The sequence below is a fragment of the Paractinoplanes deccanensis genome (assembly GCF_016862115.1).
GTDB lineage: Bacteria > Actinomycetota > Actinomycetes > Mycobacteriales > Micromonosporaceae > Actinoplanes > Actinoplanes deccanensis.
In genome coordinates this window covers 1-54,779 of sequence record NZ_BOMI01000175.1, presented here as the reverse complement: position 1 = coordinate 54,779, position 54,779 = coordinate 1, and the positions used below count along the sequence as shown (strand labels likewise).

Sequence of the window (54,779 nt, the reverse complement as noted above, 5' to 3'; positions counted from 1 at the left end):
GTCACCGCAGGCCGTCCAGGGCGGCGATGAGGGCGTCGGCCTGCTCGGTGCTGATGATCAGCGGAGGGGCGAGCCGGATGACGTCCGGCGCGGGGGCGTTCACGAGGAAACCAGCTTCCTTGAGGTCGGCGGCAAGCTTGGCCGAGACCGGCTCGTTCAGCACGATGCCGAGCAGCAGGCCGGCGCCGCGGACGTGGTTGACGAGGGGATGGCCTTCGATGCCGCGGCGCAGCTGTTCGCCGACCCGCTTCACGTGGTCGAGCAGGCCCTCGCCGGCGATCGTGCGGATCACCGCGAGGCCCGCGGCGCACGCGATCGGGTTGCCGCCGAACGTGGTGCCGTGCGACCCCGGGGTGAACAGGTCGGCCGCCGGCCCGAAGGCGACGCAGGCACCGAGCGGCAGCCCGCCGCCGAGGCCCTTGGCCAGCGTGATGATGTCGGGCTCGACGCCCTCGCTCTGGTGGTGGAACCAGTGCCCGGTGCGGCCGATGCCGGTCTGCACCTCGTCCAGCACGAGCAGCGCGCCCGCCTTGTCGCAGATCTCCCGAGCGCCGGCGAGATAACCCGGCGGCGGTACGACCACACCGTTCTCGCCCTGGATCGGCTCGATGATGACCATGGCCGTCTCGGCGGTCACGGACTGGTCCAGCTCGGCCAGGTCGCCGAACGCCACGTGCGTGACGTCGCCCGGGAGCGGCCGGAACGGGTCGGCCTTGGCGGGCTGGCCGGTCAGCGCGAGCGCGCCCATCGTCCGGCCGTGGAAGGCACCCTTTGTCGCCACCACGTGGGTGCGGCCGGTGAGGCGGGACAGCTTGAAGGCCGCCTCGTTGGCCTCGGCACCGGAGTTGGTGAACAGCACCCGCCCGGACCGCCCGGCGAGGGCGAGCAGCAGCTCGGCCAGGGCGACCGTCGGCTCGGCCACGTAGAAGTTGGAGATGTGCCCGAGCTGCCGCACCTGCTGGGTGACGGCCTCGACCACGGCCGGGTGGGCGTGCCCGAGCGCGTTGACCGCGATGCCGCCGAGGAAGTCGACGTACTGCTTGCCGTCCTCGTCGGTCAGGACCGCGCCCTCGCCTCGGACGAACGCCGCCTGCGGTGCCCCGTAGTTCTTCATGCCGGCCTGCGACCACCGGTCTATCAGGGAGCTCATGCCTTCAGTCCTTTAAAGGGTGGTGGTGGGGCGGTCGGATGGGGGGGACCACCATCGTTCCTATTCCTTCGGAGGTGAACACTTCCAGCAGCGTCGAGTGCTCGACGCGGCCGTCGACGACGTGGGCCGCGGGCACACCGCCGCGCACCGCTCGCAGGCAGGCCTCCATCTTGGGGACCATGCCGGCCTCCAGGCGGGGCAGCAGCTTCTCGAGGGCGTCGGCGTCGATCCGCGAGGTGAGCGACGAGGTGTCCGGCCAGTCGGTGTAGAGCCCCGGCACGTCGGTGAGCACGACGAGCTTGCGGGCGCCCAGCGCCTCGGCCAGCGCGGCGGCCGCCGTGTCGGCGTTGACGTTGTGCACCACACCGTCGGCGTCGGGCGCGACCGACGCGATGACCGGGATCCGGCCGGCCGCGATCAGGTCGTCCACCGCCGAGGTGTCGACCTTGTCGACGTCGCCGACCTGGCCGAGGTCGACCTCCTCGCCGTCGACCAGCGTGCCGCGGCGGACCGCGGTGAACAGCCGCGCGTCCTCGCCGGAGAGCCCGACGGCGAACGGCCCGTGCTGGTTGATCATCCCGACCAGCTCACGCCCGACCTGCCCGACGAGCACCATGCGCACGACGTCCATGGCTTCCGGAGTCGTGACCCGCAGGCCGCCGCGGAACTCGCTCCGGATGCCCATCTTGTCGAGCATGCGGCTGATCTGCGGGCCGCCCCCGTGGACCACGACCGGCTTGATCCCGGCATAGCGCAGGAACACCATGTCGGCGGCGAAGGCGGCCTGCAGCTGTGGGTTGATCATCGCGTTGCCGCCGTACTTGATGACGACGGTGGCGCCGTGGAACCGCTCCAGCCACGGCAGCGCCTCGATCAGGACGCCGGCCTTCTCCAGCGGCGTGATCATGAGGAGTACGCCGAGTTCTCGTGCACGTACGCATGCGAGAGGTCGGTGGTCCAGATGGTCGCTTCCATCTCGGCCTCGCGCAGGTTCACCGTGATCTTCACGTCCCGTCCGCTCAGGTCGACCTTGGAACGGTCCTCCGCGGCGGCGCCGCCCTTGCAGATCCACACGTCGTTGATCGCGACGTCGACCCGGTCGGGCTCGAAGCGCGCCGACGTGGTGCCGACCGCCGCGAGGATGCGCCCCCAGTTGGGGTCGTTGCCGAACAGGGCCGTCTTGACCAGGTTGTTGCGGGCCACCGTGCGGCCGACCTCGACCGCGTCGGCCTCGCTCGCCGCGCCCTTCACCTCGATCGCGATGTGCTTGGTGGCGCCCTCGGCGTCGGCGATGAGCTGCTGGGCCAGGTCGTGGCAGACCTCGGTGACCGCGGCGGTCAGCTCCTCCTGGGAGGGCTGCCGGTCGGAGGCGCCGCTGGCCAGCAGCAGCACGGTGTCGTTGGTGGACATGCAGCCGTCGGCGTCGATGCGGTCGAAGGTGAGCCGGGTCGCCTCGCGCAGCGCGGCGTCGAGCACCTCGTTGTTCGCCGACGCGTCCGTGGTGATCACCACGAGCATGGTGGCGAGCGCCGGGGCCAGCATGCCGGCGCCCTTGGCGATGCCGCCGACCGACCACCCGTCGCGCTGGACGACAGCGTTCTTGGCGACGGTGTCCGTGGTCATGATGGCCTCGGCCGCGGCCGGGCCGCCGTCGGCCGCGAGGGCCTTGGCCGCCGCGTTGACGCCGGGCAGCAGCTTGTCCATCGGCAGCAGCTCGCCGATCAGCCCGGTGGAGCAGACCGCCACGTCGCCGGCGCCGATCAGCTGGGGCTTCGGGCCGCCGCGGAGCACGGTCGCGGTGTGCTCGGCGGTGGCGTGGGTGTCCTGGAAGCCCTGCGGGCCGGTGCAGGCGTTCGCGCCGCCGGAGTTGAGCACGACGGCCCGCACGATGCCGCCCTTGAGCACCTGCTGGCTCCAGAGCACCGGGGCCGCCTTCACCCGGTTGCCGGTGAAGACGCCGGCGGCGGTGAAGTCGGGCCCGTCGTTGACGACCAGGGCCACGTCGAGGTCGCCGGTGGCTTTCAGCCCGGCGGCGACCCCGCTGGCCCGGAAGCCCTTCGGGTGGGTGACGGTCACGGTGCGACTCCGTACACGGAAAGGCCCGCAGTCTCGGGCAGACCGAACATGAGGTTGGCGCACTGCACGGCCTGGCCCGCGGCACCCTTGCCGAGGTTGTCCAGGGCGCTGACGACGACGATCCGGCCCGAGTCGACGTCGACGGTGGCCTGGAGGTGGCACGAGTTGGAACCCGCGGTGGCCGCCGTGTGGGGCCACTGGCCCTCGGGCAGCACGTGCACGAACGGCTCGTCCGCGTACGCCATCTGGAGCACCTTGCGCGGGTCCTGGTTCTTGAGCGGGCGCGCGGTGACGGTCGCGAGGATGCCGCGCGGCATCGGGGCGAGCACCGGGGTCATCGAGAGCGACGTCGCGCCGGTGGCCTGCTTGATCTCGGGCACGTGCTGGTGTGCGCCGACCTTGTAGGGCGAAAGGTCACCCATCACCTCGCTGCCCAGCAGGTTGACCTTGGCCGACCGCCCGGCGCCCGACGTGCCCGAGGCGGCGACGACGACCACGTCGGCCGGGTCGGCGAGCCCCGCGGCGATCAGCGGCGCGAGCGCCAGCGTGATGGTGGCCGCATAACAACCCGTGTTCGCCACCCGGCCGGCGGCCTTGATCTGCTCGCGCTGACCGGGCAGCTCGGGCAGCCCGTAGGTCCACGTGCCCGCGTGCGTGCCGCCGTAGTAGCGCTCCCAGAGCGAGGCGTCCTGGAGCCGGAAGTCGGCGCCCAGATCCACGATCTTGACACTCTCGGGCAGCTGCGCCGCGAGGGCCGCCGACTGCCCGTGCGGCAGCGCGAGAAAGACCAGGTCGGCATCGCTCAGCCCGGCCGCGTCGGTCGCGCCGAGCGTAAGGTCGAGCCCGGCGAGCTGAGGATGCACGGCGGCGACGTGCGTGCCCGCCTGGGAGTGGGCGGTGGCCGCCACGAGGTCGAACTCGGGGTGCCCGGCGAGCAGCCGCAGCAGCTCCCCACCCGCATAGCCACTGGCCCCCGCGACCGCGACCTGGATTCCCATACCAACCTCCGCATGAATATGCAGAGGACCGTATCAACTCCCAGGATCGTTCGGCAACCACGTTCGCCCGTGAGTCGGCGAGAAGCGGGTCACTCCTGGGGGTCGAGTCCGTACTGCCGCCGGAACGCCTTGATCGCCTCGTCCCACGCGGTGGTGTACTCGGACGGGCCCAGCCCGACGTCGTTGTGCCGGTCCACCGCGGCGCGAAGCAGGTTCAGCAGGTCCTTGACCGCCTCTCGCCGGTTGCCCACGTAGGTGCTGAAGACGCTCGCGAAGACCTCCTCGCTCAGCCGGGCCGCGTCGGCCGCCCGCGGGTCGCTCTCCAGGTGTTCGAAGATGTCCGACCAGCGCCGGGTCAGCTCGTCGGCCTGGTGGGCCCGCTGGAGGCCGAGCCGGTGGTCGCATTCTGCCTTGATCCGGGCGGCCCAGTAGGGCCGGAGCTGTTCGAGGACGAGATCGTCGTGCTCCACGCGGACGGTCACCCGAAACCAGAGCTCCCGGTCGCCGTCGGTCAGCCGGCGCCAGTCCTCCTCGAGCGCCTTGTTGACCTCCTCCTCCAGCCGGTCCGCCCGCTGCGGCGGGTGAGCACGGGCGATCGGCCGCAGCCGGCGGACGACGATCGCGCGCGCCCGCGGCATCAGCCGCTGGGCGAAGCCGTAGAGCTCCTCCCTGCTCTCGGCGCGCCCCTTCCATTCGTACGAAGGAAAGATCTTGAACGAGAGAACGTCGCCCTCGGCGAACAGCTCGATGGGCTCGGAAGGGTCGATCCGGCAGGAGTGCTCGTTGCGCAGTGCCCAGTCCTCGAGGGGCAGGGACTCAGATGTCGCGCCGAACAGCGCGGTGAACCAGTTCGAGCGCGTGCGCGGACGGCCGGCGTCGAAGGATGCCGTGGACATGGTCAGGTCCTCTCGATCATCGCAGCGAGGGAAGGGAGCAGGGGGTTACGCGGGTGCTGGGGCCGCCAGACGTGCCGGCACTGGTGGGCGGCACGGCTGCGCAGGGCCGGTACGCCGGCGAGCTCCCGCATGAGGGCGAGGAACCGCCGGTCCATCCCGGGGACGTCCGCGCTCAGGACCAGCCAGCGGGTCAGCTCGGCCCACGCGGAGGCCGCGGTGGACGGCAGGCACAGGGCCGCCGCCCACAGCCCGGCCGTCCGGCGCTCGTCGATCGCCGAGAGGCCCGCCAGGCGCACCAGCTCGGGGCCGTCCCCGGCCCGGCGGCGCGCGAGCCGCACGAACGCGCGGGCCGCGTGCACCTGCAGGCGCTTGGCGTCGTCCGGCGCGTCGATCCACGACCGCAGGTCGTCGAGCACCATCGCGGCCCGGTCCGCCCGGAACGTCTCGTCCACGCCGAGGGAGATCAGAAGGCTGCCGCGCTGCCAGCCGTCCGCGCCGATCCGGCGCAGCCGGCGCAGCCCGTCGTACGGCAGCTGACCGCCCAGGCCATAGGCGTACGCCCACGCGACGCTGTCACGGGTATAGGCGTTGCCCTCGTACGTCCACGCTCGCAGCCTGTCCTCGATCAGGCCGCGCAGCGCGGGCTCGCGAGCGCAGGTCATCAGGCTGAGGCCGGCTGCCTGGCGCAGGCGCTGCTGCCGGCTCCGCACCCACGGCTCGACGAGTTCGCGCGTCACGCCGTCGAAGTCCTGGAAGCAGAGAAGGCCGGCGACGATCGCCGCGCGCAGGCGCACGATCTGACGGTCGTTACCGGCCAGGCCGTCCAGCCAGCGCAGGAGCCGGGATCCCAGGCCTCGCTCGTTCCACGCCACCTCGAGCAGCGCCGGCACCAGCTCGGGATTGGCCAGCCGCGCGACCCGGGCCCGTCCCGAGGGAAGCGCGGCCGGGTCCTGTCCCCGCATGCCGGCCGGAAGCAGGCAGTCCAGCTCGCACTCGGTCGTCTCGGCCGGCACGCTCGCGCCCTCTCCGCGCTGGATCTCCAGCAGGCGGTCGGCGGCGTGGAACACCGCGGACACCGGAGCGCCCTCCAGGACCGCGTAGGCGATGCGGAAGGCACGCCGATAGTCGGCGGTCCCGCTCCACGGCCTGCCGTCGTCGCGGTCCTCGTCGTCGTCCGCCCGCAGCAGGGCGCGCGCCTGGTCCCACAGCCGCCGGCGCAAGATCTCGTCGAGCACGTCGTCCAGGCCCATGCCCGGCTCGGCCGCTGCCACCAGCGCCGTGGCGATGCTCGACGCCTCGTCGAGGGTCATGGAGTCATCGAAGTGCCGGCTCACTGCCACCGTGGAGGTGAACGCCTCGACGAAGCCCGGCACGCAGTCGAGGCGGCACTCGTCACCGCAGGGCCCGACGCACCACTTGCGGCCCCGCAACCACGCGATCAGCTGCCCGCGGAAGACGTCCATCGCGGACGAGCGCCGGTGCTCGAACAGATAGGGACCGAGGTCGTGCCCTCGCCGCGCGAACGGGCCGATGACGACGACTGTGGCGTTGCTTCCCTTGATCTTCTTGTCGATGGCCAGGAGGTCGACGAAGCCGATCGAGTGCGCCTCGGCCGCGTCGATGATGTGCCCGTGATCGTCGGCGAAGTAGTCCTGCTCGTCGACGACCTCGGCGAGCCGTGTGCCCGGGGCCACCTGGATCCGCGCCACGCGGTCCACTGAGTGACGAGCGGCCAGGGCCACCTGGGCTGCCGCGTATCGTCCGCTGCCGGGCCGCGCGTTGAGGTACACCACCCGCCGGGTCTCGAGCGAGATCTTCAGGTCGTCGTCGGACCGGCTGCGCACGTACCTCTCGATCAGGGCCTCGACGTGCGCGCGTTGCAGGTCGCCGCGCCAGCTCTTGCTCTTCTTGCCCATGTTGATCGTGGTGGAGATGATCGCCTCGGCCGCCATGGCGCCCGCGCCGACCGCCGTCTGGCCCCGGTTCTGGATGTTGCCGGCCGCCGTGCCGGGCCTGCGGCCGAGCATGCTGTCCAGATCTTGCTGGGCGTCCTTCTGGCCGATGGCCTCGGTCGAGACCGCGAAGTCCTCGGGCATCTCGTCGGCCGGAGCCGGCGGCTCCGGCGGTGGCTCCGCACTCTCGGCGGGGACGGTCGTGGCGTCGTCGCCGGCGTCGTCACTCATAGCCCCGGCCCCTCCCGCCGCCCCAGTAACCGACGCCCGTAGCGCCCTCACCGATCACCACCTGGCCGTCGCCCGCGTTGCTGACATCGCCGACGCTGGTGCCGCCGTGGTGTGCGGCCAGCCGCGGCCGGCTTGCCGCCGCTGCGGCCTCGGCCCGCGTCGACGTGACGTCCTCGCCGACGATCTGGATCCAGGCGACCGCGCTGAAGCTCTTCTCCGGCAGGTCGACCGTGACGCGCCGGAAGCGCTCGGGCCTGATGCCGTCGTAGCCACCGGTCACGACGTCGCGGTGGATGGTGTCGGAGACGATGCACGCGACGTTGGCCTCCGGGAAAGCCTTGAACGCGGACTTGAGCACCGGGGCATCGACGAGCCGCGCGGCGTCGTTGACCGCGCCGCCGGCGAAGCCGTTGCGGCTGTCGAGGAAGATCAGCCCTTGGTGGATCGCGACACGGAGACGAACGCGCGCGTGAGCCGCCCGGTCGGCGTTGTAGCGGCGGAGATACGTGTCCAACGCCGGCAGGAACGCACTGAGCAGCAGAGGCTCGTCGATGTCCGGCGGCAGCACCGCGAGTTCCCCGTCACCGCTGGGCTGCCGGTGCCACTGTTGCCGGTCGACGCCCGCCGCCGAGCCCGCGGACGCGAGCGCCTCGTCGAACGCGGCCTGCGCGTAGTGCTGGAGAACCGAGTTCCGCGCGCTGTAGAGCTCGGTATCGGCGACGATCACCAATCGGCGATAGGAGCGGGAACGTTCTTCCATCTGGGCCTCCCTCGAACGCGTCCGGCTGTTCCCTTCCTAGGCCCGTGCGGGGCCGAGCACCCCGTACGAATATGGGATTTCCGCCGCATCACAGGACGGCTGTCGGGCATTGGCGACCGCCTATCTGTGGGCCGCCTCACTCGGTAGCGTTCCGGGCACCGAAAGCCGCAGGAGCCTGCGATGCCCGACACCAAGATCCGCGCCTGGCCGCCGCGCACCTTCATGGCCCGGCTGAGCCCGCCCACCGCGGCGGCGCTGCTCCGGCTCGGCACCGAGCAACGGCTGCCGACCGGGCGCATCCTCATGAGGGAGGGCGAGCACGGCTCGTACGTCGCGCTCATCCGCCGCGGCGTCGTGAAGGTGACCGCGGAGATGCCGGACGGACGGCCCGCGCTTCTGTCGATCAGGGTCGCCGGTGACCTCGTCGGCGAGATGGGCGCGCTCAACCAGCTCCCCCGCTCCGCGACCGTGACGATGTGCGGGCCGGGCACCGTCCGGCTGATCCAGGTCAGGGACTTCGCGCCGTTTCTCACCAGCCATCCACCGGCCGCCGTCGCTCTTGCCGCGACGGTCGGGGAACGGCTGCGATGGTCGAACCGGCGAAGGATCGACTTCACGTCGTACCCGGTCAAGACCAGGCTGGCGCGCATCCTCACCGAATTGGCCGACTTCCACGGGCTGCGATCGAGAGAGGGCGCCCTGGAGATCGGCATCCGGCTCACCCAGCCCGAACTGGCCACCCTGTGCGGCGCCGCGGAGATCTCCGTGCACAAGGCCCTGCGCGACATGCGCCGTTCCCACCTGGTGAGCAGCCGGTACGGCCGCATCATCGTGTGGGATCTGTCCGGCCTGCGCGACCGCGCGGACGCGGCGCCATGAGAGCCCGATCATGGTCTGGCCGCACGGCGCGACCGGCCGGTTCTTCTCTGGTATGACTTGGCGCATGGCAGACCAGACGATCATCGCGATCCGCGAGGCCGCGGCGGCGTACGCCGAGGCCGTCCGCACCACGCAGCGCTTCTTCGACAAGCTGGAGGACACCGAGGACCCGAGCGCCCTCGCCGAGTACGCCACTCTCGCGCAGCGCGAGAAGGAGGCCGCCGAGGCCCGCCTGGACGCCATCGAGGCGGCCGGCCTGGAGGTGCCCAGCATCGACGAGAGCGACCCCGACCACTGACATCTGACGCGGTGGGAAACTGATAAGAAAAGTTTCGGAACCGTTCCGGGCTGCCGGAACCGGTTCCGAACTGTCAGACTCCGAGTCGTTCGTGTTTCGATGACCGTGCCACCGCGGTCGTGAGCGACCGGAGGCGCGCGTGCCCGACGTCCCCCCGTACAGGGATCCGTCCCTTCCCGTCGACCGGCGGGTCGACGACCTGATCAGCCGGATGACGCTGCCCGAGAAGGTCGGGCAGATGCTCCAGCTCGACGCCCGCGGCGACGTGAAGGAGATCGTCAGCGAGAAGCTCGCCGGCTCGATCCTGCACACGTCGCCGCAGAAGATGCTCGAGGCGATCGACCTGGTCGCCAAGACCCGGCTGCAGATCCCGCTGCTCACCGCCGAGGACTGCATCCACGGCCACTCGTTCTGGCCGGGCGCGACGATCTTCCCGACGCAGCTCGCCATGGCCGGCAGCTGGGACGCCGGCCTGCTCGAGCGGGTCGCCCGGACGACCGCCGTCGAGGTCTCGGCGACCGGCATCCACTGGACCTTCTCCCCCGTGCTGTGCATCACCCGCGATCTTCGCTGGGGCCGGGTGGACGAAACTTTCGGCGAGGACCCGTTCCTCATCGGCGAGCTGGCCTCCGCGATGATCCGCGGCTACCAGGGCGGCGGCCTGACCGACCCGACCGCGATCCTCGCCACCGCCAAGCACTTCGCCGGCTACTCCGAGACGCAGGGCGGCCGCGACGCCAGCGAGGCCGACCTGAGCCCGCGCAAGCTGCGCTCGTGGTTCCTGCCGCCGTTCGAGCGGGTCGCCCGCGAGGGCTGCCGGGTCTTCATGCTCGGCTACCAGTCGATGGACGGCGTGCCGATCACCGCCAACAAGTGGCTGCTCAACGACGTCCTGAAGCAGGAGTGGGGCTTCACCGGCACGCTCGTCACCGACTGGGACAACGTCGGCCGCATGGTCTGGGAGCAGCGCGTCTGCGCCGACTACGCCGAGGCCGCCGCGGTCGCCGTCAAGGCCGGCAACGACCTGATCATGGTGACGCCGGGCTTCTTCGAGGGCGCGCAGGAGGCGGTCGAGCGCGGCCTGCTCGCCGAGGAGGAGATCGACGAGGCCGTACGCAGGATCCTGCGCCTGAAGTTCGAGCTCGGCCTCTTCGAGGACCCGCGCGCCCCCGACCCCGAGCGGCAGAAGCTGGTGATCGGCTCGGCCGAGCACGGCGAGCTCAACCTCGAGGTGGCCCGCCGTTCGCTGATCCTGCTGCGCAACGACGGCACGCTGCCGCTCGACCCGGCCGCGAAGTTCCGCCGCGTCGCCGTGATCGGCCCCAACGCCGACTCGCCGTCCGCGCAGCTCGGCGACTGGGCCGGCGACTCCGGCCAGATCGACTGGCTGCCCGACGGCCAGCCCCGCGAGATGATCGAGACGGTGCTTGACGGCTTCCGCGCGGTCGCCCCGGCCGGCTGGGACATCGACCACGCGCGCGGCGCCGACATCGAGCGGCTGGTGCCCGACCCGGAGGGCGAGACCTACCCGGACGGGCAGCCGCGCCCGCCGATCTCGCAGGCCGCGCCGGTCGACCGCCACCTCATCGACATCGCCCGCGACAAGGCGATCCGGGCGGACTACGCGGTCGTGGTGGTCGGCGACACGGTCAACCTGACCGGCGAGCACAAGTCGACGGCCACCCTGGAGCTGCAGGGCGGCCAGATCGCGCTGCTCGACGCGATCGCGGCCACCAAGACCCCGATGATCGTCGTGCTGGTGCAGTCGAAGCCGTCGGTGCTGCCCGAGTCGGCGCTGAACGCGGCGGCGATCATCCAGGCGTTCAACCCGGGCATGCGCGGCGGCCGGGCGATCGCCGAGCTGGTGCTGGGCCTGATCGAGCCGTCCGGCCGGCTGCCGCTGTCGGTGGCGCGTCACGTCGGCCAGCAGCCGGTCTACTACAACACCGTCCGCGGCCAGCACGGCAACCGCTACGCCGACCTCACCCAGGACCCGCTGTTCGCGTTCGGCGAGGGCCTCAGCTACACGACGATCGACTACTCGGACCTCACGGTCACCACCCCCGAGGTGGGCGCCGACGGCGTGGTGCGCGCGACGGTCACGCTCACCAACACCGGCGGGCGCCCGGCGGTCGAGACGGTTCAGGCGTACGTGAGCGACCTGGTCACGAGCGTCACGTGGGCGGGGCGCGAGCTCAAGACGTACCGCCAGGTCTCGGTGCCGCCGGGCGAGAGCCGCCGGGTCGAGATCGAGCTGCCGGCGAGCGCCTGTTCGCTGGTCACCGCGGACGGCCGGCGCGTCGTCGAGCCGGGCGACTTCGAGCTGCTGGTGGGGCCGAGCTCGCGCGAGCGCGACCTGCTGCGAGCGGGGTTCACGATCCGCTGACGTGGGCCGCCGCGATCGGCCGCAGGGCAAAACCGAGTTTCTCGTACGTGGCCAGGGCGGCGCTGTTCCAGTAGTCCACGAACAGCGCCACCCGGTCGCGGCCGGCCAGCAGCTCGCGGGTGACGAAGGAGCACAGGCTCGCCGCGAGCCCACGGCCGCGCGTCCCGGTCGCCGTCGCCACGCCGGCCAGGAAACCGACGCGGGCGCTCGACCACGCGTCCGCCGCCACGGCGAGCAGGGCGCCGTCCGCACCCCGCACACCCGCCCAACGACGGACCCCGGAACCGCCCGGACGGGCGTACGACTCGGGAAAGGCGTCCGCGAGCAGCGCCGTGACCTCGGCCAACTCGCCCGGCCCCAGCCAATGCGGCTGCTCCTCGCCGCCGCCGTAGGCGGGCGGCCTCGCCGTGTCCATCCAGCCGAACCGGCCCGCGACTTCGACCGTGGGCAGGCGCTCGGCCACGGCGGTGAGCAGCGCCTCGTCGCCGAGCGGCCGATACGACGGCCCGACCAGCGGCAACACGTCACGCAGCAGGTCGGCGACGGCGTCCGGATCGCCGTGCACGGGCATCCGGTCGCGCCGGGAGAGATCCGGGCAGGCGACCGCGACGGCGCCGGCACGGGCGAAGACGCGGGCCTCGGGCCGGTCGGCGGCCCAGATCATCAGCGGGTCGTGGCGGGTCGCGGTGGCGAGGTCGTCGAGCGTGAGCACTCCGCCATGCTGCCTTGACCCGCTCTGGCATCGTCATCCGCGTGCCGATCTTGCGTTTCGTCTCGCGCCACGCCCGCCGCCTGACCATCGCGGGCCTCGTCGTGGCCGTGCTGGGTGCCGCCGTCATTCTCACCGGCGAGTTGTGGGTGCGCGGCCAGGCGCGCGGCCACGTCTACAGCGAGGCCTCGGTGCCCGCCGCACCGGTCGCCATCGTGCTCGGCGCCGAGGTGTACGCCGACGGCTCCCCCTCGCCGTTCCTGGCCGCCCGCCTCGACATCGCCCGCCGCCTCTACGAGACCGGCAAGGTCAAGGCCATCCTGGTCTCCGGCGACCACGGCCGCTGGGAGTACGACGAGCCCGGCTCCATGCAGGTCTACCTGATCGCCCACGGCGTGCCCGCCACGAGCATCGCCCTCGACTACGCGGGCTTCGACACGTACGACTCGTGCGCCCGGGCCAAGCGCATCTTCGGTGTCACCGAGGCCACCATCGTCACCCAGACCTACCACCTGGACCGGGCCATAGCCCTGTGCCGCACCCAGGGCATCGAGACAAACGGCGTCGGCGACGACTCGGTCAAGGTCTACAAGGCCCCGTGGCGCAACTCGGTGATCCGCGAACGAGGCGCCATCGTGAAGGCCGTAGCCGACGTCCTCTCCCACCGAGACCCGGTCTTCCTGGGCCGCCACGAGACAACAGTCGAAGCCGCCGTCGCCGCCTCCTAGTGCCGCTGAGCGACCCGGATCTCGCGTTTCCCGCCATGCCGGAGGTTCCCCGCAGCGAGTTCAGGCGCTGGATGATGCTCAATCTGTGGGTGGCGCACTGGGCGATGCTCTGGGACACCGGGACGATGGATCGCCTACGGCTGGGGCACCTGTTCGAAGAACTGTTCCGGGACCCGACCGCAGCGCAATGGTGGTTGTCCGTCGGCGCACGCGACTGGGCCGACGTCAGCACGAAGCGTCGCCTCGCCTTTCACGAGCTTGCCCAAAGCGCCTACCGCCAGGCCGTCGAAGCGCGCCAGGCGGAAACCGGTCGGCGGGGTGGCGAAGCCGCCCCGCGACAGGATTAATTGAGGTTCTTGCTCGTCACCGTCCAGCGGGGATCGGTGCACAGACCGCACCCCGAGCCCACGAACAGGGTGCGTGCCGCCTGGTCGCCCTTGAGGTGCCAGCGGAGCCAGGCGCTGCCGACGCGGCCGTATTCGCCTCCGTCGGGGTCGGCGAACGTGCCGTAGTGGCCCACGGGCAGGTGGCCCAGGAAGGCCGGCAGCCCGGCGGGCAGGCGGCCGTAGTCGTCGACCGCGTTCGGGTAGGCGATGTCCTGCGGGCCGCCCGTGAGGTAGGCGACCGGGGCGTGCAGGCGGGCCAGCCGGTAGTTCTCCAGGTCGCTCAGCAGGCCGCTGTTCCAGAAGACCGACGTGTCCACGCGGGCGTCGGCGCTCGCCTCGATGGCCTCGATGCCGCCGCACGACTGGCCCATCACGGCGATCCGGGTGGTGTCGATCTTGCCGCGGTACGTGCTGCCGATCCGGGTGTTCTCGGCGATCGCCCAGTCGATGGCGTCGGTCAGCATGTCCGCGTCGGTGCTTCCGGTGCCGCCCGGGCGGCCGTTCGCGATGACCAGGAAGCCGTGGGACGCGAACTCCTTCAGGATGTTCTCGAACCATGTGCCGTCGGCGCGGCAGGCGCCGTTGCCCCAGGCGACGATCGGCAGGGTCAGCCCCGCCGGGATCGTGGCGGGGCGATAGATGGTGTGGTTGTAGAGACGCAGCGTCGTCTCGTAGTCGGCCGGATAGGGACCGGACCCGCCCGGCGCGGCGTGGGCGGCGGGTGCTCCCAGGCCGACGGCGGCCAACACGGCCGCCACGACGACGGCGATTCTCCTGCGCATGGCGCGTTTCCTCTCCGTGGGGTACGGACAGGATGGGCGCCGGCCCAGGTCAGCGAATCGGCACAATCACCGGTGTCTATGTGAGGATGTCTACCGGGGTGCCCGACCGCGGCCGCCCGAAGATCTCGGCCGCGCTGCCGCCGCGGTGCAGCAGCTCGTAGAACGGCGTGCCCCAGCCCGAGCTGCCCGGCGCGAAGGACATCATGCCCGCCGGCACGGCGAAGACCCCGTCGCTCACCACGGCAGGGGCGGTCCGGTCGCCGATGCGCACCCGGACGGTGGCGCCGACCGGGGCGGGCGCTTCGACGTACGACGTCTTCAGGTTGCCGTAGCCGTCGGTGTAGATCACCGCGTTCGCGGGCGCGGGCGGCAGGCGCAGCTCGTCGCCGAGCAGGTCCTCGCCACGGGCCAGCGCGGCCACGGCGGCCGGGAAGACGTCGCGGGAGCGGAACTGTGAGCCGGCGTCCGCGACGTTCACCGAGCGCACGGGCACGCCCGCTCCGGCCAGGAAGGACAGGGACGCCCCGGAGGCCACGCCCGCGACCAGCACGCCGGAGTCGAGCCGGGCCGCGCCCAGCGGCTCACCGGCGTTGTCCTCGCGGGCATCGTCCTCGTCCTCGCGCGGCGCGACGTTGGCGTAGATCACGCGGTCGGCGGGACCGTCGCCGAAGGCCAGCTGAGCCACGCAGAAGCCCGCGCTCACCGTGTCGAACGGCGGCACCGGCACCGCGTCCACCTCGGCGTGCGGCAGGAGTTTGGCGAAGCGCTGCCGCACCTCGGCGAAGGCCAGGTCCCCGAGGCCGTAGTCGGCCACCACGGTGATCAGCATGCTCGCAGACTAACCACGCGACGGGCCGCGGCGCGCCTAATCGATCGTGTGGCCTCCGTTGACCGTGATTCGTTCGCCGGTGACGAAGCGGGCCGCGTCCGAGGCCACGAACGCCACCACGTCGGCGATGTCGGACGGGGTGCCGATGCGGCCGAGCGGGACCTCCGCGACGTACGACGAGGTGTCCGCGTCGCGGTGCCGCTCGACCGGGATCCAGCCGGGCGCGACCACGTTGACCGTCACCCCGTCCTTGCCCAGCTCACGGGCCCACGTGCGGGCGAGGCCGATCTGCGCGCCCTTCGCGGCGTTGTAGGCCGAGGCCAGTGGCAGGGCCCGCTCGAACGAGTCCGATCCGATCAGGATGATGCGCCCGCCGCCGAGCTGCCGCATGCCGGGCAGCGCCGCCCGCAGCAGCAGCGCCGGGCTCTTCACGAAGAACTCCAGCTGCCGCAGGTGGTCGTCCCAGGTCGTCTCCTCGGCCGGGATGAGCGGCTGCGGCCCGGTCGCGTTCGCCACGACCACCCGCACCGGCCCGACCTCCGCCACCATCCGCTCGACGTCGTCCGCGGAGGTCACATCGGCTTTGTACGGGTGAGCGCGCCCACCGGACGCAACGATCGCGTCCACGACTCCCGCGGCACCCACCCCGTCCGACGAGTAGTTGACCACCACGGAGAACCCGTCCGCCGCCAGCCGCCGTGCGATCGCCGCGCCCAGCCCTCGCGAGGCGCCGGTCACCAGGGCCGTGGAGCCGTGTGCAGGGAAGGTCACGTCCTCGATCGCCGTCATTCGTGACAGGGTAGATCCATGCCGGATGGATCACTGCGCAAGCTCGGCTTCCTCACGATCGGCCTCTTCGACGGCGCCGATCCGCGGCCGGGCCACGAGACCACCCTCGAGATCATCAAGCTCGGCGAGGACCTCGGCTTCGACAGCGCGTGGGTGCGGCACCGCCATCTCCAGTACGGCATCTCGTCGCCGGTCGCCGTGCTGGCCGCCGCCTCGCAGCGCACGAGCCGCATCGAGCTCGGCACCGCCGTGATCCCGCTCGGCTGGGAAAATCCGCTGCGCCTGGCCGAGGACCTGGCCACCGTCGACCTGCTCTCCGGCGGCCGGCTCAACCCGGGCGTCAGCGTCGGCCCGCCGATGAACTACGACAAGGTCAAGCCGGCGCTCTACCCGGACCACGACGAGGACTTCAGCTACGCGCGGGTCGAGCGGTTGCTCGGCTTCGTCGCGGGTGAGCGGGCCGCCGACCTCGAGGGAACCCAGGGCTTCGAGGTCTTCTCGTCCCGCGTCGAGCCGCACTCCCCCGGCCTGCGCGACCGCATGTGGTACGGCGGCGGCAGCCTCCGCTCCGCGCGGTGGGCCGGCGAGCACGGCATGAACTTCCTGACCAGCAGCGTCGTCAAGGCCGAGGAGGACGGGCTCGACTTCGCCGCCATCCAGCTGTCGCACGTCCGCGCCTTCCGCGCCGCCCACCCCCGCGGCCGCGTCTCGCAGGGACTCGTCGTCATCCCCACCGACACGGCGTCGCCGGAGCAGAGGACCAAATATCAGTCGTACGCCGACAAGCGCACGCCCCGCACCCGCGAGCCCCAGGGACCGGCGCGGATGCTGTTCTCCCGCGACTACGTCGGCTCCTCCGCCGAGATCGCCGAGCAGCTGCACGCCCACGCCGCCTACCGCGAGATCGACGAGGTGGCGTTCGCGCTGCCGTTCAGCTTCGACCACGACGACTACGTGCAGATCCTCACCGACATCGCCACCAAGCTCGGCCCGGCCCTGGGCTGGCAACCGGGGAGTTGACACCCCGGGCACTCGCCGTCTCCTCTCCGTGGCTTCGCTCCCAGGGGTGCTAGCACCACCCCCAAGACGGGGGTCGGCGGGAGCGCTTTCCCCGGTTGCGAAAAATAGCGTCGTTCCCATGACGACGATGACGATGACGGGGGCCGCCGTCACGCTCCAGGACATCACCCGGGTCTACGGCCGGGGCCAGGCGGCGGTGCGGGCCGTCGACGGCGTGACCCTCGACTTCCCGCGCGGCAGCTGGACGGCGGTGATGGGGCCGTCCGGCTCCGGCAAGTCGACGCTGCTGCACTGCGCCGCCGGCCTGGAACGCGTCGACAGCGGACGGGTGCTGATCGGCGACACGGACATCACCGCGGCGGGCGACTCGCAGCTGACCGCGCTGCGGCGTACCAGGATCGGCTTTGTCTTCCAGAGCTTCAACCTGATCGGCTCGCTGACGGCGGAGCAGAACGTGGCCCTGCCCCTGCGGCTGGCCGGGCAGCGGCCGTCGCGCGCGGACGTGCGCGCCACCCTCGCCGCGGTCGGGCTCGCCGATCGGGTGCGGCACAGGCCCCGCGAGCTCTCCGGCGGCCAGCAGCAGCGCGTCGCGATCGCCCGCGCGATGGTCACCCGCCCCGAGGTCCTGTTCGCCGACGAGCCGACCGGCGCCCTCGACTCCTCCGCCGCGCGCACGGTGCTCGACCTGATGCGCGCGATGGCCGACGCGGGCCAGAGCATCGTGATGGTCACCCACGACCCGGGCGCCGCGGCGCGCGCCGACTCCGTGGTCTTCCTGCGCGACGGCCGCGCCGTCGACCGGCTCACCGGCGCGAGCACCCACGCGGTCGCCGACCGGCTCGCGGCATGGGAGCGCTGACATGCGCGGCTTGAGCCGGGCCGGACTGGCCGAGCGCTTCGGCTCAGCCTTCAGGCCGTCTTTGGGTGGCGGGTGGGGCGGTCGGATGGTCGCGGGCGCGCTGCTCTCCGCCACCCTCGGGGTGGCGCTTGTGCAATCGTCCCTGCTGCTGCTCATCACGGCGGCGCTGCTCGACCCGCCCGCCGGCGCGAGCGCGGCCGAGCGCCTGGAGTTCACCGACGGCACCACGGCCGCGGTGTCGATGCTCGGCGTGGTGCTCGGCGGCGCGGTCTTCCTGGCCGGCTTCATCATCAGCTCGACGTTCGCGTTCACCGTCGACCAGCGCCGCCGCGACCTCGCGCTGCTCCGCCTGGTCGGCGGCAGCCGGGGCCAGCTCCGCCGGCTGCTGCTCGGCGAGGCCCTGCTGCTGGGCACGCTCGGCGCGGCGCTGGGCGTGCCCTCCGGCCTGGCGGTCATGAGCTTCCAGGCGTGGCTGATGCGCGAGTTCGCGTTCGTCCCGCCCGGCTTCGAGGGCCGGTGGCGCATGTGGATCCTCGGCGTCTCGTTCGGCACCGGCATCCTGCTGGCGGTCGCCGGGGTGCTGGTGGCGGCCCGGCGCGCCGCGCGGGTCCGCCCGCTGGAGGCCCTGCGCGAGACCGGCGCTGCCGCGAAGGTGATGACCTGGAGCCGTGCCCTGATCGGCCTGGTCTTCCTCGGCGGCGCCCTGGCCCTGGTGATCGTCGCCCCCGCCGGCGGCCCCGCGGGCGGCATGGCGATGGCGATGAACGTCCCGATCCCCGCCGCCGTGGCCGTGGTGGCGTTCGCCCCGCTGCTGGTCCCGCTGATCGCTCGCCTGGTGCCCTTCACCGGCCCGGCCGGCCTGGCCCGCGCCAACCTGCGCGACGCCCGCCGCCGCTCCGCCTCGGTCGCGGCCCCCCTGATCGTCCTGGTCGCCCTCGTCGTGGGCAACACCGGCGCCGGCGCCTCCTTCACCGCCTCGGGGGTGCGGGAGCTGGCCGCCCAAACCCACGCCGACCTGGTCGTCGAGTCCACCGCCGCAGCGCCGGGCGGCACAGCGCCGTCAGGCACGGACGCGGCCTCGCCGTCCGGCACTGCGGGCGCGGCGTCGATCGCGCAAGTGCCGGGCGTGGCGTCGGTCTCCACCGAGACGAGACTGCCCGCCGAGGTCACCACCGGCTCCGGCGAGGACCGGGAGACCGAGGTGGTCAGCCTCCTGGTGATCGACCCCGCCGCGTACGGCAAGGCACACGGCACCGGCGACGCCCTGGCCTCCCTCAGCGGCCGGGCGGTCGCGGCCGGACCCGGCGGAGACGTGCCCACCAAGGGCACCGTCGAGCTGCGGCTCCCCACCCGCGACCTCGGCAGGATCCCGGTGACGGCGAGCGTCCCGGCCACCATGAGCGGCGGCGCCAACCTGCTCGTCCCGCCCGGCCTGGTCACACCGCAGGAACTGGCCGGCGCACCGGCCCGCTCCTTCGTGACGCTGTCCCCCGGCGCCGACGCTGCCGCCGTACGAGCAACCCTCGCCAAGATCGGAACTGTCTCGACCGTCGCCGACTGGCTGCGCGCCGACGCCGAGGCCGCCAACTCCACCAACCAGAAGATCATGCTGATCGTCCTGGGCCTGGGCGGCCTCTACGCCCTGATCGGCGTCATCAACTCGGTCGTCATCGGCGCCGCCACCCGCCGCCGCGAGTTCGCCGAGGCCCGCGTCACCGGCATGACCCGAGCCCAGGTGGTGCGTTCGGCATTGCTGGAGTCGTACGCCGTCACCACCGCAGCCCTGCTCCTCGGCGCCGTGGCCGCCGGCGCCACCTTCATCGCCGTCCTCGCCACGACGAAGTCCGTGACCGGCACCGCCACCCTCGACCTCCCCTGGCCGCAGATCGCCGGCGTCGCCCTGATCGCCCTCGCCGTGACCGGCGCGACGACCCTGATCACCTCGCTGTCGGCCACCCGCCCCCAGCCGGTCACCCAGCTCAGGTCCAGCTGACCCACCGCCACCGCCGGCACACTGCCGACGTGTGCCGGCGCCCCCCGGTAACGCGTTCCCTGTGCGATCATCCCTGCTCATGACCATCGTTGAGGACGTCCGCGACGCGGCCGTGCAGGCCGCGAGAGCGCTGGCCGGCTCGAAGTACAACGCCGATTTCTCGCCGTCCTCGCTGTGGGAGGTCGAGCGCTTCTTCGACGTCGAGGCTCCCGGCGGCCGGCCCCGGCCCGGCGGCCCGCTGGCCGCTCACCTCGGCGCGCGCATCTTCGCCGTGGGCTCGTACGTCGGTGAGGTGGTGCGCCGCCACACGGACGGCGCCTGGATCGGTGATGACACCGATCCCGAGGCCGAGATCAACGTCATGGTGAAGATGGCGAACGGCACCGTCATCTGGCCCGTTCAGCGGGTGATGAAGCGCTACCGCAACGGCCCCGAGGACAGCCTGGTCGCCTACGGGCTGGCCCTGGGCCTCGACGTCGGCTCGGCCCCTCCGCCGCCGCGGCGACGCCGGTGGCTCGGCCGGTGAGCGATCGGAACGGGCGCCGGGTCAGGGAAGTTTGAGCACGTCCGCGATGACCGCGCCGTCGGTGGTGAGGCGTACGGGGGCCGGGCTGTCGTAGACGACCAGCACCCGGTCGTCGCCGACCAGGGTCAGGCCCTCGGCGTGGTCGTCGCCCTCGCCGTAGGTGAGCTCCAGGACGCGGCTGATCAGGCCGGCCCGGACGATGATCGGCTCCTCGGCCACGGCGGCGCCGTGCCAGCGGTAGACGCGTACCGGGCCGTCGAGGTCCATCGTCGGGCCGGCGAGGATCAGCAGGTCGTCGCCGTGCGGGCACATGTCGCGGACGCCGAGGCCGTCCAGGTCGAGCACGTGCTTGCGGTAGAGCCTGCCGTCCTCGAACGGCGTGAGGCGCAGGCGGTCCGGTTCGTCCGGGTCGACGTACGGCCTCAGCTCCAGCACGAACGCCCAGCCGCGCAGGACCGGGCCGCGCAGGCCCAGGTAGACACGGTCGCCGCGGACCGCGATGCCCTCGATGTCGAGGCCGTTGTCCTTGCCGGGGATGTCGAGGAACGGGGCCAGGTGCTCGTCGCGGCGCAGCAGGGTGCGCAGGGCGTCCCGCTTGCCGAGGGCGGCGGCGCGATGCCGTACGCCGTCGACCGTCACCTCGCGCACCGGCGTGGGCAGGCCGTCCACGTCGACGACGGGCAGCCGTACCAGGATCTGGCGGTTGTCCTGCCCCTCGACGCGGGACAGGCGCCGCAGCGCGCGGGAGCCCTCGTGCCTCTCCTTGATCTGCTTGCGGCGCAGGCTGTGCGAGCCGACCGCCCACAGGAACTGCCCGGTGCGCGCCAGCCCCTCGACGTCGGCCTCCTCGTCGGCGTCGACGCCCGGCAGGCCGACGAAGTCGGCGAGGCGGAAGCTGCGCTCGTCGCCGAACTCCGTGGGCTGCGAGGGGTCGTCGGCGACCAGCCGCTCCAGGGTCGCCGTCTCGTCACCGGCGATCCACAGAACGGACCCGTCCAGCCGTACGGCGGACAGATTGGTGTGCGTCGCGGCCGAGCGGGACGTGTCCCCGAACCGCAGGCGCACGGTGTGTTCCAACGTCATGACCACCATCGTCGCACCGCCGTGCACCCGCGTCCGGCGTGCCGCGCTACTTCCGGCGGGCGATCCACGTCATAAGGTCGGCGGCGTCCTCATTTGCCCCGTGACCAGCGTCCCAGTACATCAGCGCGCTGACGTCGTCGCCGAGGCGGCGCAGGCCGGCGGCGAGGTTGGCGACGATCGTGGGGGACGTGTCGCTGTCGTTCGTGCCGACGCGGATCCACCAGTGCCGCGCCCGGCTCGTGGTGCCCTCGCGGAGGAAGTGCATGGGGTTCATCAGGTCGAGCTTGGCGGGGATGTCCGCGGCGATCGTGCGCCCGCCGTACGTGGTGAAGTGCCGCGCCTTCGTGGTCCCCGTGCCGAAGAGGTTGTTCTCGCCGGTGGAGAGGTCGAACGCGTCGAACGCCGGCAGCGTCTTCTTGCGCGCGCCCACGTGGGTCAGCCAGTTGGCCCAGGTGAACGTGGCCTGGCCGTTCTTCCAGGTGATGAACGTGTTCTTGGCCAGGTACGCGCCGCGCGCCGACGCGGACAGCGACGCGAGATATCTCGTGGCCGCCGGCTGGAGGTACGTCTTGAGCAGGTGGCTCTCGGTGTCCGTGATCCCCCAGCTCTTCTGGTACGCCGGGAAGCCCGCGGCCACCTTCCGCGACACCGTCTGGTCGACGAGCGCGCCGGTGCTGAGCTTGTTCTTGCCCCAGACCCATTCGTACGCCATGTCGGCGTGCTCGAGATCGGCGATCGGGCAGTACGCGGCCACGGCGAAGACGGCGTCGCTCGCGTCGGCGGCGCCCAGCGTCCGCAGGTACTTGTCGTAGAGCGGGCTGTCGCCGGACGCACCGAGCAGCGCCGAGAGGGCACCGCCCGCGCTCGTGCCGGACGAGACGATCCGGTCCACGTCGCCGGGGATCCGGCCCCGGTTGGCGCGCACGTAGCGGACGGCGGCCTTGAGGTCGACGATGGCGGCGGGCGCGGTGCCGTAGTAGACGCCGCCCGACGTGACGAGCGTCCGGCCGCGCGCGCCCGGCTCCACCACCACGTAGCCGGCGGCCAGGGCCAGCTTGGCGTTGCTGACCATCTCGCCGCCGGCGCCGAGCATCGCGTTGCCGCCGCTGGCCACGCCGCCCGCGCCGGTCGCCCCGGTCATCGCGGCCCCGCCCACGCCGGTCGCCGTCGCCACCGACGAGGGCATGTAGCCGCCGACCGAGTTGCTGAACAGGATCGGGGCGTCCGTGGCGTCCACGGCCTTGCCGTCGATCGTCACGGGGACGCTGACGTTGAGGCTCTGATAGGCGGCGTCCACCGGGTTGGCGACGTAGACGATGTTCTTCCAGAACCGGTACGTCACCGCCTTGCCGTCGATGGTGGTGGTCAGGGTGGTGTAGGCCGTCTTGTCGAAGACGAGGCCGCGCGGCGCGGCGAGGGCCGCGCCCGTGCCGGCGAGGGTCGCGGCCGAGCCCGCCGCGAGCCCCATGATGACTGTTCTGCGCTTCATGCGCTCAGCTCAGCCGGGGCGGCTGTGCCTCGGATTCGAATTGTCAATAATTTCGCTGAGAATCAGGTCGACGGCTTGGGGGCGGCGACCGGGCTGCGGTTGCCGTCGGAGTCGTACGCCCGGACGCCGAAGAGGACGTTGTCCTTGGAGAGGTCGATCGTGACCGTGGCGACCTTGCCGACGTCCCGGCTGTGCTGCCAGTCCGGCGCGGTGGTCTCGCGCCAGACCACCTCGTAGCCGGCCAGGCCCGGTTCGGTGCCGGGCTCCCAGCGCAGCGTCGTCTCGTTGGTCAGCTGCGTCGTGTCGATGACCACGCCGCGCGGGGTGCCGGGCGCCTGCGCCAGCGACCAGAGCACCGCGGCGTTGGTGCGCGCCACCCGGGCGATGTACTGGAAGTCGCAGAACTCGATCAGGTCGCCGTACTGCACGCCGTTCTCGACGCGGACGTCCTGGTGCTCGTGCGCGAAGTTCTCCCGCGGCTCGGTGAAGCGCGCCGCCGGATAGCCGCGCAGCAGGAACGAGATGTGGTCGCTGCCGCGCAGATAGCGGTCGCGCCGCCAGATCACTCGTACGTCCATGTCGGTCCTGATGCTGCGCACGAACCGCCCGAGCTGGCGCGACGGCCCGTCGTTCTCGCCGCCGACGCTGAGCCGGGTGCGCGCCTCGGCCGGCGTCTCCGAGGTGGGCACGCCCTCCACGAAGAGCCGCACCTGGCGCGGGTGGGCGGTCGTGCCGTCGTGCGCGGTGCCCGTACCGACGATGTCGTTGCTGAACATCGCCTGGATGTCCGCGCCCCGGTCCTTTAGACCTGGGCCATGTGGTCGGAGCCGTAGAGCCCCTGCTCCTCGCCGGCCACGGCCGCGAAGACGACCGTCGCCTCGGGCCTGATCCGGCTCTTGGCGAACACCCGGGCGAGCTCCATGACCACCGCCACCCCGGACGCGTCGTCGTCCGCGCCGGGCGCGTCGGCCGTGGCGTTCATGACGTCGGTGACCCGCGAGTCGTAGTGCCCGGTCACCACGTAGATCCGCTCCGGCGAGACGCTGCCCGGCAGGGTCGCGATGACGTTGGTGATCCGCGTGGGCTCGGGCACCCGCGGCGACACGGGCTGGATGAACGACTGAAGCTCCACGGTCATCGGCGTCCCTGCCGCGTACCGCTGCATCTCGGCGAAGATCCAGTCCCGCGCCGCGCCGATGCCCCGCACCGGATCGTCCTGGCTGGACAGCGTGTGCCGCGTCCCGAACGCCACGAGCCGCCGGATGATCGCCTCGATCCGGCGCGGATCGATCTCCCGCAGGATCTCCCGGACCCCGGCCGCGGGCTTGGCCTGCGCGGCCTCCCCCACCACGAGCGGCGCCGCCGCGGCGGCCGCCGAAACCGTCAGAAAGGTACGCCTCGTCGACTTGGCCATGCCCTCCACTCAACACCCAGACAGCGATGCATGTCTATGGCGCGCGCTCGGCGGCGACCCAGCGATAGACCTGGCCGTCCCGCAGCTCGAACGACGCGGGCGCCACCGGCATCGGGCCGCCGTCGAGCCGGGCGAAGACCTTGTTGCGCCCCCGGATCGTCGAGCCGCCCTCGGTCCAGTGCAGGTAGGGATGGAGCAGTACCACGAGCGCGGCCCGGTCGCCCCGCCGCACGGCGTCGAGCACATCGGCGATCACCTGGTCCATCTCCCGAGCATCGCAGGCGTCGCGAAGTTGTGCGCAGCCGCGTTCTTGTTTCGGCTGGTGGGCGGACGCAGGATCGACGTCGACCCCGGAAGATCCTCGTTGCCGCGAGGACCGAGGCCGTTGGAGGCAATGGTCGATGAGCGTTGCAACCATGTCGAACGTTCCGCCCGATCCCACCGGTGCCGCTACGCCGCAAGAGCTCGGCAGGCGGCTCAGAGCTCTGATGCACCAGCGGAGGTGTTCCGTTGACAGTGTGGTCCGCCGTAGCAGCCTGGCGGGCACCCCGATCTCCCGCGCCACGGCGCACAACCTGATAGCCGCGCGCGGGCACTCGCCGCGTCGCGACACGTTGCTGGCGTTCCTGCGCGGCTGCCAGGTCCCCCCACGCGAGCAGATCCGCTGGCTGATCGCGTACGACAAGATCTTCCCTGATACACGGCGCCCCGCCGCGAGCTGAGCGCGTCCTGGCGGCCGAAGTTGGCGGCGACGACGCCGCCAGGACGCGCTCCTTCAAGCCTCACGCCGCGTCGCCGCTGCCCCACTCCGGGCCGCTGCCCCACGCCGGGCCGCCGCCCCACGCCGGGCCGCTGCCCCACGCCGGGCCGCTGCCCCACCCCGGGCCGCCCCACCCCGGGCCGCCGCACCCCGGGCCGCCTCACGCCGCGCCGTCGGTGGAAGCATCGCCGTCGGTGGCAGCCGCGCCGCCGGTGAAAGCCTCGCCGTCCGCGGGCGGCACCCGGCCCGCGAAGAGCAGGAACTCGCCGTCGGGGCTGCGGCGCGCGGTCAGCGGCGCGTAGCCGGCGTCCGTCATCATCGCGCCCAGTTCCTCGACGGTGCGGTGCAGGTAGCGCCACAGCTGCACCCGCCGGCCCGGCGGCAAGGTGAGGCGGCCGGCGATCGTCACCGGCGCGGTGAGCCGGATGCGCAGGTAGCGCTGCCGCGCCGTGTCGTCGAAGCCGCTCTCGGGCTCGTAGTGCGAACGCGGCACGCCGAGACGTTCGAGCATCGACCGGTAATCATCCGGCATGCCGTCGCCCGTGTGGTCGCGAGCCCAGCGGAAGGAGGCGCGGCTGTGCACGGTGTCGGCGCGGGCCGCGTAGACGATGACGTCGGCCACCTGCCGCACATGCCGCAGCACCGCCACCGGGTCGGCGAAGTTCAACAGCGTGCCGCCGCCCAGGAACACCAGCGTGGCGCGGCCGCGCAGGTCCGCGAGCGGATCGGCGGTGAAGTCCCGGCGGTGGAACTCCAGCGGCGGCGCCGGGTCCAGCCATTCGCGCAGGTTCGCCTCGGCGATGGCGAGCATCTCGGCGCTGGCGTCGACGCCCACATACCGTTCGAGCCGGCCCGCGTCGCGCAGTCTCTGGAGCAGGCCCCGCACCGGAATGCCGTTGCCCGGCCCGAGATCGACCACCCGCACCGGCCCGTGCAGCGGGGCGATCAGCTCGTGGTGCATGTCGCGCAGCATGCTCAGCGTCGCGTGCAGGACGTTCGGCTCGGCGCCGGTCTCCTGCCAGGTCGCGAGCCGGTCCCACGATCCGGCGCCGTCACCCGTGTACGAGTAGCGCGTGTCGATCTCGCCGGTCGCCGCGAGGTGGGCCGCGATGCGATCGAGGTCGTCCGGCGCGAACGTCATACCGGCCATCTTGGACGGACGCGAAGCCCGGCACATCCCGTGAACACGTGAGACAGAACGTTCGTTCTACCCGCAGCAGCCGCCCCGCCAAGAGACAGAACGTTCGTTCTACCCCCAGGCCCATCGCCCCGCCAAGAGACAGAACGTTCGTTCTACCCCCAGGCACACCGTCCCACCACGAGACAGAACGTTCGTTCTACCCCCGGGCCCACCGCTCCACCACGAGACAGAACGTTCGTTCTACCCCCAGGCACACCGCTCCACCACGAGACAGAACGTTCGTTCTGCCGGGCCCCCGCCGCCGGCGAGCGGCGAGGGCCGGGAACCGGAGATCAGGCCCCGCGCAGCGTGGCCCCGAAACGACCGGCCACCGCGGCAACGGCGGCGTCGCGGGCGGTCAGCGTCTCCTCGGAGGTGAGGGTGCGGTCGGCCGCCCGGAAGGTCAGCTTGTAGGCCAGCGACTTCTTGCCCTCGCCGAGCTGGTCCGACTCGTACAGGTCGAACAGGGACACCGACTCGAGCAGCTCCCCCGCGCCCTCCGCCAGCACCGCTGCCACCTCGGCGGCCGGGGTGTCGCGGTCGACGACCAGCGCCACGTCGATCAGGGCCGGCGGGAACGACGAGATCTTCTTCGCCTGGGTGACCGGCGCCGCCGGCAGGGCGTCGAGGTCGAGTTCCATGACACTCGTGCGCTTCGGCAGCTCCCACGCCGAGACGACGGCCGGGTGCAGCTCGCCGGCGTGGCCCACCACCGTGCCGTCCACCGCGATCGCCGCGCAGCGGCCCGGGTGCCACGGGGCCAGCTCGGCCGCCGACACCGTCACCCGGTCCGGGGTGATGCCCGCGGCCGAGAGCGCGACCCGCGCCGCCTCGATCGCGTCCGCCCACGACGCCTCGCGGCCGGCGCCCCACCAGCCGGCGGGGGCGATGTCGCCGGTCACGGCCGCCGCCAGGTGCCACGGCTGGGCCGGGACGATCTCGTTGGCCGCGCGCCACTCGTCCTCGCTCGGGCGGCGGTCGACGCCCATGGCCGGCGGCGCGGTCACCGCCAGGCCCGGCAGGAAGACCAGGCCCGTCTCGAAGATCGCCAGGTCGCGGTGGCCGCGTCCCAGGTTGCGCTTGAGCGTGCCGAGCAGCGTGGGCAGCAGCGACGTGCGCAGCAGCGGCTCCTGCTCGGAGAGCGGGTTGGTCAGCCGCACCGCGCTGCGCCGCGGATCGTCCTCGGGGTAGCCGAGCAGGTCGGCCGCGCCCGGCGCGACGAACGGGTAGGACAGCACCTCGACGTACCCGTTCTCGGCCAGCGCCCGGCCCACCGTGCGGCGACGGCGCTGCGCGGGCGTGATGCCGCTGCCACCGCGGGCCGGCGGCAGGATGCTCGGGATGTCGTTGTACCCGCCGAGGCGGGCCACCTCCTCGACCAGGTCGATCGGCGTCAGCAGGTCGGGACGCCACGACGGCGGCGTGACCTCCAGCGGCACCGTCTCGCTGACCTGGCAGCCGACCTGAGAGAGCAGCTTCACGACGTCGGCGGCGGAATAGGCGAGACCGATGCGCTGGGCGGGCAGCTCCGCGTCGAGCGCGATGGCAGAGGGCGCCACCACGTGGTCGATGTCGAGCACGCGCTCGTCGACGGTGCCGCCGGCGTGCTCGGTCAGGATCTCCACGGCCCGCGCCAGCGCGACCAGCGTCAGCTGCGGGTCGACACCCCGCTCCCAGCGCTTCGCGGCCTCGCTGAACAGCTTGTGGCGGCGGGCGGTGCGGCCGACCATCACCGGGTCCCAGTGCGCGGCCTCGAGAAGCACGTCCACCGTCTCGGGCTGCCACTCGCTGGTCTCGCCGCCCATCACGGCGGCGAGCGAGATCGGGCCGGTGTCGTCGCAGATCACCATGTCCTCGGCGTCGAGCAGGCGGGCCACGCCGTCCAGGGTGGTCAGCTTCTCGCCCGGGCGGGCGCGGCGCACGACGAGGCCGCCGCTGAGCCGGTTGAGGTCGAAGACGTGCATCGGCTGGCCCAGCTCGAGCATCAGGTAGTTGGTGATGTCGACGGGCAGCGAGATGGTCCGGATGCCCGCGGCCACCAGGCGCTTCTGCATCCAGGCGGGTGACGGCGCGGTCGGGTCGATGCCGCGCACCACGCGCGCCGAGAAGCGGTCGCAGCCGACGGTGTCCTCGACGGTCACCGGGTACGGCGACTCGGCGGTGGGCGCGGCGAACGGCACCGCGGCCGGGTCGGTGTAGGCGGCGGAGAACGCGTACGAGAGCTCGCGGGCCATGCCGCGCAGGCTCATCTCGTACCCCCGGTCGGGGGTGATCTCGACCTCGACCAGCACGTCGTCGAGGCCGACGGTGGGACGCGCGTCGGTGCCGGGCTCGGCCGACCCGGCGGGCAGCACGATGATGCCCGAGTGGTCGCCGCTGAGGCCCAGCTCGGCCGCGGAGCAGATCATGCCGTTGGAGTTGCGGCCGTACGTCTTGCGCGCGCCGATCTTGAAGCCGCCCGGCAGCTCGCCGCCGGGCAGGATCACCACGACGAGGTCGCCCTCGGCGAAGTTCCGCGCCCCGCAGATGATCTCCTGGGGGGCGTCCCGGCCGACGTCCACGGTGGTGAACCGGATCGGCTTCTTGAAGCCGGTCAGCTCCTCGATCGTCAGCACCCGGCCGACGACCAGGTCACCCTTGACGGTGGCGGCCTGGTCGACGATCGACTCGACCTCCATGCCGAGGTCGGTCAGCGCGGCGTCCAGCTGCGCCGGCGTGAGGTCCGCGGGCAGCTCGACGAACTCGCGCAGCCACGAGAGCGTGGTCTTCATCGCGTCAGACCTCCATTCCGAAGTTCGTGGTGAAGCGGACGTCGCCCTCGACCATGTCGCGCATGTCGCTGACGCCGTTGCGGAACATCAGGGTGCGCTCGACGCCCATGCCGAACGCGAAGCCCGAGTAGCGGTCGGGGTCGATGCCGCAGGCGGTGAGCACCCGCGGGTTGACCATGCCGCAGCCGCCCCACTCGACCCAGCGCGGGCCGTCGCGGTGCTGGGCGAACCAGACGTCGAACTCGGCGGACGGCTCGGTGAACGGGAAGTAGTGCGGCCGCCAGCGGGTGCGCGCGTCGGGGCCGAACATCGCCTTGGCGAAGTGGTCGAGCGTGCCGCGCAGGTGGGCCATCGTGATGCCCTCGTCGACGACCAGGCCCTCGATCTGGTGGAAGACCGGGCTGTGCGTGGCGTCGAGCTCGTCCGAGCGGTAGGCGCGGCCGGGGCTCACCACATAGATCGGCGGCTGCTTGGTGATCATCGAGCGGACCTGGCCGGGCGACGTGTGCGTGCGCATGACGAGGCCGGGCAGGTCGACGTAGAAGGTGTCCATCGCCCCGCGGACGGGGTTGTCGGGCCCGATGTTGAGCGCGTCGAAGTTGGCCCACTCGAGCTCGAGCTCGGGGCCCTCGACGATGTCGTAGCCCATGCCGGCGAACAGGTCGCCCATGTGCTCCATGAGCGTGGTCAGCGGGTGGCGCGCGCCGCGCGGGCGGCGGTCCCACGGGAGGGTGACGTCGACCCGCTCCTCCACCAGCACCTTGGCGGCCCGGTCGAGCTCGAGCTCGGTCTGGCGGGAGTCGTACGCGCCCTGGATGGACTGCCGGGCCAGGTTGACCCGCTTGCCGGCGTCGGACTTCGCGGCCGGCGGCAGCGAGCCGATCTCGCGCCGGGCGAGGGAGACCGGCGAGCGGTCACCCAGGTGCAGGGGCTTCAGCGCGGCCAGCGCGTCGAGGTCGGGCGCGTCGTCGAAGGCCTTGCGCGCGTCGTCCACGGCGGCCTCGAGGGCGGCCGGGTCGAGCAGGGCGGCCTGCTTCGGATCGTACGGATCGTTGCGGTAGGACATGGTCGGGCAAGCTCCCTCACACCGGATGAACCATCGGGCAGTGTACGGAGGCGCGGCTCGGCCGCAGCCCGCCGGTCAGGGAGAACGCCCAGGAGTGCCTAGCGCCCGCGACCAGCGGGCCGGCTAAACAGCATCGAGTGTCCTGGCACGGGACCAAGCATAGCGGTCACACCGAACGGACAGCGACGGTGATACCGGCGTGGGCGGGGATCGGCGAGTCCATCGCGCGCAGCGCCTCGCCGGCCTCGGCCAGGTCGATCACCGAGCCCACCAGGCGGCCCGGGTCGAGCCGCCCGCGCGCCACGAGGTCGAGCATCGGCGGATAGTCCACGGCGGCCATGCCGTGCGAGCCGACGACCTGGAGCTCGTGCGCGACGACCAGGTCCCACGGCAGCGGCGCCCGCGCGTCGTCGCCGAGCATCAGGCCCACCTGCACGTGCCGCCCGCCGCGCCGCAGGCTGCGCACCGAGGCCTCCGCCGTCTCGGCCGAGCCGTAGGCGTCGATCGCGATGTCGGCCTCGCCCACCACCGACGGCACCACCACCGCGCCGAGCGACGCGGCCATCGCGGTCGCCGCCGGCGAGAGGTCGAGCGCGAGCACCCGCAGCCGCAGCGCCACCGCGATCATCACCGCGGACAGGCCCACGCCGCCGCAGCCGTGCACCGCCACCACGGCGTCGTCCGGCACCGGCCCGTGCCCGGTCAGCGCCCGGAAGGCCGTGGCGAAGCGGCATCCGAGGGCGGCCGCCGGCACGAAATCGACGGCGTCGGGCAGCCGTACGAGGTTGGTGTCGGCCGCGCGCACCTGCACCTGCTCGGCGAACGAACCGGGATGGGTGAAGCCGGGCTGCGTCTGGTTGGGGCAGATCTGCGCCCGGCCGGCGACGCAGTACGGGCACCAGCCGCACCCGTTGACGAAGGGCGCGGTCACCCGGTCGCCGACGGCGAAGCCCTTGACCTGCGGCCCGACGGCCGAGACGACACCGGCGAACTCGTGGCCCGGGATGTGCGGCAGCGGCACCGGGTCGTGCCCGCGCCAGGCGTGCCAGTCGGAGCGGCAGACACCGGTCGCGCGCACCTCGACCACCGCGCCGTCGGGCGGGCAGTCGGGGGCGGGCACGTCGGCCACCCGCGGCACCGAGCCCACCGCGTCGTAGACGATCGCCCTCATCAGCACGCCCTCATCAGCGCTGGGCCCGCGCCGACGCGTACAGGCAGACGGCGGCCGCCGCGGCCAGGTTGAGGCTCTCGGCGCCGCCGTAGATCGGCACGCGCACCTGCCGGTCAGCGGCGTCCAGCAGCGCGGAGGGCAGGCCGTGCGCCTCCGACCCGAACAGCCAGGCGGTCGGCGCGGCCAGCACGCCGTCGTCGGCCAGGGTGTCCAGGTCATCGGCGCCGTATCCGCTGGTGGCGAGCACCTGGAGACCGGCGGCGTTCAGGTCGGGGACGACGTCGAGCGGGGCACGGACCACATCTACATGAAACAACGAGCCGGCCGACGCGCGGACGCATTTCCCGTTGTACGGGTCGACGGCGTCCCCCGCGAAGATCACCGCGCTCGCCCCGGCGGCGTCCGCGGTGCGCAGCACGGTGCCCGCGTTGCCCGGGTCGCGGATCTCCGCCACGACGGCGACGAGCCGGGGCTCCTTGGCGAGCGCCTCGTGCAGCGGCACGTCCACCTGCTCGCACACCGCGACGAGCCCCTGCGGGTTCACCGTCTCGGCGAGGGCGGCCAGGCCGTCGTCGCTCACCGGCGACACCACCTGCGCCTGTGCGGCCAGCTCGGCGTGCCGGGACAGGCCCTCGCCGGTGCCGAAGAGCTCGATCACCACTCCCGCGGCGAGCGCCTCGCGCACCGCCTGCGGCCCTTCGGCCAGGAATCGGCCGGTCTGGTCGCGATCCTTGCGGCGCTGCAACTTGCGGGCCGCGGCGACCCGGGGAGTACGGGAGGTAAAAGTCATCCGAGCTCTTGCTCTTCCACGAAGCAGGGCGCCTCCCGTGCGTACGGGAAGCGCCCTGAGACGAAACGCGGTATCAGGCAGCCTGAGCGGCGGCGCCGCCGGTGCCCTCGGCCGCCACGGCGGCCCGCGCGACCTCGACGATCGCCGCGAAGGCGGCGGCGTCGTTCACCGCGAGGTCGGCCAGGATCTTGCGGTCCACCTCGACGCCGGCCAGCTTGAGGCCCTGGATGAGGCGGTTGTAGGTCAGGCCGTTGGCCCGGGCCCCCGCGTTGATGCGCGTGATCCACAGCTGGCGGAAGTCGCCCTTGCGGTCACGGCGGTCGCGGTACGAGTACTGCATCGAGTGCAGCACCTGCTCCTTGGCCTTGCGGTAAAGGCGGGAGCGCTGACCGCGGTATCCGCTGGCGGTCTCCAGCAACGTGCGACGCTTCTTCTGGGCGTTGACTGCCCGCTTGACGCGTGCCATTTCGGTACTCCTAACAGGGGAACGTGTGTGGCGCGCGCGTCAGCGGCCCAGCAGCTTCTTCACTCGCGGAATGTCCGCCTTGGCGACGGCGGTGGTGCCCGTCATGCGGCGCGTGACGTGCGAGGACTTGCCCTCGAGCAGGTGGCGCTTGCCGGCCTGCTCGGTGCGGAGCTTGCCCTTGCCGGTGACCTTCACCCGCTTGCCGGTGCCGGTGTGCGGCTTGAACTTAGGCACGTGAGCCTCTTTCTGATCTTTCCACGCGATCGGGGGGCCGGTCGGCCCCTCGTCGCGCGGAAAAGCTGTCTACTCTGCGGTGGTGTCGGCGGGAGCGTCCGGCGTAGTGCCGGCACCATCGCCCTCGCGCTGCTCGCGGCCGGGCTTGGCCGCCACGGCAGCGGCCTTGGTCGCCCGATGCGGGGCCAGCACCATGATCATGTTTCGGCCGTCCTGCTTCGGACTGGCCTCCACGAAACCAAGCTCCGAGATCTCCTCGCTGAGCCGGCGCAGGAGCCGGAAACCCAGCTCGGGGCGGCTCTGCTCGCGACCGCGGAACATGATCGTCACCTTGACCTTGTCGCCCGCCTTGAGGAACCGCACCACGTGACCCTTCTTGGTCTCGTAGTCGTGCGGGTCGATCTTCGGACGGAGCTTCATCTCCTTGATGACGGTCTGCTGCTGGTTGCGCCGCGCTTCGCGTGCCTTCAGTGCGCTCTCGTACTTGAACTTGCCGAAGTCCATGAGCTTGCACACCGGCGGCCGCGCCATCGGAGCAACCTCGACCAGGTCCAGGTCGACGTCCGCGGCCAGCTGGAGAGCGCGCTCGAGCGGGACGATGCCCACCTGCTCACCCTCGGGGCCGACCAGTCGGACCTCACGAGCCCGGATCTGTTCGTTGACGCGTGGTTCGACGCTGATGGGGCCTCCTCAGTTAATATCCCTCGCCGCGCGGTTCCCCAACCACGCGGCGCTGCCAATGTCGGTCGGCCCCGCGCCCTCGGGTGCCGGGCGCCGGGAAAGCAGAAGGCCCCGTGCGCACCTTGAGAAAAGTGCATGCCGGGGCCCGCTCGACCGGTCATCGGCGCCCATGAGGACGCACCCCGCGCCGCGATTATTCCCGTGGCGCAGGTGACCGGACCCGGCCCTACGAGCGAATCGAGGACTGCGGGTGGGAGCCGGCGGGCTCCTCTTTCGCGCCCCTGCTTGCACAAGGGCGTGGTCGACTGCGGTGAAGTCTACCAGGTACTGGAGATCAGGCCTCGACGGAGGCCTGATGCAGCTGGCGCAGGGTGCGGACGCCCTCGACCGCGTAGTCCTTGTCGGCCGCCTGGAGCGCGTGGATCGAGATCTGCTCCTCGTCGTGCAGCTCCAGCTGGGCCCAGGGCGAGTTGCGGTCGAAGCGCACCTTGCGCACCACCGACCAGGGCAGGTCGTAGCCGCCGATCACGTTACGGATCTTGATGTGGTCGGCGTCGGCCGTCACCTTGGGGCGGCAGAAGGCCAGGATGCCCAGGCCGATCAGCACGCCCAGGCCGATCATGGCGGCCTGGTCGCCGCGCTGGAACGTGCCGGAGTTGTCGAAGCCCGCCGAGCCGTGCAGCCCGAAGCTGAGCACGGTGAACAGCAGCGCGACGCCGATGGCGAGCGGCACCGCCACCCAGCGGATCTTCAAGGGCCGGTACGTGACCGGCTTCGTCTCCACGAGAGCCACGTTACAACCTGCAATTCGCGATGTCGGTCACCAGGATGGCGCGGGCGCCCAGCTCGTACAGCTCGTCCATGATCCGGTGCACGTCGGCACGCGGGACCATGGCCGACACGGCGACCCAGCCCTCGCGGTGCAGCGGCGAGACGGTCGGCGACTCGAAGCCCGGGGTGAGCGCGGTGGCCTGGTCGAGCAGGTCGGCGCGCACGTCGTAGGCGAGCATCACGTAGCTGCGCGCCACCAGCACGCCCTGGAGCCGGCGAACCAGCTGGGCGGCGCCCACGGCCTCCTCGGAGGGCCGGCCGATCAGGATGGCCGAGGACCGCAGCAGCGGCTCGCCGAAGGTGACCAGCCCGGCCTGGCGCAGCGTCGCGCCGGTCTCGACCACGTCGGCGATCACGTCGGCCACGCCGAGGCGCACCGCGTTCTCGACCGCGCCGTCCAGGCGTACGACATCGGCCTTGAGGTCTCGCTCGGTCAGGTAGCGCTCGACGACACCGGGGTAGGCGGTGGCGATGCGGCGGCCGCCGATCTGGTCGGCCGTGATGGCGCTGTCGGCGGGGGCGGCCCAGCGGAAGGTCGCGCCGCCGAAGTTGAGGTCGAGCAGCTCGCTGGCCGGGACGCCGGAGTCGACGAGCAGGTCGCGGCCGGTGATGCCGAGGTCCAGGTCGCCCGAGCCGACGTACGTGGCGATGTCGCGGGGTCGCAGGTAGAAGAACTCGACGTGGTTGGCCTCGTCGCGGCAGACGAGGTCCTTGGGGTCGGTGCGCTGGCGGTAGCCGGCGTCACGCAGCATCTGGGACGCGGGCTGGGACAGGGTCCCCTTGTTCGGTACGGCGATGCGCAGCATGGCGGACGTGCTCCTTGGATCGATCTCGTCGGTGGATCGGGGCGGCACGTCACAGATGTCGGTAGACGTCCTCGAGCTGCAGACCGGTGGCGATCATCAGGACCTGGGCCTGGTAGAGCAGCTGGGAGATCTCCTCGGCGGCCCGCTCGGGGCCCTCGTGCTCGGCGGCCATCCAGGACTCGGCCGCCTCCTCGACGACCTTTTTCCCGATGAAGTGGACTCCGCGCTCCAGGGCGGCGACGGTGGACGAGCCCTCCGGCTTCTCCACCGCTTTCGCCTGAAGCTCGGCGAACAGCTCTTCGAACGTCTTCACGGATGGCATTTTGCCAACTCGTCACGGGATGGCGACGAACGGCCCCAGCAGGTGAGACGTGGCCTAGGCTGCCGGACATGGTCAGCCGAAACACCCTCACCTCGATCGGCGGCGCCGCGCTCCTGGTGGCCGCCCTGGCGGGCTGCGCTCCCGCCGACGAGAACGACTCCCCGACCGCGTCAGCTTCCTCCTCGGGAAGCCTTTGCCCTGCTGGCGCCCTGCAGACCAAGACGGCTGGCAAGCTGACGATCGGCACGGACAACCCCGCGTACGAGCCGTGGTTCTCCGACAACGACCCCAAGAACGGCAAAGGTTTCGAATCGGCCGTCGCCTACCAGGTCGCCCAGCGCCTCGGGTATTCACAGGACAACGTGATCTGGACCTCTGTGACGTTCAACAACGCCATCGCGCCGGGGCCGAAGGCGTTCGACTTCGACATCAACGAGTTCTCGATCACACCCGAACGGCGTAACGCGGTGGACTTCTCCTCGCCGTACTACCTCGTCCGCCAGACCGTGATCACCACAAAGGGCTCGAAGATCGCGTCGGCCGCCTCGCTCGCCGACCTCAAGGGCGCCAAGCTCGGCGCCCAGGTCGGCACGACCAGCTACCAGGCGATCACCGACCTGATCAAGCCGAGCGCCCAGCCGTCGGTCTTCAACAACAACGACGACGCCAAGGCCGCGCTGGTCAACGGCACTGTCGACGGCATCGTGGTGGACCTGCCGACCGCGTTCTACATGACGTCCGCCGAGCTCAAGGACGGCGTCATCGTCGGCCAGCTGCCCCAGGTGGGCACGCCGGAGCAGTTCGGCCTGGTGCTCGACAAGGGCTCGCCGCTGACCACCTGCGTCAGCCAGGCGGTCGACCAGCTGCGCCAGGACGGCACGCTCGCCGTGCTCGAGAAGACGTGGCTGGCCGACACGGGTGGTGCAAAAGAGCTCCAGTGATCCTCCAGCACCACACTCCTAGCGACATTCAGCGCGGCCGGATCGCTTACCGACGCAAGCAGGCGATCCGGTCCGTGCTGCTCGCCGCGCTCTCGACAGCGGTCCTCGGCACCCTGCTGGTCGTGCTGATCACCGGCGCGCCCGGCTGGGACCGGGTGCGCGCGTCGTTCTTCGACCCGCGCATCGCCCGGAAATACCTGCCGGCCATCCTCGAGGGCCTGTGGCTCAACATCCGGCTCTTCGTGGTCTGCGCCGCGTGCGCCCTCGCCCTGGGCCTGCTCATCGCGATCCTGCGGACCCTGCGCGGCCCGGTCTTCTTCCCGGTGCGCACGCTCGCCACGGTGTACACGTACTCGTTCCGCGGCCTGCCGCTGATCATCGTGATCTACCTCTTCGCGTTCGGCATCCCGGGCCTGCGCCTGCAGGGCACGCCGAGCGTCACCGTGCTCGGCGGCGCAGCCATCGTGATCACCTACGGCGCCTACCTGGCCGAGGTGATCCGCTCCGGCATCGAGTCGGTGCACCCGAGCCAGGTCGCGGCGGCCCGCTCGCTGGGGCTCAGCTATCGCCAGGCGATGCGCCACGTGGTGCTCCCCCAGGCCGTCCGGCGGTCGGCTCCGCCGCTGCTCAACGACACCGTGGCGATGCAGAAGGACGTGGGGCTGATCTCGTTGGCCGGCCCGATCGACGCGATCCGCGCGGCGCAGATCGGCGTGGCGCAGGAGGCCAACTTCACCCCGTACGTAGTGGCGGGTGTGCTCTTCGTCCTGCTGGCGCTGCCGCTGATCGGGGTCACCGACTTCGTCACGCTGCGCGCCGCACGCCGTCAGAACGCGGGGACCTGAGATGGTGCTCTCCTGCCAGGACGTCCGCAAGACGTTCGGCCCGAACGTGGTGCTCGACGGGCTCAGCCTCGACGTGGGTGAGCACGAGGTGGTCGCGCTGATCGGCGCCTCCGGCTCGGGCAAGTCCACGCTGCTGCGCTGCGTCAACCTGCTCACCGAGATCGACGACGGCACGATCCGGCTCGACGGCGAGGACATCACGGACCCCAGGGCCGACCCCGACGCGGTGCGCCAGAAGATCGGTCTCGTCTTCCAGTCGTACAACCTGTTCCCGCACATGACGGTGCTCGACAACATCACGCTCGCGCCGGTGCGCGTCCACCGCAGGCCCGTCGCCGAGGCCCGCGAGCAGGCCCGCGAATGGCTCCAGCGGGTGGGGCTGGCCGACAAGGCCACGGCCTATCCCGACCGCCTCTCCGGCGGCCAGCAGCAGCGCGTGGCCATCGTGCGCGCCCTGGTCAACAGCCCGCGGCTGCTCCTGCTCGACGAGGTCACGTCGGCGCTGGACCCCGAGCTCGTCGGCGAGGTGCTCACCATGATCCGCGACCTCAAGGGCGAGGGCATGACCATGGTGCTGGCCACCCACGAGATGGGCTTCGCCCGCCAGGTGGCCGACCGGGTCGCCTTCCTCGACAAGGGCAAGGTGCTGGAGGAGGGTCCGCCGTCGCGCGTGCTGGGCGATCCGGCCGAGCCCAGGACCCGCCAGTTCCTGGCCCGCATCATCGAGGCCGGCCGCCTCTGAGCCATGTCGGAATGCCGACCCGGCGTTCGCTTTAAGTAGTTACGAGGTGACAGGGTGCAACAGCGGGCACGGGGGTGAACCGCCGCGACGGGGACGGCGGCCCCCTGCCCAGGGGAAGGACCGCCGATGCGCCGTTTCGCCCTGTTCGCCGCCGCCCTGATCGCGGCCCTGCTGGTCACGCCGGCGGCGGCCCACGCCGCGTCCAGCACCCGCGTCGTCGCCGCCGAGCTGCGGCTCGACGGGGAACGCGTGCGGGTCACCCTCGCCGCGACCTGCCCGGCCGGAGCCACCATCCAGGTCCGGGTCACCGTCACCGCGGTCAACGGCACCGCCGTCGCCGAGGGCACCCGCCGCGGGACGGCCGATTGCACCGGCAGCGTGCAGGAGATGGTCCTGCGCGTGACCGCGACCCGGCGGGCGCGCTCTTCGCCCGCGGACCGGCCACCGCCCGCACGGTCCGCACCGTCTGCGAGGCCGCGGGCTGCGAGGTCGTCCCGTTCGACGAGACCATCAGGATCACCCGATGATCGGCGCCGCGCTCGCCACAGCCGCTCTGCTCTTGGCTCCGCCCACGGCCACGATCGACGTCCTGTGGACCACCATCGCCGCGCGCGGCGCCGCCGTCGACGTGGCCTTCGGCGTCTCGTGCCCGGCCGGCTTCACCGGCACGGTCACCGTCAGCGTCGCCCAGGCCCGCGACGACGGCCTCCAGGCCCACGGCACCGCCGTCACCGACCTGGCCTGTGTGGGGAGCGCCCTGCTCTACACCCAGCGGGTCACGGCGACCGTCACCGGCGCACCCTTCGAACGCGGCAAGGCGACCCTGGCGATGCAGGTGGTCGCCTGCGATGAGACGGAATGCTTCAGCACCCCGCTCAACGGGACCACCCGCATCACCAAGCTGCCCTAGGGCTTCGAGAGCTCGCGCACCACCAGCGCGGCGTCGAGCACCGCCACGGCGGTGGCCCAGCCCTTGTCCTCCACCGAGTCCTCGAGGCCGGCCCGGTCGCGGGCCTGCCCGAGGCTCTGGACGGTGAGGACGCCGTGGCCCACCGGGACGCCCTCGTCGAGTGCCACGCGGGTGAGGCCGGCGGTCACCGAGTCGTTGACGTACTTGAAGTGGTCGGTCTCGCCCTTGATGACGACGCCGAGCGCCACCACCGCGTCGTACTTGCGCGCCATCGCCTGGGCGACGATCGGCAGCTCGACCGCGCCCGCCACGCGGTGCACGGCCACCTCGTCGACGCCGCACGCCTCCGCGGCCGCCTTGGCCCGCTCGATCATGTGATCGATCAGGTCGGCGTGCCAGCGGGAGCCGACGATGCCGAGGCGCAGCCCCTTCGCGTCGACGGTCTGCAGATGCGGATCACCGAAGCCGGCCATGTAAGTCCCCCTTTGTCTAGAAGTATCGCGCCGAAACAGAGAGCAGTCAGCCCAACGCCTCGAACAGGTGCCCCATGCGGTCCCGCTTCGTGCGCAGGTAGTGCACGTTCTCCGGGTGCAGCCGCACGGGCAGCGCCTCGCGCCCAGTGATCGTCAGGCCGTACCCCTCGAGCCCGGCCCGCTTGGCCGGGTTGTTGGTGAGCAGCCGCATCGAGCGCACGCCCAGGTCGTACAGGATCTGCGCCCCGGTGCCGTAGTCGCGGGCGTCGGCGGGCAGCCCCAGCTCGAGGTTGGCGTCCACGGTGTCCAGGCCACGATCCTGCAGCTGGTACGCCTGAAGCTTGTGCAACAGCCCGATCCCGCGGCCCTCGTGGCCGCGCATGTAGAGCACGACCCCGCGCCCCGCCTCGGCCACCCGCGCGAGGGCCGCGTCGAGCTGTGGGCCGCAGTCGCAGCGCTTCGAGCCGAAGACGTCGCCGGTCAGGCACTCGCTGTGCACCCGCACCAGCACGTCCTCGCCGTCGCCGATCTCGCCGTAGACGAGGGCCACGTGCTCGCCACCGTCCACCCCCGCGCGGTAGCCGACAGCGGTGAAGTCGCCGTGCTCGGTCGGCAGCCGGGTCTCGACGACCCGCTCCACCTGGGTCTCGCGGTGCCGCCGGTACGCCACCAGGTCGGCGATCGTGATCAGCGCGAGGTCGTGCTCCTCGGCGAAGCGCTCCAGGTCGGGGCGGCGCTGCATCGTGCCGTCGTCGTTTACCATCTCGCAGAGCACGCCGGCGGGCCGCAGCCCGGCCATCTCGGCCAGGTCGATCGACGCCTCGGTGTGCCCGGGCCGGCGCAGCACGCCACCCTTGCGGGCGCGCAGCGGCACCACGTGCCCGGGGCGGGACAGGTCGGAGGGCTGGGTCTCGGCCGAGGCGAGCAGCCGGATCGTGTGTGCCCGGTCGGCGGCCGAGATGCCGGTGGAGACGCCCTCGCGGGCGTCGACCGTGACCGCGTACGCCGTGCCGCGCGCGTCCTGGTTGGTGTGGAACATGGGCGGCAGGTCGAGCCGGTCGGCCTCGTCCTCGGGGATCGGCACGCAGATGTAGCCCGAGGTGTAGCGCACCATGAAGGCGACCAGCTCGGGGGTGGCCTTCTCGGCCGCGAAGATCAGATCGCCCTCGTTCTCGCGGTCCTCGTCGTCGACCACGATGACGGCCTTGCCGGCGGCGATGTCCTTGATCGCGCGCTCGATGCTCTCAAACATTGCGGCTCCCGATCATCTTCTCCACGTACTTCGCGATCACGTCGACCTCGAGGTTGACCGGGTCGCCGGCGTCCTTGGTGCCCAGCACGGTCAGCTTCGAGGTGGTCGGGATCAGCCCGACGCTGAACGTCTCGCCGTCCACTGCCATGACGGTCAGCGAGACGCCGTCGACGGTGATCGAGCCCTTCTCCACCACGTACCTCGCCAGGTCGGCGGGGAGCGAGAAGCGCACCACCTCCCAGTCGGCGGCCGGCTCCCGCGCGATGATCCGCGCGACCCCGTCGACGTGGCCCTGCACCAGGTGGCCGCCGAGGCGGCTGCCGAGCGCGGCGGCCCGCTCCAGGTTGACCGGGCTGCCCTCCTCGAGCGCGCCCAGCGACGAGCGGCGCAGCGTCTCGCCCATCACGTCGGCGGTGAAGACGCCGTCGACGTTGTCGATGACGGTCAGGCAGACCCCGTTGACCGAGATCGAGTCGCCGTGCCGCGCGTCCGACGTGACCAGCGGCCCGCGCACGGCGAGCACTGCCGAGTCGCCGCCGGTCTCCGTGAGGCCGACGACCTCACCCAATTCCTCGACGATGCCGGTGAACATGAGCAGTACCGCCTTCAGTCTCAATAAGGGTGGTTGGTGGGGTGGCCGGAGGGGCTCTCATCGGATGGCTTCTGCTTCAGCGATGCCGTGAAGCGCAGGTCGGGGCCGATCTGCGCGATGTCGGTGAGGTCCAGCTCGATCGCGTCGCCGATGGTGGCGACGCCCGCGCCGACCAGCGCCGCCTTGCCCGCGCCGAGCAGCTTGGGCGCGACGTAGCCGACCACCTGGTCGACCAGCCCGGCGGCGAGGAACGCGCCGGCCAGCGTCGGCCCGCCCTCCAGCAGCACCGACCGGACGCCCCGGCCGAAGAGCGCGGCGAGCAGGGCGCTGAGGTCGACGCGGCCGTCCGGGCCGGCGCCGACCTCGCGGCTCGTGACGATCCAGGTGGGCGCGGCAGCGTCGTTGACCCGCGCCGTCTCGGGGGTACGCCCGTGCGAGTCGACGATCACCCGCAGCGGCTGCTTGATCGCGAGGGTGCCGTCGCGCAGGTCGCGCACGGTGAGCTGCGGGTCGTCGGCGAGGACCGTGCCCACCCCGGCGACGATCGCGTCGACGGTGGCGCGCAGCGCGTGCACATCGGTGCGGGCCGGCTGCGAGGTGATCCACTGGCTGGTGCCGTCCTCGGCCGCCGAGCGCCCGTCGAGGGTGGCGGCGAACTTCCAGGTCACGTACGGCCGGCCGCGCCGCACCGCGGTCAGCCAGGCGATGTTGCCCTGGGTGGCCTCCTGCCGGCGCACCCCCGTCTCGACGTGCAGGCCCGCGGCGCGCAGCGTGACCGCGCCGCCGGCCGCGACCGGCGTGGGATCGTCGACGGCGATGACCACCCGGCGCACGCCGGCGCCGATCAGCGCCTGGCTGCACGGCCCGGTGCGCCCGGTGTGATTGCAGGGTTCCAGAGTGACGACCGCCGTGCCGCCCTTGGCGCGCTCGCCGGCCTGGGCGAGCGCCACGATCTCGGCGTGCGGCCCGCCGGCGTACGCGTGGAAGCCCTCGCCGACGATCTCGCCGTCGGCGTCGAGCAGGACGCAGCCGACCACCGGATTGGGACTGGTCGTCCCGAGGCCCCGGGCGGCCAGCGCGATCGCGCGGCGCATCGCCTCGTCCTCGGTCACCATCCGCGTCTCCCTCTCGCGCGCTACGGACCAGCGCTGGAAGAAGAGGGAGAAAACGCCGAGAATCGGACACGAGGGTACGCTTCGCGCACCCCGGCCGTGGGCGCCCGAAGAAGCCCAGGGTCCGATCCCGCGCGCTGTCTCCCATCCGGACTGTCTGACCAGGCCTGCCTGATCAACCGTCGGCCCCGGATTTTCACCAGGTCCACCGTCCGTCGTGTCGACGTCCGGGTCGCGGGCTTACCGGCCAAAGGCCGGATCACCGCCGGTTCGGAATTTCACCGAGTCCCGCCAGCGCGTGGTGGGTCACTCCCGAGTTTTGCACGCGCGATCGTTTTTGCCATCCCCGCGCGAGACATCTCACATGACCTCAGCTTGACGAAGATGTTGCGAACCTATGACGGCCGCCCCTTACACCTCGTCGGCGCCCTCCGCGCGGCGCCGGTCGATCGCCACGTAGGACCCGGGCTGGGACTTCGCCACCTTTTTCATCTCGGACGCCACCGCGATCACCACCCGGGGATCGGTGAACCGGCGGCCGTCGACGGTCGCCTGCGCCACCCCGATCGAGAGCGTCACCAGGGCGGCGCGGTTCTTGTTGCCCCGGCGGTCGGGGACCTCGATGTAGCCGCGCTGGGCGTCGCCCGGATCGTAGAGCTGGTCGGCGGACTGCTCGAAGTCGGTGACCGTGCGCTTGGTGAGCGGCAGCACCTGGTCGGGCGTGCAGATGAAGACGAAGTCGTCGCCGCCGATGTGGCCCAGGAAGATCGAGGGCGGGCCGACGGCGATCACGGCGCGGTGCAGGCTGCGGGCCAGCTCGGTGATGAACTCGTCGCCGCGGTCGAAGCCGTACACGTCGTTGACGCTCTTGAAGCGGTCGATGTCGATGTAGCCGACCGAGTACTCGCCGCCGGCCTTCATCCGGTCGGCGATCTCGCGGCGGACCCGGGCGTTGCCGGGCAGGCCGGTCAGCGGGGAGACCTCACGGAACTCCTTGTTGCGCCGCAGCGTGGAGGAGACGCGCGCGATCAGCTCGGCGGTGTCGAACGGCTTGACCAGGTAGTCGTCGACGCCGGCGGTGAGGCCCACCACCTTGTCGACGGTCATGCTCTTGGCGGTCAGCATGATGACCGGGAGGGCGGAGGTGAGCGGCTCGGCGCGCAGCCGGCGGGTCAGCTCGACACCGTCCATGCGCGGCATCATCCAGTCGACCACGGCCAGGTCGGGCCGCTTGGTCTCCATCACCTCGAGCGCGTCCTGCCCGTCGCGGGCGCGGACCACGTCGTACCCGTGGACCTTGAGGTTGAACTCCACGAAGCTGGCGATGTCCTGGTCGTCGTCGACCACCAGGATGAGGTCGGGCCGGTCATCGGGCTCACGACCGAGCTCGTCGGGCTTGTCGGGGATGACCCCAGTGCTCATGAGACTCCTTCCGCGAGGGAGCGGAGCTTGCGGATCGCCTCGGCCGGGTCCTCGGCGCCGTAGACCGCCGTGCCGGCCACGAACGCGTCGGCGCCCGCCTCGGCCGCCCGGGCGATCGTGTCGGCCGCGATGCCGCCGTCGACCTCGAGGCGCACCGAAAGGTCCTTCGCCGTGATGCGGCGGCGCACGTCGCGCACCTTGTCGAGCATCTCGGGCAGGAACCTCTGGCCGCCGAAGCCCGCCTTGATCGTCATGATCAGCACGGTGTCGACGTAGGGAAGCAGCTCGAGATAGGGCTCGACGGGGGTGTCCCGGTCGATCGCGAGCCCCGCCTTGGCGCCGGCCGCGCGCAGCGTCTTGGCCAGGTGCACCGGGTCCTCGCAGGCCTCGGCGTGGAACGTGACGTTGTAGGCACCGGCCTCGGCGTAGCCCGGCGCCCAGCGCTCGGGATCGGTGATCATCAGGTGCACGTCGAACGGGAGGGACGTGGCCTTGCGCAGACTCTGCACCACCGGGAGCCCGATCGTCAGGTTGGGCACGAAGTGGTTGTCCATGACATCCACGTGCACCCAGTCGGCGGCACCCTCGATCGCGCGCACCTCGTCGGCGAGATGGGCGAAGTCGGCGGCCAGAATGCTCGGGGCGATGATCGGCGATGGTGTCACGGCTGAAGTGTAGGGCCTTCGGCAGCCCCTCTTCACGGCCTGTGGACAACCGATAGAGTGACCCCTCTTGATTCGCCGATCGGGGGAACGACGATGCGTAGGTGGGCGGCCGCTGTGGCCGGCGCCCTGATGGTCGCCGTGGCCGGGTGCAGCGAGCTGCCCGCGGGTGTGGACGGCGACCTGACCGACGGGTGGCGCACACCGCCCGCCGCCCTCCAGTTCCGCCCCACCGCCGGCTGCCACGCCGACCTGGTCGAGACGGCGACGATCGAGGACGACGACGCCGTCCCCTGCACCGAGCCCCACCTGGCCGAGACCTTCGCGGTGGCCGACCTGGGCGAGGTCACGGCCGCCGCGCGGGCCGCCCGAGCCTTCCAGGAGTGCTCGGCCCGGGCCACCACGTTCGTCGGCGGCGACTGGCGCACCGGCTGGCTGATCCTCCAGCCCGTGCTGCCCAGCGACAAGGCGTGGGCGGGCGGCGCCCGCTGGGTGCGCTGCGACGTGGCCGAGACGGCACCCTCCGACGGCACGCTGGTGCGCCGCACCGGCAGCGTCCGCGGCGGCCTCGCGGGCGCCGGCAAGCTCAAGATGACCTGCGCCAACGCGACCGTCGCGGGCGACCAGGTGACCGGCCTGCGCGCGATGAGCTGCGCCCAGAAGCACACGTCGGAGTTCGCCGGCCTGTTCGTCAGCAAGCGCGCCACCTCGTCGGCCATCACGGCCGCCGAGATGGAGAAGGGCTGCAACGCCGCGATCGCGAAGTTCGCCGGCATCCCGAACGACAGCACGATCAAGAACCGGGTCGGCTGGCTCGGCTTCCCGCCCGACAAGGACTCGTGGCGGCTCGGCGACCGGGCCGTGCGCTGCTTCCTGTGGCTCAACGGCGAGCCGATGACCGGCACCTACCGCAACGCCGGCACCAAGAAGCTGAAAATCCACTACGTCTACCGCTAAGCGCCTGGCCAGAAGTCTTGTCTGTAACCGGGTGGGAGCCAGGGCGCGGCGGTGGTGAGGTTTTGGGTGTTGGTGCGGTCTTGGAAGAAGGTGTGGGTTTGCCGGACCCGGTCGGCACGTTTGTGCCGGGTGTCATGATCCGGTGGCGGATCCCGTGTGGCATCCAGCAGGAGCGGATCCGGGCGAGTAGGTCGAGGTGGGTTTCGTCTTCGGCGAGCACGACTGATCCGGCTGGTAGGGCGGTGAGCTGGGCGCGGATGCCGGCGCAGATCTGGTCGTGGTCGGGGTCGCTTTTGGCGATCAGGCGGGGCCGGGACCAGCGGGCGTGTTCGCGGATGCGCCGGCGCAGGGTGGAGAGGCTGATCTTGGGGCGGCCGAGGGCCCGCCAGAGGCGGGCGGTGGTCCAGGCTTTCGGGGTTTGCAGCAGCCGGCCGATGCGGCTCGAACCGCTGCCCGGCTGCCAGCGCTCGGACTCCACCTGCCGAGCCCGCGGGCCGGACATCGACCGGCGGGCCTGACTGAACGGCGTCGCCCATGCTGCGCCGATTGAAGCCGCGTTCGACGTTGTTGCGGTCGCGGTAACGGCCGGCGTCGAAGGTCGGCTGCTCTCTTGTCGGCTCGGTTGGCTTTCTGGTCGCTGCGCTCAGAGACCACCGCGGCAATCTTGCGGACGTGAATCACCTGGATCTGCTGCGGCGCCGAGTGAACAGCGCCCGGTCGAGCGCGGCGCTCATCAGCCGTCCACAAATCGTGCAGCCGATTCGCCGCATCGGCTCGCCAAACCTCGGCGTCGGTGGGGCCGAACCCGGCGGCGGCGTGGGCGTAGCACGTCGCCAGGGTGACTCCCTCGCCGAACTCCCGGCGGATCCCGTTGCGCAACGTCGACGGGTTGGTCCCGAGCAGCTGATGCGCACGCACGATGACGCACTAGCGTGGTTCCAGGTGGGCGGCCAGGTTGGCCAGGGACGAGGCCATGCCGGTGGCGTGGTCGGCGGCGGAGATGCCGGTGGGGACGTCGTCGGCTCGGATGTCCACGCGGGTGCCGTCCGGCACGGCGGTGACCTGCCAGGTCATCGTCATGGTGCCGGCGTGGGCCGGGTCGTCGGAGACGAAGTCGACGGCCTGCACCACGCGCTCGCCGGGGACGATGTCGACGAAACGGGCCTCGACCACGTCGGAGCCGGCGGTGGTCTTGCCGGGGGCTGCCGAGGCGTCGGCGTAGGTCAGGACCAGCCGGTACGAGCCGCCGGGGCGGGCGTCGAAGCGCTCGAACCGGGCGGTCATGCCGTCGGGCGGGAGCCAGGCCGTGAGCGCGTCGGGATCGACGAGGGCCGCGAACACCCGGTCGGGCGCAGCCGCGATGACCCGGGAGGCCGTGTCTGTTCTGGGCATGCCCCAGGAAACCACGACGTCGCGCGAAAGGCGCCCCGCGGCCTCTCGTGGCAGAGAGGTCGCGGGGTGCATCGTGGGCTCGCTCCTGCGGTTGGTGCAGGGGGAAAGGCGTACTTCCGCCTGGTCTTTATGCGGTGCGGCGCAGGACGGCCAGGAACATCGCGTCGGTGCCGTGTTTGTGCGGCCAGAGCTGGACGGTGGGGCCGCTGCCGAGGCCCGGCATGCCGGGTGGGAGCAGGGGGCGGGCGTCGATGAAGTCGACCTCGACGCCGCTGCGGCGCGAGCCCTCGGTGACCGTGACCTGCGTCTCCACCATGTGAGGGGAGCACGTCACGTAGGCCACCACGCCGCCGGGGCGCACCGCGCGCAGCGCCGCGACCAGCAGCTCGCGCTGGAGCTTGGTGAGCGGGGGCAGGTCGGCGGGCTGGCGGCGCCAGCGCGACTCGGGGCGGCGGCGCAGCGAACCCAGGCCGGTGCACGGCGCGTCGACCAGCACCCGGTCGAACGACTCCTCGGGCAGGTCGGGGTCGCGGCCCACCGAGCGGCCGTCCATCGGCAGCACCGTGACCGGCATGCCCTCGGTGGCCCGCTCGACCAGGCGCGCCCGGTGCTCGGCCACCTCGACCGCTGTCACCTCGGCGCCGCGGGCCGCCGCGATCGCGCCGATCAGGCCGGTCTTGCCGCCCGGGCCGGCGCACAGGTCGAGCCAGCGGGTGTCGCGGCCCTCGATCGGCGCGGCCAGCAGCGCCGCCGCGACCAGCTGGGAGCCCTCGTCCTGCACGTGGGCGCGGCCGTCGCCGATGGCCGCCAGCTCGCGCGGGGAGCCGCCGTTGAGATAGACCGCGTACGGCGAGAAGGCCCCGGGGACGCCGCCCACCTCGTCGGCCAGCTCGACCGCGTCGGCCCGGCCGGGACGGGCGCACAGGTGCACCACCGGCGGCTGGTTGTCCTCTATGAGCAGGCGGGCCGTGTCGGCCAGGTCGCCGCCGAGCGACTCCTCGAAGGCCCGCACGATCCACTGCGGGTGGTTGTGCATCACCGCGAGGTTGCCGATCGGATCCTGTTCGTACGAGGGGGCGAGCCGTTCGAGCCACGTCTCCAGCGGCGTCTCGGAGATGGTGCGCATCACCGCGTTCGCGAACCCGGCCGCGCCCGGGGCGACCGAGCGCACCAGGTCGACGGTCTGGTTCACCGCGGCGTGCGCCGGCACCCGGGTGTGCAGCAGCTGGTAGGCGCCGAGCCGCAGCGCGTCGCGGGCCGGCGGGTCGATGCGGGCCACGTCGCGGCCGGCCGCCGAGGCGACGATCAGGTCGAGCGTGCCGAGCGTGCGCAGGGTGCCGTAGGTGAGCTCGGTCGCGAACGCCGCGTCGCGCCCGTCGAGCCCCATGCCCCGCAGGATCTCGGGCAGGACCAGGTTGGCGTACGCGTCGTCGCGGTGCACGGCGGCGATCGCCTCGTACGCGGCCTGGCGCGCCGGATCGGACGGCGGACGGCCCCCGCGCGGCGCCCTGCCCGTGCGGGAGTCACGGTCGTAGCCCGGACCGCCGCCACCGCGACGGGGACGTCCCGAGCCGTGCGGCCGATTTGCCTTGTGCTCGCTCACTGAAGCTTCTCCCCCGGCTGGATCCGCAGCCCTCGTGCCCAGTCGGTGGCCGGCATGGGCTTCTTGCCCGCGGCGCGCACCTCGCCCAGCGCGACCGGCGTGGTGGCCGTGCCCACGAGCACCTGGGTGCGCTCGACGAGCAGGTCACCGGGCGCCAGCTGCGGGGCGTTCGCCACCGGGCGCACCGGGCCGAGCTTGAGCCGGTCGTCGCGCAGGGTCGTCCACGCGCCCGGCGCCGGCGTGCAGGCCCGGATGCGCCGGTCGACGGCGAACGCCGGGTCGCCCCAGCGCACGCGCGCGTCGTCGACGGTGAGCTTGGGGGCGAACGTGACACCGTCGGCGGGCTGCGGGTGGGCCCGGGCCGTGCCGGCCTCGATCGCGTCGAGCACCGCCACCAGCAGGCCGGCGCCCTCGGTGGCGAGCCGCTCGAGCAGGTCGCCGGAGGTGTCGGTGGGGCGGATGTCCTCGGTCAGCGTGCCGTAGACGGGGCCGGTGTCGAGGCCGGCCTCCAGCTCGAACACGCTCGCGCCGGTCACCTCGTCACCGTGCAGCACCGCGTGCTGCACCGGGGCGGCGCCGCGCCAGGCGGGCAGCAGCGAGAAGTGCAGGTTCACCCACCCGTGCTTCGGGATCTCCAGGGCGCTCGGGGGCACCAGCGCGCCGTACGCCACGACCGGCACGCAATCGGGGGCGAGCTGCCGCAGCCGCTCCTGGAACTCGGGCTCGCGCGGCTTCTCGGGGGTGAGCACCTCGATGCCGCGCTCGTCGGCCCAGGCGCCGGCGGGCGAGCGCACCAGGCGGCGGCCGCGCCCGGCGGGGGCGTCGGGCCGGGTGACCACGGCGACCAGCTCGTGCCGGGACGCGGCGAGCGCGTCGAGGCTGGGCAGGGTGACGGCGGGCGTGCCCGCGAAGATCAGGCGCACCCGGTCACCGCCCCAGGCCGAAGATGCCCCGGCCGTGCGGGCTCTCCTTGATCGTCGGGGGCTTGCCGGCGTCGTACCACTCCGCGGAGCGGATCTGCTTCATCGCGTCCTTGCGGGCGGCGGCGTCGAGCCGGTCGATGAACAGCACCCCGTCGAGGTGGTCGGTCTCGTGCTGCACGCAGCGGGCCATCAGGCCGGTGCCGACCAGCTGGATCGGGTCGCCGTGCTGGTTGAAGCCGGACGCCACGACGTGCTGCCGGCGCTTGGTGTCGATGTAGACGCCCGGAATGCTCAGGCAGCCCTCGGGGCCGTCCTGCTCCTCGTCGTCGGGGAACGACAGCACCGGGTTGACGATGTGCCCGACCACGTCATCCACGTCGAACGCGAACACGCGCAGGCCGACACCGAGCTGCGGGGCGGCCAGGCCGGCGCCGCCCTCGTCCTGCATGGTCTCGGTCAGGTCCTTGACCAGCTTGCGCAACTCTTTGTCGAAGTCGGCGACGGGATCGGCCGGCGTCCGGAGCACCGGATCGCCGAACAGACGGATGGGCTGGACGGTCACGCGACAAGGCTCCTGACGTCAAGGGCGAACACCCCGACTAGTCTACGGAGTCCCGCGGCGTGCCGAGCGTCACCGGCAGCGTCTCCCAGCCGCGCAGATTCATCCGCGGCCGGCGCACCGGCCGGCGCGTGAGCCGCATCTCCGGGAAGCGGCGCAGGAGCGCGGGCAGCGCGATCTGGGCCTCCAGCCGCGCGAGCGGCGCGCCGAGGCAGTAGTGCGCCCCCGCCCCGAACGACAGCGGCGTGTTGCCGGGCCGCTCGGGCCAGAAGTCGCCGGCCCGCTCGAAGCGATCCGGATCACGGTTGGCCGCCCCGAGCAGCAGCACCAGCTCGGCCTCGGCGGGCAGCTCGATCCCGTGCATCCGGGTGGGCCGCGCGGCGAAGCGCTCGGTGAGCTGCACCGGCGAGTCGAACCGCAAGATCTCTTCCACGTACGCCGGAGCGAGCCCCGGATCGGCGCGGAGCCGCTCGGCGTACGCGGGGTGGTCGAGCAGCAGCACCACGCCGTTGCCGAGCAGGTTGGTGGTGGTCTCGAACCCCGCCACGAGCAGCAGCATGAGGTTGCCGAGCAGTTCGCGCCCGGTCAGCTTCTCGCCGTCGCGGGTCAGCGCCGAGACGAGGTCGTCGGCGGGCTCGGCCTGCTTCCGGGCGATCAGGTGGACGAAGTAGTCCTCGAGCTCGATCGCGGCCTCGTGCGCGCGGGCCTCGTCCCGCTCGGTCCAGCGCACCTCGAGCACGGCGGTGAGCGCCTCGGCCAGCCTGCGGAACCGCCCCCGGTCGGCGGCCGGCACCCCGAGCAGGGCGGTGATCACCCCGATCGGCAGCGGGTAGGCGAGGCTCGACATCAGGTCGGCCTCGCCGTCGAGCCGGTCGAGCGCCTCACCGACCTGCGCCTCGATCACGGACCGCAGCGCGCCGGTCCGCCGCGCGGTGAAGACCCCGGCGGCGAGCCGGCGCATGCGGGTGTGGTCCGGCGGGTTGGACCGCAGCATCGAGTCGGCGAAGAGCTCCAGCGCCTTGTTGTCCCGCCAGTCGTCCCAGCGGACGTCGAGACGCTTGATGTCGTACGTCTCCATCGCCGGGTCCCGCAGGATGCCGTCGACAGCCGCGTAGCCGGAGACGAAGTAGTAGCCGTCGGCCACGGGCAGCACCGGCCCGTGCTTCCGCAGCGCCGCGTAGGCGGGCACCGGGTCGTGGGTGGCACTCGGCGACAGCAGGGTCTGCACGGCTTCGGCGGCATCCATGATGGACATTGTGCGTCAGGCGGCGTCGTACGCGGGCCCGCGCACATCGTCGAGCAGGGCCGGCCGGCTCGGGGCCCAGCCGAACGTCTCGCGCGCCAGGCTGCCGTCCATGCCGCCGTCGCGCGCGAGAACGCCCAGCTGGGGCGGCGCCTGCTCCGGGCTCAGCGACACCGCGTCGCCGCCCGCGCGCTCGGCGATCACGCGCGCCAACTGCCCGATCCGGAACGTGTCACCCGAGGCCGCGTTGAAGATCCGGCCCGGCTGCGGCTTCTCCAGCGCGAGCACGAAGAGGTCGGCCAGATCGTCGACGTGCACCGCCGACCAGGTCTGCTCGCCGTCGCCGAGATAGGGCACGACCTTCTGGGCACGGCCGAACGCGAGCAAGCCGAGCAGCAGCCCCGAGCCGCCGCGCCCGTGCACGAGCGGGGCCCGCAGCACCGTACCGCCCGCCGCCAGCACGGCCCGCTCGCCGAGCACCTTGTGCGGTTGCGCCGCGGTGCCCGGGTCGACCGGCGCGTCCTCGCCGCGCTGACCCGGGCCGTAGACCAGGCCGGTGCTGGTGTAGACGAACGGCTTGCCGACGAGCATGGCCTCGAGCGCCGGCCCCTCCACCTCCGCCATGGCCGGGTCCGCGTAGTCGACGGCGGTGTGCACGACGGCGTCAGCGCGCTCGGCCTCGGCGCGCAGCACGCCGAGGTCGCCCAGGGCGCCTCGCACCGGCTCGGCACCTCGGCCGGCTACCTGCTCGGCCGCCCGCTCGGACCGGGCCAGCGCCCGCACCCGGTGGCCCGCCGCGCGCAGGTGCTCCAGGACCACGCCGCCGACGTACCCACTGCCACCGGTCAGAAAGATCTCCACGATCGACCCCCTTCAAGCGGATGACTTATCCGCTGCTTCACGGTAGCGGATTTTTCATCCGTTCGGATTGCCGATCCGCTGATGTGACCTGGATCGCCCCGGCCGGCGCCCCGCGCGGCCCGCGGAATTGTCAGAGGGTCCGGGCAGAATGGCTGCGATGGCGACCAAGGGCACCCGCGCAGACCGCACACCGGCAGAGACCCTGCCGGTGGCCCGCGTCTGCGTCGACGTGCCCCTGCCCCACCTCGACCGCCCCTTCGACTACCTGGTCCCCGCCGCCGAAGACGAGGCCGCCCGCCCCGGCGTGCGCGTCAAGGTCCGCTTCGCCGGCCAGCTGGTGAGCGGCTTCCTGCTGGAGCGCGCCGAGTCCTCACCGCACGGCGGCAAGCTGGCCTACCTCGACAAGGTGGTCTCCCCCGAGCAGGTCCTCGACCCCGAGATCGCCCGCCTGGCCCGAGCCGTCGCCGACCGCTACGCCGGCAACCTCTGCGACGTGCTGCGCCTGGCCGTCCCGCCACGCCACGCCCGCGTCGAGTCCCAGTCCCCCAAGGCGCCCGCCACGCCGGCCGCCCCCGACTCCAGCGCCGCTACCGACGCTCCCCTGGGCTCGGAAGCGGTCCCCTCGGCCACCGATGCCGCCGCGGCCCAGACTCCTCCCGCCACCCCACCTACCTCAGCGCCTCCCGCGGCCCCAGACAGCCCAACGCCGCCCGCTGCCGCGAACACCCCAACGCCGCCCGCTGCCGCAAACACCCCAACGCCGCCCCTTGCCGCAAACACCCCAACGCCGCCCCTTGCCGCAAACACCCCAACGCCGCCCCTTGCCGCAAACGCCCCAGCGCCTCCGGCGGTCGCACAGACCCCGGCCGAGGCAACTGACGGCCACCGCGCCGGGCCGGCCGAGAGCGGAGGTGGCGTTGCCGCCGGTGACGCTCAATCGGGCACGGCTTCCGCGGTTGACGTGGGCGGGTGGGGCGCCTATCTCGCCGGGCCCGCCTTTCTGCGAGCCCTGGCCGAGGGGCGCAGCGCGCGGGCGGTCTGGGGTGCGCTGCCCGGGGAAGATTGGGCCGCCCGCATCGCCGAGGCCGCGGCGGCCACCGTCCGGGGCGGGCGCGGGGTGGTCATCGTGGTGGCCGACGCGCGTGATCTCGACCGGGTCGATCGGGCGCTGGGCAGGGCGCTGGGCCCGGGGCAGCACGTGGCGCTCAACGCGGCTCTCGGACCGGCGGAGCGCTACCGGCGGTTCCTGGCCGCGAGCCGGCATCAGGTGCCGGTGGTCGTGGGCACGCGCGCGGCCATGTGGGCGCCGGTGGCCAAGCTCGGGCTCGTGGTCATCTGGGACGACGGCGACGACCTGCACGGCGAGCCGCGGGCGCCCTACCCGCACGCGCGCGAGGTGTTGCTGACGCGGGCCCAGCTGGCGGAGTGCGCGGCGCTTGTGGCGGGCTTCGCGCGCACCGGTGAGGGGCAGTTGCTGCTCGAGACCGGGTGGGCCAAGGAGATCAGCGCGAGCCGGGACGTGCTGCGGGCCCGGACGCCGGCGATCCAGCCGACCGGCGACGATCCGCAGCTGGCCCGCGACCCCGGCGCCGCCACGGCGCGCCTGCCCAGCATCGCCTGGCAGGCGGCGCGGCAGGCGTTGCAGGCGGGGGCTCCGGTGCTGGTCCAGGTGCCGCGGCGGGGCTACCTGCCGTCGATCGCGTGCGCCGATTGCCGTACGCCGGCGCGCTGCCCCCATTGCTCCGGCCCGCTGGAGCTGTCCGGCTCCCGCGACGTCCCGATGTGCCGCTGGTGCGGGCGGGCCGCCGCGGCATACGCGTGCCCCACCTGCGGAGGCCGGCGGCTGCGCGCCTCGGTGACCGGCGCCCGGCGCACGGCCGAGGAACTGGGACGCGCCTTCCCCGGCGCGACGGTCCGCACGTCCGGGCGCGACGAGGTCCTCGACACGGTCCCCGCCGAGGCCTCGGTCATCGTGTCCACCCCCGGCGCCGAGCCGGTCGCCGAGGGCGGCTACGGCGCCGTGCTGCTGCTCGACACGTGGGCCCTGCTGACCCGTTCCGACCTGCGCGCCGCCGAGGAGACCATGCGCCGCTGGCTCAACGCCGCCGCGCTCGCCAAGCCCGCCCCCCACGGCCGCGTCATCGTCGTCGCCGACGGCTCGCTCGCCACCGTGCAGGCCCTGATCCGCTGGGACCCCGCCTGGTTCGCCGCCCGCGAGCTGGCCGAACGCCGCGAGCTCGGCTTCCCGCCCGCCGCCCGCATGGCCAGCGTCACCGGCATCACCGACGCCGTCAACGATCTACTCCAGACCGCCCGCCTCCCCGGCGACGTCGAACTGCTGGGCCCGGTCCCCGCCCCCGACGACCAGGAACGCATGCTCCTGCGCGTTCCCCGCTCCCACGCGGCCGCCCTCGCCCACTCGCTCCACGAGGCCGCCGCCGTGCGCAGCGCCAAAAAGGCCCCCCAGGCCGTACGCATCGAGGTCGACCCGACGGCCCTGTTCTAGTCAGCTCTCCCGGGCGAGGCCGACGCTGCCATCCTCGACCCGCCCAGAAGCCCGCCGCGTCCGGCGCCTGCACGACCTCGGTCCCGGCTCTCGCTTGCGTTGCTGACCCTCACCACGCCAAAGCCCAAGACAGAACGTTCGTTCCAGCCAGCGGCGGAAAGGGCGCAGCGAACTGGTGCCGGAGGCCCGCCGCTGACGCTCAAGCGCCGCGACGCCGAAGCAGCTCCGGACGCGGCAACCGGCGCTGTCGCTGGGGTCGACGGACACACGCGCCCTTTACAAAGACAGACACACGCGCCCTTGACGTAGACAGAACGTTCGTTCTGGCTAATCGGGAGACGCGTTTGCCGTCGACGGCGGCGGCGTCGGCGGCGTTGGCGGCGGCGGCGTTGGCGGCGGCGGCGTTGGCGGCGGCGTTGGCGGCGGCGGCGTTGGCGGCGGCGTTGGCGGCGGCGGCGTTGGCGGCGGCGTTG

Annotated in this window: 57 protein-coding genes, 1 pseudogene and 1 riboswitch (1 of these 59 running past the window's edge); of the genes and pseudogenes, 16 read left to right on the top strand and 42 right to left on the bottom strand. The window is 72.3% G+C overall.

The window, feature by feature from the left end; translation table 11 throughout:
• From argF to Ade02nite_RS41650, 8 genes are all read right to left on the bottom strand, one after another.
• On the bottom strand, nt 1–5 hold the 5' portion of the coding sequence (gene argF, locus Ade02nite_RS41685) for an ornithine carbamoyltransferase (RefSeq protein ID WP_203776147.1). 925 nt of this gene lie to the left of the window's left edge; only the first 5 of its 930 coding nucleotides appear in the window; its start codon is at nt 3–5; its stop codon lies beyond the left edge, outside the window.
• Nucleotides 2–1,150, bottom strand: a complete 1,149-nt coding sequence (locus tag Ade02nite_RS41680; RefSeq protein ID WP_203776144.1) for an acetylornithine transaminase — start codon at nt 1,148–1,150, stop codon at nt 2–4. Before Ade02nite_RS41680 ends, argF begins: the two co-directional genes overlap by 4 nt.
• Before the next feature lie 4 nt (nt 1,151–1,154).
• Nucleotides 1,155–2,057, bottom strand: a complete 903-nt coding sequence (gene argB, locus Ade02nite_RS41675) for an acetylglutamate kinase (protein WP_203776143.1) — start codon at nt 2,055–2,057, stop codon at nt 1,155–1,157.
• Entirely contained in the window at nt 2,054–3,226 is a 1,173-nt protein-coding gene (argJ, locus tag Ade02nite_RS41670; RefSeq protein WP_203776141.1) for a bifunctional glutamate N-acetyltransferase/amino-acid acetyltransferase ArgJ, read from the bottom strand. The genes argB and argJ overlap by 4 nt, the downstream gene beginning before the upstream one ends.
• Nucleotides 3,223–4,224, bottom strand: coding sequence for an N-acetyl-gamma-glutamyl-phosphate reductase (argC, locus tag Ade02nite_RS41665; RefSeq protein ID WP_203776139.1), 1,002 nt, complete (start codon nt 4,222–4,224; stop codon nt 3,223–3,225). Before argC ends, argJ begins: the two co-directional genes overlap by 4 nt.
• An 89-nt stretch (nt 4,225–4,313) precedes the next feature.
• Nucleotides 4,314–5,120, bottom strand: coding sequence for a hypothetical protein (locus tag Ade02nite_RS41660; RefSeq protein ID WP_203776137.1), 807 nt, complete (start codon nt 5,118–5,120; stop codon nt 4,314–4,316).
• Nucleotides 5,121–5,122: 2 nt separating this feature from the next.
• Nucleotides 5,123–7,303, bottom strand: coding sequence for a hypothetical protein (locus Ade02nite_RS41655; RefSeq protein WP_203776135.1), 2,181 nt, complete (start codon nt 7,301–7,303; stop codon nt 5,123–5,125).
• Complete coding sequence (locus Ade02nite_RS41650; RefSeq protein WP_203776133.1) at nt 7,296–8,033, bottom strand: hypothetical protein; 738 nt, start codon at nt 8,031–8,033, stop codon at nt 7,296–7,298. The genes Ade02nite_RS41655 and Ade02nite_RS41650 overlap by 8 nt, the downstream gene beginning before the upstream one ends.
• 210 nt (nt 8,034–8,243) lie before the next feature.
• On the opposite strand from Ade02nite_RS41650, the gene Ade02nite_RS41645 reads away from it, so the two are divergent.
• The 3 genes from Ade02nite_RS41645 to Ade02nite_RS41635 all read left to right on the top strand — a co-directional run bounded on the left by Ade02nite_RS41645 (nt 8,244) and on the right by Ade02nite_RS41635 (nt 11,626).
• Nucleotides 8,244–8,942: a Crp/Fnr family transcriptional regulator gene (locus Ade02nite_RS41645; RefSeq protein WP_203776131.1), complete on the top strand. Its 699-nt coding sequence runs from the start codon at nt 8,244–8,246 to the stop codon at nt 8,940–8,942.
• 64 nt (nt 8,943–9,006) lie between these two features.
• Entirely contained in the window at nt 9,007–9,240 is a 234-nt protein-coding gene (locus tag Ade02nite_RS41640; protein WP_239169432.1) for a hypothetical protein, read from the top strand.
• Between the two features lie 139 nt (nt 9,241–9,379).
• Complete coding sequence (locus Ade02nite_RS41635; RefSeq protein ID WP_203776126.1) at nt 9,380–11,626, top strand: exo-beta-d-1,3/1,6-glucosidase; 2,247 nt, start codon at nt 9,380–9,382, stop codon at nt 11,624–11,626.
• Here Ade02nite_RS41635 and Ade02nite_RS41630 read toward each other — a convergent pair.
• Entirely contained in the window at nt 11,613–12,338 is a 726-nt protein-coding gene (locus Ade02nite_RS41630) for a GNAT family N-acetyltransferase (RefSeq protein ID WP_239169431.1), read from the bottom strand. The genes Ade02nite_RS41635 and Ade02nite_RS41630 overlap by 14 nt on opposite strands.
• Nucleotides 12,339–12,379: 41 nt before the next feature.
• Between Ade02nite_RS41630 and Ade02nite_RS41625 the strand changes: the two genes are divergently transcribed.
• Together Ade02nite_RS41625 and Ade02nite_RS41620 are read left to right on the top strand one after the other, a co-directional pair.
• A complete protein-coding gene (locus Ade02nite_RS41625; RefSeq protein WP_239169430.1) occupies nt 12,380–13,063 on the top strand; it encodes a SanA/YdcF family protein in 684 nt (227 codons plus the stop codon).
• Nucleotides 13,063–13,410, top strand: coding sequence for a DUF6082 family protein (locus tag Ade02nite_RS41620; protein ID WP_275409988.1), 348 nt, complete (start codon nt 13,063–13,065; stop codon nt 13,408–13,410). Before Ade02nite_RS41625 ends, Ade02nite_RS41620 begins: the two co-directional genes overlap by 1 nt.
• On the opposite strand, the gene Ade02nite_RS41615 is transcribed toward Ade02nite_RS41620, so the two are convergent.
• The 3 genes from Ade02nite_RS41615 to Ade02nite_RS41605 form a co-directional block, all read right to left on the bottom strand.
• Nucleotides 13,407–14,231 (bottom strand): poly(ethylene terephthalate) hydrolase family protein, encoded by an 825-nt coding sequence (locus tag Ade02nite_RS41615; RefSeq protein ID WP_203776122.1) that lies wholly within the window; start codon nt 14,229–14,231, stop codon nt 13,407–13,409. The genes Ade02nite_RS41620 and Ade02nite_RS41615 overlap by 4 nt on opposite strands.
• Nucleotides 14,232–14,307: 76 nt before the next feature.
• Complete coding sequence (locus Ade02nite_RS41610) at nt 14,308–15,060, bottom strand: SAM hydrolase/SAM-dependent halogenase family protein (RefSeq protein WP_203776120.1); 753 nt, start codon at nt 15,058–15,060, stop codon at nt 14,308–14,310.
• 36 nt (nt 15,061–15,096) lie between these two features.
• Nucleotides 15,097–15,849 carry an SDR family oxidoreductase gene (locus tag Ade02nite_RS41605; RefSeq protein ID WP_203776118.1) on the bottom strand — a complete coding sequence of 251 codons (753 nt, stop codon included), beginning with the start codon at nt 15,847–15,849 and terminating at the stop codon, nt 15,097–15,099.
• A gap of 18 nt (nt 15,850–15,867) precedes the next feature.
• On the opposite strand from Ade02nite_RS41605, the gene Ade02nite_RS41600 reads away from it, so the two are divergent.
• The 4 genes from Ade02nite_RS41600 (at nt 15,868) to Ade02nite_RS41585 (ending at nt 20,247) form a co-directional block, all read left to right on the top strand.
• The gene (locus Ade02nite_RS41600; RefSeq protein ID WP_203776116.1) at nt 15,868–16,869 is read left to right on the top strand and encodes an LLM class flavin-dependent oxidoreductase; all 1,002 of its coding nucleotides are present in this window, start codon (nt 15,868–15,870) and stop codon (nt 16,867–16,869) included.
• A 127-nt stretch (nt 16,870–16,996) separates the two neighbouring features.
• Nucleotides 16,997–17,728: an ABC transporter ATP-binding protein gene (locus Ade02nite_RS41595; protein WP_203776182.1), complete on the top strand. Its 732-nt coding sequence runs from the start codon at nt 16,997–16,999 to the stop codon at nt 17,726–17,728.
• A gap of 1 nt (nt 17,729) precedes the next feature.
• A complete protein-coding gene (locus tag Ade02nite_RS41590) occupies nt 17,730–19,721 on the top strand; it encodes an FtsX-like permease family protein (RefSeq protein WP_203776114.1) in 1,992 nt (663 codons plus the stop codon).
• A 79-nt stretch (nt 19,722–19,800) separates the two neighbouring features.
• A complete protein-coding gene (locus Ade02nite_RS41585; protein ID WP_203776112.1) occupies nt 19,801–20,247 on the top strand; it encodes a hypothetical protein in 447 nt (148 codons plus the stop codon).
• A gap of 21 nt (nt 20,248–20,268) precedes the next feature.
• Here the strand turns inward: Ade02nite_RS41585 and Ade02nite_RS41580 are convergent, their stop codons facing one another.
• The 5 genes from Ade02nite_RS41580 to Ade02nite_RS41565 form a co-directional block, all read right to left on the bottom strand.
• A complete protein-coding gene (locus Ade02nite_RS41580) occupies nt 20,269–21,330 on the bottom strand; it encodes a DUF3616 domain-containing protein (RefSeq protein WP_203776110.1) in 1,062 nt (353 codons plus the stop codon).
• 46 nt (nt 21,331–21,376) lie between these two features.
• Nucleotides 21,377–22,819, bottom strand: a complete 1,443-nt coding sequence (locus tag Ade02nite_RS41575) for a subtype B tannase (RefSeq protein ID WP_203776108.1) — start codon at nt 22,817–22,819, stop codon at nt 21,377–21,379.
• A gap of 62 nt (nt 22,820–22,881) precedes the next feature.
• The gene (locus tag Ade02nite_RS50645; RefSeq protein WP_239169429.1) at nt 22,882–23,595 is read right to left on the bottom strand and encodes a zinc-binding metallopeptidase family protein; all 714 of its coding nucleotides are present in this window, start codon (nt 23,593–23,595) and stop codon (nt 22,882–22,884) included.
• A gap of 26 nt (nt 23,596–23,621) precedes the next feature.
• On the bottom strand, nt 23,622–24,233 hold the full coding sequence (locus tag Ade02nite_RS50640) for a M20/M25/M40 family metallo-hydrolase (protein WP_239169428.1): 612 nt from the start codon (nt 24,231–24,233) through the stop codon (nt 23,622–23,624).
• Between the two features lie 34 nt (nt 24,234–24,267).
• Nucleotides 24,268–24,498: a DUF4440 domain-containing protein gene (locus Ade02nite_RS41565; protein WP_203776107.1), complete on the bottom strand. Its 231-nt coding sequence runs from the start codon at nt 24,496–24,498 to the stop codon at nt 24,268–24,270.
• Between the two features lie 136 nt (nt 24,499–24,634).
• Here Ade02nite_RS41565 and Ade02nite_RS50850 point away from each other — a divergent pair, with 136 nt between their 5' ends.
• Nucleotides 24,635–24,955: a helix-turn-helix domain-containing protein gene (locus Ade02nite_RS50850; protein ID WP_203776105.1), complete on the top strand. Its 321-nt coding sequence runs from the start codon at nt 24,635–24,637 to the stop codon at nt 24,953–24,955.
• Between the two features lie 198 nt (nt 24,956–25,153).
• On the opposite strand, the gene Ade02nite_RS41555 is transcribed toward Ade02nite_RS50850, so the two are convergent.
• The 11 genes from Ade02nite_RS41555 to Ade02nite_RS41505 all read right to left on the bottom strand — a co-directional run bounded on the left by Ade02nite_RS41555 (nt 25,154) and on the right by Ade02nite_RS41505 (nt 35,302).
• A complete protein-coding gene (locus Ade02nite_RS41555; protein ID WP_203776103.1) occupies nt 25,154–26,134 on the bottom strand; it encodes a class I SAM-dependent methyltransferase in 981 nt (326 codons plus the stop codon).
• Between the two features lie 332 nt (nt 26,135–26,466).
• Entirely contained in the window at nt 26,467–28,944 is a 2,478-nt protein-coding gene (pheT, locus tag Ade02nite_RS41550; protein ID WP_203776101.1) for a phenylalanine--tRNA ligase subunit beta, read from the bottom strand.
• A gap of 4 nt (nt 28,945–28,948) precedes the next feature.
• Nucleotides 28,949–30,010: a phenylalanine--tRNA ligase subunit alpha gene (gene pheS / locus Ade02nite_RS41545; RefSeq protein ID WP_203776099.1), complete on the bottom strand. Its 1,062-nt coding sequence runs from the start codon at nt 30,008–30,010 to the stop codon at nt 28,949–28,951.
• Between the two features lie 166 nt (nt 30,011–30,176).
• Nucleotides 30,177–31,181 carry an alcohol dehydrogenase catalytic domain-containing protein gene (locus tag Ade02nite_RS41540; RefSeq protein WP_203776097.1) on the bottom strand — a complete coding sequence of 335 codons (1,005 nt, stop codon included), beginning with the start codon at nt 31,179–31,181 and terminating at the stop codon, nt 30,177–30,179.
• Between the two features lie 13 nt (nt 31,182–31,194).
• On the bottom strand, nt 31,195–31,971 hold the full coding sequence (locus Ade02nite_RS41535; protein ID WP_203776090.1) for a TrmH family RNA methyltransferase: 777 nt from the start codon (nt 31,969–31,971) through the stop codon (nt 31,195–31,197).
• A 73-nt stretch (nt 31,972–32,044) separates the two neighbouring features.
• Nucleotides 32,045–32,437, bottom strand: a complete 393-nt coding sequence (rplT, locus tag Ade02nite_RS41530; protein WP_097324701.1) for a 50S ribosomal protein L20 — start codon at nt 32,435–32,437, stop codon at nt 32,045–32,047.
• Between the two features lie 39 nt (nt 32,438–32,476).
• Nucleotides 32,477–32,671, bottom strand: coding sequence for a 50S ribosomal protein L35 (gene rpmI, locus Ade02nite_RS41525; RefSeq protein WP_097324698.1), 195 nt, complete (start codon nt 32,669–32,671; stop codon nt 32,477–32,479).
• 69 nt (nt 32,672–32,740) lie between these two features.
• Nucleotides 32,741–33,352, bottom strand: coding sequence for a translation initiation factor IF-3 (gene infC, locus Ade02nite_RS41520; RefSeq protein WP_203776181.1), 612 nt, complete (start codon nt 33,350–33,352; stop codon nt 32,741–32,743).
• Nucleotides 33,353–33,686: 334 nt separating this feature from the next.
• Entirely contained in the window at nt 33,687–34,136 is a 450-nt protein-coding gene (locus Ade02nite_RS41515; RefSeq protein ID WP_239169426.1) for a PH domain-containing protein, read from the bottom strand.
• Between the two features lie 10 nt (nt 34,137–34,146).
• Entirely contained in the window at nt 34,147–34,989 is an 843-nt protein-coding gene (gene hisG / locus Ade02nite_RS41510; RefSeq protein WP_203776086.1) for an ATP phosphoribosyltransferase, read from the bottom strand.
• 49 nt (nt 34,990–35,038) lie between these two features.
• Nucleotides 35,039–35,302, bottom strand: coding sequence for a phosphoribosyl-ATP diphosphatase (locus tag Ade02nite_RS41505; RefSeq protein WP_203776084.1), 264 nt, complete (start codon nt 35,300–35,302; stop codon nt 35,039–35,041).
• A gap of 77 nt (nt 35,303–35,379) precedes the next feature.
• On the opposite strand from Ade02nite_RS41505, the gene Ade02nite_RS41500 reads away from it, so the two are divergent.
• The 4 genes from Ade02nite_RS41500 (at nt 35,380) to Ade02nite_RS41485 (ending at nt 38,749) form a co-directional block, all read left to right on the top strand.
• The gene (locus tag Ade02nite_RS41500; protein ID WP_203776082.1) at nt 35,380–36,252 is read left to right on the top strand and encodes an ABC transporter substrate-binding protein; all 873 of its coding nucleotides are present in this window, start codon (nt 35,380–35,382) and stop codon (nt 36,250–36,252) included.
• A complete protein-coding gene (locus tag Ade02nite_RS41495; protein ID WP_203776080.1) occupies nt 36,249–37,097 on the top strand; it encodes an amino acid ABC transporter permease in 849 nt (282 codons plus the stop codon). Before Ade02nite_RS41500 ends, Ade02nite_RS41495 begins: the two co-directional genes overlap by 4 nt.
• A 1-nt stretch (nt 37,098) precedes the next feature.
• Nucleotides 37,099–37,839 carry an amino acid ABC transporter ATP-binding protein gene (locus Ade02nite_RS41490; protein ID WP_203776078.1) on the top strand — a complete coding sequence of 247 codons (741 nt, stop codon included), beginning with the start codon at nt 37,099–37,101 and terminating at the stop codon, nt 37,837–37,839.
• Between the two features lie 523 nt (nt 37,840–38,362).
• Nucleotides 38,363–38,749 carry a hypothetical protein gene (locus tag Ade02nite_RS41485; RefSeq protein WP_203776076.1) on the top strand — a complete coding sequence of 129 codons (387 nt, stop codon included), beginning with the start codon at nt 38,363–38,365 and terminating at the stop codon, nt 38,747–38,749.
• Here Ade02nite_RS41485 and ribH read toward each other — a convergent pair.
• The 6 genes from ribH to rpe all read right to left on the bottom strand — a co-directional run bounded on the left by ribH (nt 38,746) and on the right by rpe (nt 44,265).
• Entirely contained in the window at nt 38,746–39,222 is a 477-nt protein-coding gene (gene ribH, locus Ade02nite_RS41480) for a 6,7-dimethyl-8-ribityllumazine synthase (RefSeq protein WP_203776074.1), read from the bottom strand. The genes Ade02nite_RS41485 and ribH overlap by 4 nt on opposite strands.
• Nucleotides 39,223–39,268: 46 nt before the next feature.
• Nucleotides 39,269–40,474 (bottom strand): bifunctional 3,4-dihydroxy-2-butanone-4-phosphate synthase/GTP cyclohydrolase II, encoded by a 1,206-nt coding sequence (locus tag Ade02nite_RS41475; RefSeq protein ID WP_203776072.1) that lies wholly within the window; start codon nt 40,472–40,474, stop codon nt 39,269–39,271.
• The gene (locus Ade02nite_RS41470; RefSeq protein WP_203776070.1) at nt 40,467–41,066 is read right to left on the bottom strand and encodes a riboflavin synthase; all 600 of its coding nucleotides are present in this window, start codon (nt 41,064–41,066) and stop codon (nt 40,467–40,469) included. Before Ade02nite_RS41470 ends, Ade02nite_RS41475 begins: the two co-directional genes overlap by 8 nt.
• A gap of 20 nt (nt 41,067–41,086) precedes the next feature.
• On the bottom strand, nt 41,087–42,181 hold the full coding sequence (gene ribD / locus Ade02nite_RS41465) for a bifunctional diaminohydroxyphosphoribosylaminopyrimidine deaminase/5-amino-6-(5-phosphoribosylamino)uracil reductase RibD (RefSeq protein ID WP_203776068.1): 1,095 nt from the start codon (nt 42,179–42,181) through the stop codon (nt 41,087–41,089).
• 129 nt (nt 42,182–42,310) lie between these two features.
• A riboswitch (FMN riboswitch) is annotated at nt 42,311–42,478 on the bottom strand.
• Between the two features lie 111 nt (nt 42,479–42,589).
• A complete protein-coding gene (locus Ade02nite_RS41460; RefSeq protein ID WP_203776066.1) occupies nt 42,590–43,600 on the bottom strand; it encodes a GGDEF domain-containing response regulator in 1,011 nt (336 codons plus the stop codon).
• On the bottom strand, nt 43,597–44,265 hold the full coding sequence (rpe, locus tag Ade02nite_RS41455) for a ribulose-phosphate 3-epimerase (protein WP_203776064.1): 669 nt from the start codon (nt 44,263–44,265) through the stop codon (nt 43,597–43,599). The genes Ade02nite_RS41460 and rpe overlap by 4 nt, the downstream gene beginning before the upstream one ends.
• A gap of 93 nt (nt 44,266–44,358) precedes the next feature.
• Here rpe and Ade02nite_RS41450 point away from each other — a divergent pair, with 93 nt between their 5' ends.
• Nucleotides 44,359–45,219 carry a septum formation family protein gene (locus Ade02nite_RS41450; protein ID WP_203776062.1) on the top strand — a complete coding sequence of 287 codons (861 nt, stop codon included), beginning with the start codon at nt 44,359–44,361 and terminating at the stop codon, nt 45,217–45,219.
• Here Ade02nite_RS41450 and Ade02nite_RS50635 read toward each other — a convergent pair.
• The 7 genes and pseudogenes from Ade02nite_RS50635 to Ade02nite_RS41420 all read right to left on the bottom strand — a co-directional run.
• Nucleotides 45,216–45,679 (bottom strand): annotated as a pseudogene (locus Ade02nite_RS50635) (hypothetical protein); the annotation flags it as partial. The gene Ade02nite_RS41450 and the pseudogene Ade02nite_RS50635 overlap by 4 nt on opposite strands.
• Nucleotides 45,680–46,146: 467 nt before the next feature.
• Nucleotides 46,147–46,611, bottom strand: coding sequence for an SRPBCC family protein (locus Ade02nite_RS41445; protein WP_203776060.1), 465 nt, complete (start codon nt 46,609–46,611; stop codon nt 46,147–46,149).
• Between the two features lie 127 nt (nt 46,612–46,738).
• Nucleotides 46,739–48,214: an RsmB/NOP family class I SAM-dependent RNA methyltransferase gene (locus Ade02nite_RS41440; protein WP_203776058.1), complete on the bottom strand. Its 1,476-nt coding sequence runs from the start codon at nt 48,212–48,214 to the stop codon at nt 46,739–46,741.
• On the bottom strand, nt 48,211–49,137 hold the full coding sequence (gene fmt, locus Ade02nite_RS41435) for a methionyl-tRNA formyltransferase (RefSeq protein ID WP_203776056.1): 927 nt from the start codon (nt 49,135–49,137) through the stop codon (nt 48,211–48,213). Before fmt ends, Ade02nite_RS41440 begins: the two co-directional genes overlap by 4 nt.
• A gap of 4 nt (nt 49,138–49,141) precedes the next feature.
• Complete coding sequence (gene def / locus Ade02nite_RS41430; RefSeq protein ID WP_203776054.1) at nt 49,142–49,699, bottom strand: peptide deformylase; 558 nt, start codon at nt 49,697–49,699, stop codon at nt 49,142–49,144.
• 37 nt (nt 49,700–49,736) lie between these two features.
• Nucleotides 49,737–50,942, bottom strand: coding sequence for a cytochrome P450 (locus Ade02nite_RS41425; protein ID WP_203776052.1), 1,206 nt, complete (start codon nt 50,940–50,942; stop codon nt 49,737–49,739).
• 15 nt (nt 50,943–50,957) lie between these two features.
• A complete protein-coding gene (locus tag Ade02nite_RS41420; protein ID WP_203776050.1) occupies nt 50,958–51,800 on the bottom strand; it encodes an NAD-dependent epimerase/dehydratase family protein in 843 nt (280 codons plus the stop codon).
• 157 nt (nt 51,801–51,957) lie between these two features.
• On the opposite strand from Ade02nite_RS41420, the gene Ade02nite_RS41415 reads away from it, so the two are divergent.
• Nucleotides 51,958–54,306, top strand: a complete 2,349-nt coding sequence (locus Ade02nite_RS41415; protein WP_203776047.1) for a primosomal protein N' — start codon at nt 51,958–51,960, stop codon at nt 54,304–54,306.
• A 199-nt stretch (nt 54,307–54,505) separates the two neighbouring features.
• On the opposite strand, the gene Ade02nite_RS41410 is transcribed toward Ade02nite_RS41415, so the two are convergent.
• Nucleotides 54,506–54,779, bottom strand: a 274-nt coding sequence (locus tag Ade02nite_RS41410; protein WP_203776045.1) for a hypothetical protein, incomplete at its 5' end; no start/stop codon positions are given.

Excerpts from the sequence above, each read along its gene's own strand:
- Ade02nite_RS41680 (WP_203776144.1), bottom strand. The coding sequence starts at position 1,150 with ATGAGCTCCCTGATAGACCGGTGGTCGCAGGCCGGCATGAAGAACTAC.
- argB (WP_203776143.1), bottom strand. The coding sequence starts at position 2,057 with ATGATCACGCCGCTGGAGAAGGCCGGCGTCCTGATCGAGGCGCTGCCG.
- argC (WP_203776139.1), bottom strand. The coding sequence starts at position 4,224 with ATGGGAATCCAGGTCGCGGTCGCGGGGGCCAGTGGCTATGCGGGTGGG.
- Ade02nite_RS41660 (WP_203776137.1), bottom strand. The coding sequence starts at position 5,120 with ATGTCCACGGCATCCTTCGACGCCGGCCGTCCGCGCACGCGCTCGAAC.
- Ade02nite_RS41655 (WP_203776135.1), bottom strand. The coding sequence starts at position 7,303 with ATGAGTGACGACGCCGGCGACGACGCCACGACCGTCCCCGCCGAGAGT.
- Ade02nite_RS41645 (WP_203776131.1), top strand. The coding sequence starts at position 8,244 with ATGCCCGACACCAAGATCCGCGCCTGGCCGCCGCGCACCTTCATGGCC.
- Ade02nite_RS41640 (WP_239169432.1), top strand. The coding sequence starts at position 9,007 with ATGGCAGACCAGACGATCATCGCGATCCGCGAGGCCGCGGCGGCGTAC.
- Ade02nite_RS41615 (WP_203776122.1), bottom strand. The coding sequence starts at position 14,231 with ATGCGCAGGAGAATCGCCGTCGTCGTGGCGGCCGTGTTGGCCGCCGTC.
- Ade02nite_RS41610 (WP_203776120.1), bottom strand. The coding sequence starts at position 15,060 with ATGCTGATCACCGTGGTGGCCGACTACGGCCTCGGGGACCTGGCCTTC.
- Ade02nite_RS41605 (WP_203776118.1), bottom strand. The coding sequence starts at position 15,849 with ATGACGGCGATCGAGGACGTGACCTTCCCTGCACACGGCTCCACGGCC.
- Ade02nite_RS41600 (WP_203776116.1), top strand. The coding sequence starts at position 15,868 with ATGCCGGATGGATCACTGCGCAAGCTCGGCTTCCTCACGATCGGCCTC.
- Ade02nite_RS41595 (WP_203776182.1), top strand. The coding sequence starts at position 16,997 with ATGACGATGACGGGGGCCGCCGTCACGCTCCAGGACATCACCCGGGTC.
- Ade02nite_RS41590 (WP_203776114.1), top strand. The coding sequence starts at position 17,730 with ATGCGCGGCTTGAGCCGGGCCGGACTGGCCGAGCGCTTCGGCTCAGCC.
- Ade02nite_RS41585 (WP_203776112.1), top strand. The coding sequence starts at position 19,801 with ATGACCATCGTTGAGGACGTCCGCGACGCGGCCGTGCAGGCCGCGAGA.
- Ade02nite_RS41580 (WP_203776110.1), bottom strand. The coding sequence starts at position 21,330 with ATGACGTTGGAACACACCGTGCGCCTGCGGTTCGGGGACACGTCCCGC.
- Ade02nite_RS41575 (WP_203776108.1), bottom strand. The coding sequence starts at position 22,819 with ATGAAGCGCAGAACAGTCATCATGGGGCTCGCGGCGGGCTCGGCCGCG.
- Ade02nite_RS50645 (WP_239169429.1), bottom strand. The coding sequence starts at position 23,595 with ATGTTCAGCAACGACATCGTCGGTACGGGCACCGCGCACGACGGCACG.
- Ade02nite_RS50640 (WP_239169428.1), bottom strand. The coding sequence starts at position 24,233 with ATGGCCAAGTCGACGAGGCGTACCTTTCTGACGGTTTCGGCGGCCGCC.
- Ade02nite_RS41565 (WP_203776107.1), bottom strand. The coding sequence starts at position 24,498 with ATGGACCAGGTGATCGCCGATGTGCTCGACGCCGTGCGGCGGGGCGAC.
- Ade02nite_RS50850 (WP_203776105.1), top strand. The coding sequence starts at position 24,635 with ATGAGCGTTGCAACCATGTCGAACGTTCCGCCCGATCCCACCGGTGCC.
- Ade02nite_RS41555 (WP_203776103.1), bottom strand. The coding sequence starts at position 26,134 with ATGACGTTCGCGCCGGACGACCTCGATCGCATCGCGGCCCACCTCGCG.
- pheT (WP_203776101.1), bottom strand. The coding sequence starts at position 28,944 with ATGAAGACCACGCTCTCGTGGCTGCGCGAGTTCGTCGAGCTGCCCGCG.
- pheS (WP_203776099.1), bottom strand. The coding sequence starts at position 30,010 with ATGTCCTACCGCAACGATCCGTACGATCCGAAGCAGGCCGCCCTGCTC.
- Ade02nite_RS41540 (WP_203776097.1), bottom strand. The coding sequence starts at position 31,181 with ATGAGGGCGATCGTCTACGACGCGGTGGGCTCGGTGCCGCGGGTGGCC.
- Ade02nite_RS41535 (WP_203776090.1), bottom strand. The coding sequence starts at position 31,971 with ATGACTTTTACCTCCCGTACTCCCCGGGTCGCCGCGGCCCGCAAGTTG.
- rplT (WP_097324701.1), bottom strand. The coding sequence starts at position 32,437 with ATGGCACGCGTCAAGCGGGCAGTCAACGCCCAGAAGAAGCGTCGCACG.
- hisG (WP_203776086.1), bottom strand. The coding sequence starts at position 34,989 with ATGCTGCGCATCGCCGTACCGAACAAGGGGACCCTGTCCCAGCCCGCG.
- Ade02nite_RS41500 (WP_203776082.1), top strand. The coding sequence starts at position 35,380 with ATGGTCAGCCGAAACACCCTCACCTCGATCGGCGGCGCCGCGCTCCTG.
- Ade02nite_RS41490 (WP_203776078.1), top strand. The coding sequence starts at position 37,099 with ATGGTGCTCTCCTGCCAGGACGTCCGCAAGACGTTCGGCCCGAACGTG.
- Ade02nite_RS41485 (WP_203776076.1), top strand. The coding sequence starts at position 38,363 with ATGATCGGCGCCGCGCTCGCCACAGCCGCTCTGCTCTTGGCTCCGCCC.
- ribH (WP_203776074.1), bottom strand. The coding sequence starts at position 39,222 with ATGGCCGGCTTCGGTGATCCGCATCTGCAGACCGTCGACGCGAAGGGG.
- Ade02nite_RS41475 (WP_203776072.1), bottom strand. The coding sequence starts at position 40,474 with ATGTTTGAGAGCATCGAGCGCGCGATCAAGGACATCGCCGCCGGCAAG.
- Ade02nite_RS41470 (WP_203776070.1), bottom strand. The coding sequence starts at position 41,066 with ATGTTCACCGGCATCGTCGAGGAATTGGGTGAGGTCGTCGGCCTCACG.
- ribD (WP_203776068.1), bottom strand. The coding sequence starts at position 42,181 with ATGGTGACCGAGGACGAGGCGATGCGCCGCGCGATCGCGCTGGCCGCC.
- Ade02nite_RS41460 (WP_203776066.1), bottom strand. The coding sequence starts at position 43,600 with ATGAGCACTGGGGTCATCCCCGACAAGCCCGACGAGCTCGGTCGTGAG.
- Ade02nite_RS41450 (WP_203776062.1), top strand. The coding sequence starts at position 44,359 with ATGCGTAGGTGGGCGGCCGCTGTGGCCGGCGCCCTGATGGTCGCCGTG.
- Ade02nite_RS41445 (WP_203776060.1), bottom strand. The coding sequence starts at position 46,611 with ATGCCCAGAACAGACACGGCCTCCCGGGTCATCGCGGCTGCGCCCGAC.
- Ade02nite_RS41425 (WP_203776052.1), bottom strand. The coding sequence starts at position 50,942 with ATGGATGCCGCCGAAGCCGTGCAGACCCTGCTGTCGCCGAGTGCCACC.
- Ade02nite_RS41415 (WP_203776047.1), top strand. The coding sequence starts at position 51,958 with ATGGCGACCAAGGGCACCCGCGCAGACCGCACACCGGCAGAGACCCTG.